We start from the raw sequence: 57,296 nt of genomic DNA on the forward strand, positions 1-57,296 counted from the left end.
GACCCCGGCGGCCTCTTCCATGAACAGCTTGAGATCGGCGGGGCGGGACTCCACCAGCCGGCTGACGGTGCCCTGTTCGATGATGGCGTAACTGCGGGGCCCAAGGCCAGTGCCGAGGAAGAGGTCGGTCACGTCCTTGCGGCGGCACTTCTGGCCGTTGATCTGGTAGTGATTGGAGCCGTCGCGCAGCACTTCGCGGCGCACCGAGATCTCGGTAAAGCGGCCGAACTCGCCGGGTACCCGGTTGTGGGGATTGTCGAACACCAGCTCCACCGAGGCGCGGCCATGGGCGCTGCGGTTGATGGAGCCGTTGAAGATGACGTCGGTCATGTTCTCGCCGCGCAGATGGCGGGCGGAGCTCTCCCCCAGCACCCAGCGCACGGCGTCGATGACGTTGGATTTGCCGCAGCCGTTGGGGCCCACCACGGCGGTCATGTCGGCGTTGAGTTCGATGCGGGTCGGCTCGACAAACGACTTGAAACCGGCGAGTTTGATCAATTTCAGACGCATGGCGGCCTATGTGGGTAACGAAATAAAGAGGAGGCGGGCAGGCGACTTTACCAAATCAAAGGCTTGTTTGTAATATGCTGGCACTTTCCCCATTCACTGATGGAGCTCACATGAGCCAATCACCCCACATGGTCAAAGATTCGGTCAGCGGTGCAGACTACTTCCTGCGCGGCTTCTCGCTCATCCGCCAGCCCGGCATCCGCACCTTCGTGCTGATCCCCCTGCTGGTCAACTTCGTGCTCTTTGCCGGTGCCTTCTACGCCTTGTTGCTACAACTGGACGGCCTGTTCGCCTGGCTGCACCAGCAGATCCCGAGCTGGCTCTCCTGGCTTGATTACCTGCTCTGGCCCATCGCCCTCATCACCATACTGGTGGTCTTCTCCTTCATCTTCAGCTCGGTGGCCAACTGGATAGCTGCCCCTTTCAACGGCCTGCTGGCAGAGAAGGTGGAACAGATCCTCACCGGTGAAGCCATGAATGACACCGGCATGCTGGATGTGGTGAAAGATGTGCCCCGTACCTTCGGCCGCGAATGGACCAAGCTGAAATACTATCTGCCCAAGGCCATCGGCTGCCTGATCCTCTTCCTGATCCCGGTAGTGGGCCAGACCCTGGCACCCGTACTCTGGTTCCTGCTCAGCGCCTGGATGATGGCGATCCAGTATGTCGATTATCCGTTCGACAACCACAAGATCGGCTTCATCACCATGCGCGACGCCCTCAAGCAGCGGCGCGGCAAGTGCCTGAGCTTCGGCGCCCTGGTGACCCTCTTCTCCGCCATCCCGGTGGTGAATCTCTTCGTGATGCCGGTGGCCATCTGTGGCGCCACCGCCATGTGGGTGGACCAATACCGCAGCGAGCAACTTGGACGCTGAACCGCGTCATCATGATCAAAAGAGGGGGCGAAAGCCCCCTTTTCATTACTTAATCTAATGCATAACCAAGATAGCTTGTCGCCCCAGCGCAGGATTGTTAGGATGCGGGGCTTTCTCGCACCCTGGGATATCTCATGTTACATGCACTCTTCTTGCTCGGCCTGGTGGCCGAAGGGATGACTGGCGCGCTGGCAGCGGGTCGGCGACGGATGGATCTGTTTGGCGTCGTGATCATCGCCTCGGCGACGGCCATCGGTGGCGGTACCATTCGGGATGTGCTGCTGGGCCACTATCCCCTGCTCTGGGTCGAGCACCCCGAATACGTGCTGCTGGTGGCGGGCGCCGCCATGGCCGGGGTCATCTCGGCCCCGCTGATGCGCTACCTTGGCAAGCTGTTCCTGGCGCTCGATGCCCTGGGGCTCGTGGTCTTCTCCATCTTCGGGGCTGCCCGGGCGCTCGAGATGGGCCACGGGGCCGGCATCGCCTGCATCATGGCCGTGGTGACCGGCGTGTTCGGGGGGGTACTGCGGGACTTGCTGTGCCAGCGTATCCCGCTGGTGTTCAAGCGCGAGCTCTATGCTGCCGTCTCGCTGATCACCGCCGCGCTCTACTGCTTTGCGCTGCACCATGGGCTGCCCAACGACTGGGCCGCTTTCGGTGCCATCGGCATCGGCTTCGTGCTGCGGCTCCTGGCGGTACGCTTCAAGTGGGGACTGCCCACCTTCAACTATCAGTACGCCACCCATTGATCGCGCCAGTTCCTGGCCATATTGCACGGATAACGAGCAACAAAAAGCGCCATACGGCGCTTTTTTGTTGGGCATCGGCAAGAGAGGAAAGGGTCAGTTGATCCCTTCCGAGCTGAAGAAGGTCGCCTTGTCGGCGATGAAACGCACCTTGATATTCTTGCCTTCCCCTCCCCAGACACAGCTCGTGGTGCCGAGAGCATCGTCGCAACGCTCGGCCTTGCCGAGGATGGCACTCGCTTCGGCATAGCTCATCCCGACTTTCAGCTTGTCGTAGCTCTCGCGGTTGAGCTTGCCGCAACCAGTCAACAACAGGGCGATGAGCCCCCCGATCACAATCTGCTTCATCTTTCTCTCCTCTGGCTGGAGTCCAGAGCCTAGCAGCTTGGTTCCCCTCAATGCCAGCGGCAAAAAGACACAATCGGCACTCAACCCTTGAGGAAATCCCGACTCACCAGCTGCGAACGGGGCCTGTGTCCAGGTGCACGAAGTTGTCGGAAGGGTAATAACCCACACCGCCCACCTTGAGGTTCAGGGCGGCCTTGCGCAGGTGCGCCAGCTGCACGCCGGGGATGCGCACGTCAACCGCCTGCCCCAGGGTGTGGTAGCTGTGCTTGGCGACGCCGCGACTCTTGCGCCGCTTCTGCTGATTGGTGGCCGGGGAGCGATAACCCGAGATGAGCTGGATTTCGCCGTGGCGTCCCAACTTGTGTTGCAGCAGAAAGAGCTGATCGAACAGCTTTCTGTCGATGTTGAACACTTCGTTGCGACGGTAGTCACGGAAAATATGGTTGAGCTCCGCCAGCCCATCGCTCAGATAGTGGCCATCTTCCCAATAACTGGCGCGTACCCGCTCGCCGGTATTGAGGTTGAAGAAACTCAGTTCCCGTCCCGAAGTGCTGCGGCTCGCCAGCGCAGGGAACGACAGCAGGCTGGTCCCCATCAGGCAACCCGCCCCCAGCAGCAGACGGCGTCGGCTTATCTCTTGTCCCAGCATCCGTTGTCCGTCCATCTCATGGTGAAGTCACACAGGTGAATGAATTTGATACAAGGGCCGAAACTACCTGCCAGAAAAAGCGCTGTCAAACCCCATTCCCCCATGAAAAAGCCCGGAACGGGCCGGGCTTTTCACTCTGTGGCGAGGATCACAGCAAGCGGCTTTGATAGCTGACTCTGTCGAATCCGTAGATATCGTTGCGCAGTTGCTGACGTCCCTCTTCATCAATCCAGCTGCTCCAGTAGACGGTAAACACCGGGATAGGGTTGCTCAGGGGCAGCCACTTGGTCTGGGTCTCTTTCAGGATGCTGGCCACCTTGTCCGGCTGATAGCGGGAGTCCGCCAGCAGCAGCTCCGCCAGATCGTCGGCGTGTTCCACCCGGATGCAACCCGAGCTGAAGGCACGGGCCCCCTGCTCGAACAGCGCCTTGCGCGGGGTGGAATGGAGATAGATGGCATCGTTGTTGGGCAGATAGAACTTGTAGCGACCCAGGGCATTGTGATCCCCCGGCTTTTGCCGCAACCGGTAAGGGAAACCGGAGGCCAGCGCATGGTGCCAGCCATCTTCGCTGAACTGCACCGGATTGCCCTCGCCGTCGATCACCTCGAACTGTTCGCGATCCAGATAGGCAGGATCGCGCCCGAGCTTGGGCAGAATGTCCTTGCTCAGGATGGAGCGCGGCACGTGCCAGGCCGGGTTCAGCACGATGGAGCGGATCTCGCTGGCGAGGATGGGGGTGGCCCGCTGCTCCTTGCCGACGATGACCCGACTGGTGAAGACCTCGCTGCCAGACTCCACCACGCTCAGGCGGTAGTCCGGAATGTTGACCAGCACATAGCGACCGGCAAGGTGATCCACCAGATCACGGCGCCACAGGTTGCGAACCAGCAGACTGGCGCGCACCTCGGGGCCGGTATTGAGCCAGCTGCGGGTCTGACGACCGATGATGCCGTCGGCGGTCAGGCCGTGGCGGCGCTGGAACTGCTTGATGGCCTGTTCGGTCTCGGGATCGTAGAGGCTGTCCTGGTGAGTCGGGGCACTGTCCCCCAGTTCGTTCAGGATGGAGCGGATCTGGCCGAGCTCGGTCGAGCTCTCCCCGGCCCGCAGGGTCGGCATGGAGAGGGTGGGCCAGTGCTTGGCCATGGGCATGGCCAGCAGCTTGCGCACTTCTTCGCGCACGGCGTCGTATTCCGCCACCTGTGGCCTGAGTTGCCTGACCTGCTCCAGCAGATTGTCTCCCTGGGGGGCATGGGCCAGGGGGCGGTTCAGATCCAGCTTGAGGGTCTGCATCTGTTCGCGCGCGACCAGATCCATCCCTCGCCAGGCCTGCTGGAACCGGGCCAGCTTGCCAAAGGCCTCATCGTAGAGGGCACCGCGCCGATCCGCCGGGGTCTTTTGCAACTGCTGCCAGAGGCGGTAGAAATCCGGATGCAGCTGGGCCAGCACCGCTTCCTGCAACTGCTGTTCAAGCTCATGACGAGCCTGCTCGGCCACCTCGTTCTGATACCAGTCATGCTGGATGCTGGGACTGGCCACTACCGCCTGTTCCGTGCTGGCATGAACCATGCTGGCCGGCCAGCAGCCCAGCCAGATGAGATTCGCCAATGCCAACCAATACTTCTTACCCATGCTTCTTACCACGCTTGCCTCAAATCGGTTCATTTCGGCCTGTCAGGCGCGACGGTCAGGTCCCCATGATGCGTGAATGCTGGCGACTTTGCTAGCGGACGGAGGTGTAACGACGCCAGATGAGTTCCTGCTCCCCGCTGTCACCGACGGCCACTATCGCCTCGTTGAACCGCGCTACGAATTCCCCGGACAGGGTCTTCTTGCTCAACATGAAAAAGGTGGGCGTCTCATGGATCGCCATGGTGTGGGGGACGACCGCATCCGACAGCCCCTCTCTCTTCAGACCCCAGGGCGTGGCCAGACTATCCCCGAGAAAACCGTCTATCCGCCCAAGCAGCAGCTTGCGATAGTTTTGCACATCGTTGACCTCGCTCACCTGGTTGCGGTATCGCTGCAGAACCTTGGTGATTTCCGGGCCGTAATAGTAGTCCCTGGTCACACCGAGGCGATGCCCGTGGGCCAGCCAACTCGCCAGATCCGACTCCTCACCGGTACCGGATTTGCGTACCCAGAGCGATGTCCGGCCCGGGTTGTAGGGGATGGAGAACCAGGCATAACGCGCCCTCTCATCAGCAAAATACGCCTCCATCACGATGTCCAGCCGACCCCGCTCAAGATCGTGCAACCCCCGCTTCCAGGGGCGCTCCACATAGACCAGACGACACCCCAGCCGATTCGACACGGCATTGAGGTAGTCGACCGCAAATCCACGCAGTTCTCGACGTGCTCCCTCTTGCTGGTAATAGTGGTATGGGGGCCAGTCATCGAAACCGACGCGAAGGGGGGAGGAGCAGAACGATTGCGCCCACAACGGTTGGAGGGACAGACAGCAGAGCACACACAGAGAGAAGAGTCTCATGGGTCATCCTTGACGACGGGACAGGCCATCTTAATTCTGCCCGGGTGAAATGGCGACAGATCCTGCCACAACAAAGCACAATATCAGCCGTTTGCCTGATGCGCCCCAGGTGGCGGCAGACAGGTCGGCGCCGAAAAAGCCACAATCAAGAAGAGGAAGCAAACGACCCCAAAGCCCCTTGGTAAGCAGGGTGATTGAGGGTTAATATGTGAGCAAATATATTTTTGTGATCCACTATGCTTTTTTTGCAATTGGATTAGCATATGCGCGAAATCTGCCTATCAATCTGTCGGGCGTCGAGTGAGTAATATGACCTACAAAAAGTTCGGTTTTCTGGCTGCCATCCTGGCACTGAGCGGTTTCTACCTTTATACCCTCTATCTGGCCGCTCACCCCAACGTGAGCCTGGCTTACAAGCTCTATTACCTGGAAGGCAAGACCCGTTTCTGGGAGCACAACTCCAGCATGACCTACCAGCCCGGCAACGAACTCAACCTGACCAAGCCGAGCCGCTTCCTCTCAAGCGAAGGCTGGGCCAAGAAGCCCAGCGAGCAAGGCACCGAGCTGAGCGGTCAGGGCGGTCTCTATTTCGTGCTGCCCAAGCAGCAGGCCCAGCCGGAGCAGCTCACCATCCAGGCCAGGATCAACAGCCCCCAGGCTGGCGCCCTGCTCAAGGTGGCGCTGGGTCATGATTTCACCACCACGGTCAAGCTGGCCAAGGCGGGCATCAACGAGATCCGCCTCAGCCTGCCGGGCGACTCCCTGACCGCCGATCCCAAGCGTCCCAACTTCCTGGCGCTCTCCGCCCCGACACCGCTCAACGTCCAGTCCGTGCGACTGACCGTGGCTCAGTGAAGCGGAATGCCCCAAGTATCTGTTCCGTAAAATAATTCTTTCAATAAGGAAGTTCCCATGTCCCGTGCCGATTTTCGACTCTCTCTGGTCGTTCCCGTTTACAACGAGGAAGAGAGCATAGACGCCTTCATCAGCGCGATAGATACCGAACTGGCCCCGCTCAAAGACCAGCTTGAAATCGTGTTCGTCAACGATGGCAGCCGTGACCGCACCCGTGAGGTGGTCGAGCAGGCCATCGCCCGGGATCCCCGTGTGACCCTGGTCAACCTGGCCCGCAACTTCGGCAAGGAAGCGGCCATGACCGCCGGCCTGCACCAGGCCAAGGGCGACGCCATCGTCCCCATGGACGTGGACCTGCAGGATCCCCCCTCTCTCATTCTGGAGTTCGTCAAGCTGTGGCAGACCGGCGACTATGACACCGTCTACGGCATCCGGGTGGATCGCAGCGCCGACACCCCGATGAAACGCCTCACCGCCGGTGGCTTCTACCGCTTCTTCAACGCCCTCTCCACCAGCACCAAGCTGCCGGAGAACGCCGGTGACTTCCGCCTCATCGATCGCAAGGTGGTCGAGGCCATCAAGCAGTTGCCGGAGCGCAACCGCTTCATGAAGGGGCTGTTCGCCTGGGCCGGTTTTCGCGCCGTCGGCGTTCCCTACGAGCGCCCGGCCCGCCATGCAGGCGAAACCAAGTTCAACTACTGGAAGCTGTGGAACTTCGCCCTTGACGGCCTGATGAGCTTCTCCAGCTGGCCGCTGCGGGTGTGGAGCTACATCGGGGTCGGTGTCTCCTTCATCGCCTTCCTCTATATCCTCAAGATCATCACCCAGGTGCTCTTCTTCGGCATCGACGTGCCCGGTTACGCCTCCCTGATGTCGGTCATGCTGTTCCTCGGCGGCATCCAGCTGCTGTCGCTGGGCATCATCGGTGAGTACATCGGCCGCATGTTCGTGGAGGTGAAACAGCGCCCCGTCTACCTCATCGAAGGGGTCTACGGCCAGTACGCCAAGCAGGATGAAGAGCAGAAGCAGGAAGTGCCCACCGCCAGCAAGAAGAGCGCTGGCAAGAAGGCCGCCGCGAAAGCCGCTGATGATCAGCAGGAGCAGGCGTCTCAATGATCTCCCGCGAGGAATTCTGGCGGCTGGTTCGCTTCGGTTTTGTCGGCGGGGGGGCCACCCTCGTCGATCTGGGTACCTCCATCGCCCTGTTTCATACCTGGCCGGCCATCTCCGAGCACCTGGTCACTACCTTAGCCTTTGCCGTGGCGTTCTGGTTCTCGTTCTTCGGCCATCGCTACATCACCTTCCAGAAACAAGGTGCCGCCAGCAAGTTCCTGCTGGTTGCCCTCTTCTCGCTGGCGGTGCGTAATCTCATCCTGAGCGGTTTGCTGTTTGCCGGTCTCTCCGGCCTGTTGCCGGTGGTGATCGCCACCCTGACCGTCACCGTGCTCACCTACGTTCTCTCCCGTATCTGGGTTTTTGCCTGATGAATGATATGACCAATACCGCCCCGTCAACCGGGGCTGCACTCCCCTATCGCCCGTCACTGCGCATCAGCGGCCGCGACTGGCTGATGATCGTCGCCGCCTTCGTACTGAGCCGGGTGGCGCTCTATGGCATGGGCTATTTCGGCGTCCAGCTCTATGGCGCCACCGACATCGGGCCGCTGCAAGCCTACTGCCAGTTCGACTGCGTCTGGTTCCAGCGCATCATCGAGAATGGTTACGACCTCTATCCACGCTGGTTGAGCAAGGGCAATGCGGCGAACTGGGCCTTCATGCCCCTCTATCCCATGCTGGCCGGCGGTCTCTCCAGCCTGTTTGACATGGAGAGCCTCATCGGCCTGATGCTGGTGGCCAACATCGCCTTCTTCATCAGCCTGCCCCTGATGCTGCTGGTGCTGCGCCAGCTCAAGCTGGGGGACGACACCGCCCGCTTCGGGGTCTGGCTGCTGGCCTTCTCCCCCTTCTCCGCCTATTTCGTCTCCGGCTATACCGAGCCCATGTTCATGGCCTTGATGCTGGGAATGTTCCTGTTCGCCTACCGCGAACAGTGGCTCATGGTCGCCTTCCTCGGCATTTTCATCTCCGCCACCCGCAACCTGGGGGTGATGATGGTGTTCCCGGTGCTGATCCTGGCCCTGCAGGCCTACGGCTGGCGCGAGTTCTTCCGCTTCACCGAGCGGGCCTTCAAGGTGGTGTTCACCCTCTGGCTCATTCCCCTCGGCCTCTTCTCCTACATGGTCTATCTCTATCACCTCACCGGGGATGCCCTGGCCTTCAAGCATATCCAGGTGGCCTGGGGCCGCTATATGGACAGCCCCCTGGAGTGGTGGCTGAGCGGCTTCGAGCTGGGGGGGCGCAAGGCCTATCTCTCCATCATGGTGATCTTCGGCTGGTGCCTGAATGGCTACCTGTTCAGCCAGAAACGCTGGGCCGAAGCGACCCTGATGTTCATCTGCTGCACCATCCCCCTGATGACCGGACTCAACGCCATGCCCCGCTACATGTTCGGCCTCTATCCGACCCTGCTGGCCATCGTGCTGCTGGCCCATCGCTGGCCTGCCATCCGCCCTGCGGTGCTCTGCATCAGCGGCATGGTTGCCTCCTTCATCGCGGTGGCCTTCGTCAACTTCAAGTTCTTCACCGTGTGACGCCACCCCGAATGCCTACAAGCCGGTCAACTGACCGGCTTTTTTCATGGCCGCGACACCCGGTTCACACTTTTCCATTCTTGAAAACGTAACCATTTGAACTGACGTCACAAATCGGTATTTTACCGGTCCAAGCCTGCCCCAGCGCGCCCTAGAATGAGTGCCTCAACGGACCCTGCTCCTCACACTCTGCTCAAGGAATGGCTTATGCGTCTCTCTTCGCGCCCCGCTCTTCGCCTATCACCCCTGTGGCTGGCCGTGCTCGCCACACCGCTGTTCATCGGTCAGGCGATGGCCGCCCCCGAGGTCTATCTCCATGTGGATGGCAAACCGGTAGCCGAGGCGCTGACGCTGGACAAGGGCACCGTCACCCTGACCCACAGACTGGACAAGGGGAGTCACCAGATCCGCATCAGCGATGCGGGCAACAGCTGCGGCACCAGCTTCGGGCCAACCGAGGCCAGGCCCCTTCCCTTCGGCACCGCCCAGCCCATGGACAAGTGCAGCAAGGGGACAGACTTCAATCTGAGGGTGATGCTGGCAGGGGACTACGAGTTCACCTTCAACCCCGATACCCCCAGCCTCAAGGTGTTGCGGGCAACCAAAAAGAGCGAGTTCAAACGCCAGCCCCCGGAAGAGCCCTGCATCAGCTGGGATGGCGGCCCGGTCACGACATCACTCAAGGGCGTCTGGCCCGACGGCACCCGGTTGCGGGATGCCTACTCGGGACAGGAAGCCGTGGTCAAGGGCGGCAAGATCACCCTGACACCGAGCAAGGAGAGCGGCGGCCTGCTGCTGCTCGAGCCGGTCAAGGCCGCCAAGCCTGCTCCCTTCAGCTGGGATCAGGCAAGCGTCTATTTTCTGCTGACCGACCGCTTCCACAACGGCGATCCCGCCAATGATCACAGCTTCGGTCGTCAGAAGGATGGTCAGGACGAAGTGGCCACCTGGCATGGCGGTGACTTCAAGGGGCTGACCGAGAAGCTCGACTACATCAAGCAACTCGGCATCAACGCCATCTGGATCACCCCCATGGTGGAACAGGTCCACGGCTTCATCGGCGGTGGCGAACAGGGGAACTTCCCCTTCTACGCCTACCACGGCTACTGGGCGCTCGACTTCACCAAAATCGACCCCAACTACGGCGACGAAGAGAGCCTGAAAACCCTGGTGGACGAGGCCCACAAGCGCGGCATGCGGATCATCCTCGACGTGGTGATGAACCACGCAGGCTACGCCACCCTCGCCGACTTGCAGGATCTGGGGCTCACCGATCTCACCCAGAACACCGGCAAGCTGCCGAGTCGCTGGAACGAATGGCGCCCGAGCGGCGGCCTCAACTGGCATGGCTACAACCAGTTCATCGACTACCAGTCATCCCACTGGGACAAGTGGTGGGGCCCTGACTGGGTGCGGGCCGGCCTGCCCGGCTACCCGCAACCCGGCACCGACGACGTCACCGGCTCGGTGGCGGGACTGCCGGACTTCCTGACCGAATCCACCAGATCGGTGGGGCTGCCACCGCTGCTCGCTGCCAAAAAAGACACCAGGGCCAAGGCCCTGCCCAGCGCCACCGTGACCGATTACCTCATTGCCTGGCACACCGACTGGGTGCGCCGCTTCGGCATCGACGGCTTCCGTGCCGACACCGTCAAGCACCTGGAGCCCGCGGTCTGGGCCAGGCTCAAGCAGGCGGGCACCGACGCGCTCAAGGAGTGGAAGGCCGCCAACCCGGGCAAGGCCCTCGATGACCTTCCCTTCTACATGGTGGGCGAGGTGTGGGATCACGGGGTCGCCAAGGACTTCTGGTACCAGCACGGCTTCGATTCCCTGATCAACTTCGACTACCAGCGTGAATTCGCCCTGCCCCAGGCCCAGTGCATGGCGGGGGCAGAGCCCACCTATGCGAGCTACGCCAGCCGCATCAACCAGGATCCCGAGTTCAACGTGCTGAGCTACATCAGCTCCCACGACACCAAGCTCTTCTTCGGCGACTATCAGGACGTGGCGCTGCAACGGCGGGTGGCCAACAGCTTCATGCTGCTGCCGGGGGGCATCCAGATCTACTATGGCGACGAGTCCGGCCGGGGACTGGCCAAGGATGGCGGCGTGTTCGATCAGAGCGTGCGCTCGGACATGAACTGGCAGGAGCTGGCGAGTGGCGAGAAGGCGGAGCTGGTCAAGCACTGGCAACGGCTCGGCCAGTTCCGTGCCGCCCACCCTGCCATCGCGGCGGGCAGCCACAAGAAGATTTCCGATGTCCCCTATGGCTTCGTGCGGGAGAAAGGAGAAGACAAAGTGGTCGTGGTCTTCGCGGGTCGGCAGAAATAGCGACCTGGCCTGAATAAAAAGGGGAGCCGATGGCTCCCCTTTTTTGTCTTGCCGACGCCCGCATCAATCAGACTGGCGGGCCGCCTTTGGCCACTGCAACCTCGCCTTGAGCAGGGTTTCCTGCCACAGGGGCCAGGCCAGCAAGGCCTGCTGATAGGCGCCAGCCTGACCGGGCAGCGAAATGCCATAGCTTGCCAGTCGATAGGCCATCACCGCATAGAAGGCATCCAGAATGCTCGCCTCGTCGAAATAGAAGGGCCCCCGCGCCTGGGACCAGAGGGTCTGCAACCGGGCCAGCTCGTCGATGACCTCCACCGGCGGTTCACTCTGGGTGGGCGCCCCCAGGAAGAAGGGCAGCAGGGTGCGGATCTGGCGAAAACCGGCGTGCAGCTCGGCGCACAGGCTGCGGGCCAGGGCCCGTTCGGCCTTGTCCACCGGATAAAGGTGGCGCTCCGGGCAACACTCGTGGAGATATTCGGCGATGGCCAGAGAGTCGTGAATACGCAGCTCACCGTCGTCGAGCCAGGGCACCAGGCCGGCGGGGGCCGTGCGCTTGAGCCGTTGCAGCTCCTTGGCATCTTCCAGATCGAAGACCTGCTCCTGCCACTTGAGCCCGCTCATGGCCAGCACCAGCGCCGTTCTCATTGCCCAGGTGGAGCCCGTGCCCACCGTCAAAACCAGGGATCCCATCGATTGCCTCCTGCATGGGTTGTTTACTGGCCATCCCGCCGGCCCCGTGGCACGACATCCGATGACCACCTCACATTTGCGTACTGGCGGGTTTGACCCACTTGGGTAGCAGTGCTAGTTTGATTTTTCAAAACAATCAGTTAGCAACAATGTGAGCTATGGACAGCCAATTTACCATCGTCATCGCAGATGACCACCCCCTGTTTCGGGGCGCCCTCTATCAAGCGGTGCACATGGCCATCGACGACGCCAGATTGCTGGAGGCTGACTCCATCGACAGCCTGAGCCACCTGCTCGATGAACATCCCGACGTCGACCTGCTGCTGCTGGATCTCAAGATGCCGGGGGCCAACGGCTTCGAGGGGCTGGCCTATCTGCGCGGACATCACCCAGATCTCCCCATCGTCGTGGTCTCGGCCTCCGAGGATCCCGCCATCATCCAGCAGGTGCTGCGCCTGGGCGCGCTCGGCTTCATTCCCAAGTCCGTCCCCATGAAAGAGCTGGTCAGCGCCCTCAATACGGTGATCGGGGGGGACAACTGGGTGCCGGAAGGCATCTCCCTCCATCCCGAGCCCAGCGAAGGGCCCGATTTCGCCACCAAGCTGGCCAGCCTCACCCCCCAGCAATACAAGGTGCTCATCATGTTGCGGGATGGCAGCCTCAACAAACAGATCGCCTGGGAGCTCAACGTCTCCGAGGCGACCATCAAGGCCCATATCACCGCGATTTTCCGCAAACTCGGGGTCAAGAACCGCACCCAGGCGGTCATCGCCCTCCAGCAGATGGATATCAAGGACAGTTGAGCCCCTTGCCACCATCAGAGCCCATATCACTCCGCCTTCCGCAAACTTGGGGTCAAGCACCGCACCCAGGCGGTCATCGCCCTCCAGCAGATGGATATCAAGAACAGTTGAGCCCCTTGCCACCATCAGAGCCCATATCACTTCGCCTTCCGCAAACTTGGGGTCAAGAACCGCACCCAGGCAGTCATCGCCCTGCAGCAAATGGGCATCAAGGACGACTGAGCTCGTCCCCGGCTGGCTTGTATCGAGCCAGCCCCCCTCCAACAGACTCTCTGGCACCCCGCGGCAGCCGGAAACGGCCTCCCTGCACCATTTGCGGCTCGACAATTAGCACGGTCGTACTTTATGCTGCCAGCCCAGAGAGAGGAGAGCCGGATGAGCAAGGGACGTCTGACCCGCGACACCATTTTGCAGACTGCATTCGAGCAGGCGAGCCAGCAGGGGCTGGAGAGCCTCACCATAGGCTCCCTCGCAACGGCCTGCGAGATGTCAAAAAGCGGTCTATTCGCCCACTTCCAGTCCCGCGACAACCTCCAAATCGCCGTGCTCACCTATTCCGCCGAGGTATTTCGTGAGCGGGTGATCCAGCCGGTGCGCCAACAGGGGCACGCCACCCAGCAGGAGAAACTGCTCGCCCTGTTGCAGGCCTGGCTGGCCTGGAACCAGAGTTTTGCCGGCCGCTGCATGTTCCTCGATGCCTGGACCTCCGCCCAGGAGGGTGAGGTCCAGCAGGCGGCACGCGAGCTGGTCCGTTTCTGGCTCGACTACCTGGCACGCCAGGTAGTGCAGGGGCAGACCAGAGGGGAGTGGCGCAGCGATCTCGATCCCTGGCGCGCCGTCTATCGTCTCTATGGCCTCTATCTCGGGGATCAGGTGTTCCATGCCCTGGGGCTCAGCGAGGATCCGGCCCGCCACTTCTGGCCCGAGGTGGAACAATTGCTGGCCAGCTGGCGCTGACCCGACGGGTTCTTCTTTTTAAAAACCCGCAAAAAAGCACGACCGTTCGCACACAAAAGACACAGGATGACCATGAGCAGCAAGATCTATTTCAACACACGCCGCTTCAGCCCGAGCAAGTTGCTGCTGGGCCTCGGCACCCGCCTGCATCACGTGCTCGCGCCCACCCACGCCAAGCGCACCGCCAGCAAGCTGCTGCTCACCCCGCAGCGGGCGACCCGGGACGTCGCAGCCCCGGCCGGCCTGGTCGAGCAGGCCATCCACACCAGTGAAGGGACCCTGATGAGCTACCGGCTCGGGCAGGGGCCGGTCTGGCTGCTGATGCACGGCTGGTCAGGCAGTGCCAGCCAGTTCTATCCGCTGATGAGCCACATCGCCGCCCAGGGCTATACGGCGCTCGCCTACGATCACCCCGCCCACGGCCGGAGCGAAGGGAACAGGGGTCACCTGCCCCGCTTCGTGCGCGCTTTCGACGAGATCCTCGAGCGGGTCGGCCCCGTCCAGGGCGTCATCACCCACAGCATGGGGGGCGCCGTCACCCTCAGCAGCCGTCACCCGGCAATCGATGCGCTGCCGCTGCTGCTCATCTCCCCGGTGCTCGACTACGTGCCCCAGCTCTACGGCATGGTGGCGCGCTCCGGCTACTCCATCCGGCTGTTCGATGCGGTGGTCAAGGAGATAGAACACGAATACCAGCACCCGCTCAGCACGGTTGACCCCCTTGGCCGGCTCGCCCGGCGCAGCGGCGCCGCCCTCATCGTGCACGATGAGGAAGACCGCTTCGCCCCCCACCGGGACTCCCTGCGCGCGGCCCAGGATGGCCGCACCCGGCTGGTGAGCACCCGGGGTCTCGGCCATGGCCGTATTCTGGCAAGCCCTCCAGCCTTCGCCGCCTTCGATCAACTGAGCCAGACCCCTTGGCAAACTGAAAATGAAACGGGCCGCAAAAATTGAGCGTGCGGCCCATTTTTATCCGGTATACAACGTCTTATAGTTGAATTGCGCGGTGGCAACCCGCCCTGGCGATCACGATAAGGCGCACCCTCATGGCCAGACCCAATACTGCTCTTCTGCTGACTGGTGGTGGTGCCCGCGCCGCCTATCAGGTCGGCGTACTCAAGGCGGTGGCCGAACTCTACCCCCGCAACATCGGCATCCCCTTCCCCATTCTGTGCGGCACCTCGGCGGGGGCTCTCAACATCACGGCGCTGGCGTGCTACGCCTCCTGTTTCCATCTGGGGGTGCGCAAGCTGGAGTGGGTCTGGCGACGTTTCGAGACCCACCACATCTTCGACTTCCACCCTTGCCAACTGCTGTGGCGCACCCTCTATCAGGGCTCGGCCGGCCTCATCACCCCCCAGAGCAACCGCGCCTTTCACCTGTTTGACAACGCCCCCCTGCGCCGTCTGCTGGATCAGCTCATCGACTATCACCGCATCGATGACAACATTCTCTACGGCAGCCTGGAGGCCATCGCCATCACGGCCTCCGACTACGATGACGGCCTCTCCACCACCTTCTTCCAGGGGCGGGCCGAACATCAGCCCTGGGAGCGCGCCAGACGACGTGGCCTGCGTACCCTGCTCACCTCGGATCACCTGCTGGCCTCGTCGGCGCTGCCCTTCGTCTTTCCCGCCACCCCCATCGGCGATCGCGTCTACGGGGATGGATCCATCCACCAGCTGAGTCCGCTCAGCCCCGCCATCCACCTGGGGGCGGAGCGGATACTGCTGGTGACCCTGGACTCCCCTCACAGGGAGAACCCGACTCCCCGCCAGGGGCACCTGACCAGCTCCAACATCGCGAGCCATCTGCTCAACACCGTCTTCTCCGACACCCTCAATTCGGATCTGGAGCGGCTCGGGCGCATCAACCAGACCCTTTCCCTCATTCCGGCACGGGAGCGCAGTCGGCTGAAACTGCGCCAGGTGGAGACCTGCGTGATCCGCCCCAGCCAGGATCTCGACCTCATCGCCCTCGAATACCTCCCACGGTTGCCGACCCAGCTGCGCCGTCTGCTGCGGGTGCTCGGGGTCAACGGCGAAGAGAGCAGCAGCCTGGCCAGCTTCCTGATGTTTGACCCCGGCTATTGCCAGCGGCTCATCAAGCTGGGATACCAGGACGCGCTGGATCACCGCCAGCGCATCGAGGCCTTCCTCGACCTGCCGGGCAGCGGGAGGCAGGAGCAGTTTCGCGAAGAGGCCTGAGGGGCCTTATCTCATGGGAAGGAGAGCCTAGCGTCCCTCCAGCAGGCGCTGCTCCGCCTGTTCCATGGCCACGGCCGTGCCGAAGAGCACCAGGGTATCTCCCGCCGCCAGCACCAGCTCGCGCCTGGGATCCAGGCTGCGCTCCCCGCGATGAATCGCCTTGATGCGCACCTCTCCCAGGGCGAGATCCCGTACCCTGTGTCCCACCGCCCAGGCCTGGTCGTGCAGCAGCACGGGATGCAGCCGCTCGAGCTGTTGATCCGTCTCCAGATTGCCCGCACTCTTGCCGCCCCAGTAGAAACCGTGCAGAAAGCGATACTGGCTGCTGCGCTCGTGCTCCATGCGCCGGATCACCCGGCCGATGGGAATGTCGCAGTTGAGCAGCAGGTGGGAGACCAGCATCAGGGCTCCCTCCTGGGATTCGGGGATCACCTCGAAGGCGCCGGCCTGCTTGTAGTGTTCAAGGAAGCTGTCATCCCGGGTGCGTACCAGCACCTTGATCTCCCCCGCCAGCTCCCGGATCAGCGTCAGCATGGCATCGACCCGCTTGCGATCGTCGAAGGTGATGATCACCAGCCGCGCCCGCAGCAGACCGGCTGCCAGCAGGATGTCGCGCCGGCTGGCATCGCCGAACGCCACCTGCTCCCCCGCCAGCTTGGCCTCGCTCACCCGCTCGGGATCGAGATCCAGGGCCAGGAAGGGGATCTCTTCGAGCTTGAGAAAGCGGGCACAGGTTTGGCCGGTGCGTCCGAACCCGGCGATGATGACGTGCTGGTGTTTGCTCAGGCCCGACTGGGCCACCTCGGCGCGAGAGAGCAGGGCACTGTCGGTGAGGGAGTGGGCAAGTCCCAGCGCCCGCAACACCAGCCAGGGGGTGAGGGCGATGGAGATGACACCGATACCGATCAGCAGAGAGACCAGCTGGTGATCCAGCAAGCCGTGATGACTCGCCAGCGCCAGCAGCACAAAACCGAACTCCCCGACCTGGCTCAACATGATGCCGGCGGCCATGGCGTCGCGCTTGCGCTCCCCCATCAGGCGGCCCGCCAGCAATATGAGCAGCGACTTGCACAGGATGAGCCCCGTCACACAGGCCAACACCTGCCACCAGGCGCCCGCCACAAGCGCCCAGTCCATGGTCATGCCGATGGTAATGAAGAAGAGCCCCATCAACACGTCGCGAAACGGCTTGATGTCCACCTCGAGCTGATGACGATAGTGGGACTCCCCCAGCATCATGCCCGCCAGAAAGGCACCGAGCGCCATGGAGAGCCCCATCCACTGGGTCAGGGAGGCCGCCAGCAATGCCACCAGCAGGGCACTCAGTACGAAGAGTTCGTCTGAACGTGCGCGCGCCACCTCGAAAAACAGCATGGGCAGCAGCCACTTCCCCACCGCCAGCAGCACGGAGAGCGCAAACAACCCCTTGAGGGAGGCCCAGGCGACCTCCGCCAGCAGGGCGCTGCCCTGCACCTCGGGCTGGGCCAGGATGGGGATCATCACCAGCAGGGGCACCACGGCAAGATCCTGGAACAGCAGCACGCTCACCCCGAGCTGGGCTCGCCGGGTATGGAGCTGCTTGAGCTCGCCGAGCTGCTTGATCACCACGGCGGTGGAGGAGAGCGCCAGGGTGCCTGACACCACCAGCGCCTGGGCCAGGCTCAGCCCCCACCACCAGCCGAGCCCGAAAAACAGCAGTGAGGTGAGCAGCACCTGCAGGCTGCCGACCCCCAGCACCAGCTTGCGCATGGCGAGCAGACGCGGCAGGGAGAACTCGAGCCCGAGGGAGAACATCAGGAACACGATGCCAAGCTCCCCTATGGTCTGCATCATGGCCTGACCCGTGACGATGGCCACGCCGTGGGGGCCGAGCAGCATGCCGGCAAACAGATAGGCAAGGATCACCGGCTGGCCGAGGCGCCGGAAAATGGCCACCAGCACAACGGCGAAGATCAGCAGGATCAACACATCGGCGTACACCCATCCCTCTCCTTCATCTGCCCGGCACCCTCTTCCCTGCAAGCACAGCGCCCGCTCCCCATATGGCACGCCACTCGCTCAGCGGCAGGGATTTCCCCTCCCGTTTCATCCCGTTAAGCCTAGCCAGCCCCCTTGTTTTTCATCGGACATATTTTAGGCACAGGGCTTGCAAGAGCCTGCGCAATGAATGGAGAGGTGTAAGGGCTGTAACGTGGAAAACACATCGTCATTGAACGGCTTCGGACATGGCATAGAGCAGTGGGTACAGCAGATGGAGCGGCTTGCGCCCTTGACCGGGCAGGACCGCTATCAGCAGATCGAGCAGTTGCTGGGGCAACGGGATCTTGACGCCCTGCTGGCAATCTTTGCCGAGCGGGTGGCAAACATTGTCCGGATCCACTCGCTCCAGTTCGACTGTGGCCAGCCCCACCCCCTCATCTCGCACCCGCCCCAGGCCAGGTTGACCCTGCATGCCTATCGCTTCGAGCTGCGGGGACGACACGAGCAGTTGCTCGGCCAGTTGCACTACGAGCTGGAGCACCCCCTGAGCGACGGCCAGAGGCGGTTGCTTGAGCAATATCATCAGCTGTTCAGCCTCCCCCTGCCCCTCTATCTGCGGCTGGATCGGCTGGAACAGCAGGTGCGGCTCGACCACCTGACCGGGCTTGGCAATCGCGCCTACTTCGACGAAGCCATCGGCCGGGCGGTGGAGCAACACAGCCGGGAACCCCACGGCCTAGTGCTGGTGCTGCTGGATCTCGACAGATTCAAGCAGGTCAATGACACCTGGGGCCATCCGGTGGGCGACCTGGTGCTAAGCCGCTTCGCCCAGTTGCTGCAGGGGTGCATTCGCGGGACGGATCAGGCGTTTCGCCTCGGCGGGGACGAGTTTGCCCTGCTGCTGCAACCCGCGGACCCCGAGGCCTGGCGCCCGGTCTGGCTGCGGTTGCAACATGTGCTCCACAGCCACAAGGAGCTCAGCGCCTTCTCGGTGGGGTGCAGCCTGGGAGCCGCCAGCTGGCAGTCGGGCATGGATGTACAGCGCCTCTACGAGACGGCCGATACCCATCTCTACGCCCGCAAGAAAGCCGGGGGCTCCGGCCTGCCCGAATAGGGCATCACCCTTTCGCCTCCCGGCCCCCTGTCACTCTGCGATGTCAATCCGCATCCGGGGTGACGGGGGGCCGCCACTCCCACGCCACCCCCTCTTCTGGCGCCAGAAATCCGTCGCAGACAAAGAGCCCGGCCACCAGTGCCACCTGTTCACCGTAGTAGAGGATGGGAATGCGCCCCCGCTGCCAGGAGGGCACCCCGTACTCTTGTAGCAGCTTCTTGAGCCGCCGGCTGCCCACCCGCCCCACCGGTTTCAGCATGACGCCGGGGGCGACCTGAAAACGCACCGAGAGCGGCTCGTCCCCCCTCGGTGTCCGCAACCCTTCGCCATCCGTTCTCCAGAGCCTGAACTGCCCGAGCCCGTCCGGCAGGGTGAGCGTCTCTTCCATCCGGATGGGCAGCACCTCCTCACGGGGGGCGAGATCCGGCGCCACCAGGTAGAGGCGCCCCTGATAGCGGCGACACGCCAACCCTTGCAGGCTCAGCCTGGGGTTGGCGTCATCGCGCGCCAGCGCCACCTCCTGCCACAGCAGGCCCAGCAGCTCGCGGGAGGGCATCTCTCCCCCCTGACGGCGGATCCAGTGGCGCAGCAGGTTGTTGCGCCGCACGGGGGAGAGGGAGAGGAGTCCGTCAATGCGCAGCCCTTCTCCCTCACCCACCGCCTGCCAGTCCGCCTCGGCCAGCTCGCTGATAAGCGCCTCCTGCTCGGCGCACAGGGCCATGGTGCGCGCCGTCGTCCGGGCCATGGCGGGCCAGCGGTCCTTGAGCAGGGGGATGATCTGCTGGCGCAGGAAATTGCGGTCATAGCTCGGGTCCTCGTTGCTCTCATCCTCTACCCAGCCATAAGGAAGTGACTGCGCGGCTTGCGCCAGCTCGGCCCGGCTCATGTCGAGCAAGGGGCGCAACAGATGGCCTGCGGCAAAAGGCTGGCTCGCCACCATGCCCGCCAGCCCGCGCAGACCGGCCCCCCGCTTGAGCGCCAGCAGCAGGGTCTCCAGCTGATCGTCCTGATGGTGAGCGGTGAGCAGCCACTCCCCTTCCCCCAGGTGGGCGGCGAGTCGCTCATAACGCGCCGCCCGCGCCTGGGCCTCCAGGCTCTCCCCGTTGCCCCGGCAGAGCTGCACCCGCTCCACGATGAGGGGCACCGCCAGTTGCCGGCACACCCCTTCGCAGTGAGCCACCCAGTGGTCGGCATGTGGGCTCAGGCCGTGATGAACGTGCAGGGCGTTCAGGGCGAGGCCGTGGGCGCGTGCAAAACGGGCAGCCAGCACCAGCAAGACGGTGGAGTCGAGCCCGCCGCTGAAAGCCACCAGCAGACCGCGGGAACCTTCCGGCGCGGGCAGGGTCTGACAAAAACGAGAATAAATACGAGAAATCATAGGCTTCCCCAATACGACCAGGCCGATCTTAGCAGAGTCGGGCTTATCAAGCGCTAACCCGGCTGCTAGAGTGAATCGCTCCCTGCGTGGGCAAGGAAGCCATATAACCCGAATTGGAATAAAACCATAATGAACAACAAGAAACACATCCTGGCCACCCTCGTCGGGCTGGCCCTGCTGGCCGGTTGCAGTCAGGCACCGAGCCAACCGGACAAACACTCCGGCCTTGCGCTGGCCAACATGGACACCAGCGTCAAGCCTGGTGACGACTTCTTCCGCTACGTGAACGGCCACTGGCTCGCCACGGCCAAGATCCCCGATGACAGGCCCGCCGACGGCGCCTTCTACCTGCTGCGGGACAAATCCCTGGCGGACGTGCGAGTGCTGGTGGAGGGGCTGGATGGCAAAGCCGCCACCGGCACCCCGGCCCAGCAGATCCACGACCTCTACCAGAGCTATCTGGATCAGGCCGCCCGCAACGCCAAGGGCACCACGCCCCTGCTGCCAATGCTGAGCGAGATAGAGCAGATCAGCACGCCGCAGGATCTCGCCCGGGCCTTCGCCCAGAGCGCCCGCACCGGTGGCGGCTCCCCCTTCGGTTTCTGGATTGACGCCGACGCCAAGGCCCCTGACAGCTATGCCGTCTACCTCTACCAGGCCGGCCTCGGCCTGCCGGATCGGGACTACTACCTCAAGCGCGACCCCAACAGCCAGGCGCTGCTGCACAAGTACGAGCAACACATCGCCGCCATGCTGACCCGCTTCGGTGAGACGGATGCCCAGGCCAAGGCGAAACGCATCCTGGCCCTCGAGACCAGGCTCGCCCAGATCCAGTGGGACAACGTGGCCCTGCGAGACAGAGAGAAGAACTACAACAAGGGACCGGTGAGCGAGCTGGGGCGCCTCGCCCCCGCCATCGACTGGGACGCCTACCTGGCCCAGGCCGGCCTTGCGGGGCAGCAGAGCCTGGTCATCGGCCAGCCCACCTATCTCTCGGCCCTGAACGAGGTGATGCAGCAGACCCCGGTCGCTGACTGGCAGGCCTACCTCAAGTGGCAGCTCATCACCGATTACGCCCCCTACCTCGACAGCCAGACCGATGCCCAGAATTTTGCCTTCTTCGGCACCGCTCTTAGCGGCACGCCCAAGCAGCGCGCCCCCTGGGAGCGGGCCCTCGGGGTACTGGACAACAACCTGGGGGAGGCGGTGGGCAAGCTCTATGTCGAGCGCTACTTCCCGCCAGCGGCCAAGGCCCGTATGGAGCAGCTGGTGGAGAACCTGCGCACCGCCTACGGCCAGAGCATCCAGGAGCTGGACTGGATGTCCCCGGCCACCAAGACACAGGCCCTCGAGAAGCTCGCCAAGTTCAGACCCAAGATAGGCTACCCGGACAAGTGGAAGGACTACAGCGCCATCACCATTCGCCCCGACGATCTGGTGGGCAACCTGCAGCGGGCCCGCGCCTTCGAATACGCCGACAACCTGGCGCGCCTCGGCAAGCCGGTCGATCGGGACGAGTGGCACATGTCACCCCAGACGGTGAACGCCTACTACAACCCGAGCAACAACGAGATCGTCTTCCCGGCCGCCATTTTGCAGCCCCCCTTCTTCGACATGACGGCGGACGATGCGGTCAACTACGGCGCCATCGGCGGGGTGATCGGCCACGAGATGGGCCACGGTTTTGATGATCAGGGGGCCAAATCCGACGGTGACGGCGTGATGCGCGACTGGTGGACGCCGGCGGATCTCAAGGAGTTTCGCTTCCGCACCAGCCGGCTGGTGGCCCAGTACAACCGCTTCGAGCCCATCAAGGGCCAGTACGTCAACGGCCAGTTTACCCTGGGGGAGAACATCGGCGATCTCGGCGGCCTCACCATCGCCCACAAGGCCTACCTGCTCTCCCTGGATGGCAAGGAGGCCCCGGTGCTGGACGGTTTTACCGGCGAGCAGCGCTTCTTCCTCGGCTGGGCCCAGGTGTGGAAGGGCATGTATCGCCCCGAGCTGATGCAGATGCTGCTCGCCTCGGATCCCCACTCGCCGCCGGAATACCGGGTCAACGGCGTGGTACCGAACATCCCCGCCTTCTACGAGGCGTTCAAGATCCAGCCCGGCGACAAGCTCTATCTGGACCCGGCCAAACGGGTCAAGATATGGTGATGACAACCCGGGCAGGGGGCGGCCGACCAGCGGCCCCCTGCCCGCTTCCGACGTGGCAGGGAAGCGTCCCCTGCCCGTCACAGACACACAAGCAGCAACAAGGGTCCTCTCCATGAAAGCCTTATTCCTTACTCTCGGCCTGCTCACCCTGCCCCTCGCCAGCCAGGCGGCGGATGGCTTCTTCAAACAGCTGACACTCCCCTCCGGCCAGGTGGTGACCGTCAGCGAAGGGCGCGCCGAGCCTGCCTCCACCGGCAGCTACGACGTGCGCCTCTACTCCGGTGCCAACCCGCAGTTTCCGCTGGATCAGTTCATCGACGGCAAGGTGCTGCCGCGCGATGGCAGTATCAAGGAGATCAAGCTGCTGGATCTCAACGGCGACAAGCAGCCTGAAGTCATCGTCGTGGTGGAGAGCGCCGGCAGCGGCAGCTACCTGAGCGCCGACGCCCTCACCATCAATCCCCAGGAGGGGCTGGAGAGCTTCAACCACGTAGAGGGACTGGCCCCCAGTGACGATGTGATTGAGGCCCTCAAGACCCCCCGCGACTGACCCCCCACGCCCCGTATCACGGGGCGTTTTTTTACCCCGCGCCTCCCGATGCGGTGCCCACGGCCCCCCACAGGGCGGATGGACGACTGTTTTTTTCTGTGCCTATAATCGCCGCACCATGCCATAACGAAACACAAGGAGGTAAAAAATGGTTATCCAAGCGTGTCCGATGTTCTCGGCTCGCCTGTTCGGCACATTCAAGTGCTCTTGCCTGCATACCATCGCGCTGCGATAGCGGGTTCGAGCAAAGCCGACTCCCTTCCATACCGAGACCTTTCTCGACTCTGCCGTTGTCGCCAGCGCTCCTGATGACAGGGATTTCCTATCCCGCGATTTAAGAGAGCAAGAGCATGACAACCCTGATGAGTACCCATTCCCTGCAGATGAGTGCGGGGCACCTTCCCTTATTTGATCACCTCGAACTCGGCATTCGCGCAGGCGACCGACTCGGCCTGATTGGCGCCAACGGCTGCGGCAAGAGCACATTGCTCGCGCTGCTGGCGGGCGAGCGCACGCCCCAGGCCGGCCGGGTCGTGCAGGCCGCCGCCTGCCGCTGCGAGTTCGTGGCCCAGCAACTGCCCGCCGGGCTTTCCACCCTCAGCACCCGCGCCGTGCTGCTGGATGCGCTCGGCAACGACCCCGCCGCCGAATGGCAGGTGGACAAGCTGCTGGCCGAACTGCAGCTGGAGGCCCAGGCCACGTTGCCGGTCAGTGCACTGAGCGGTGGCCAGCACAGCCGGCTGCAGATAGGGCGCGCCCTGCTGCGCCAACCCAACCTGCTGCTGCTCGATGAGCCCAGCAACCACCTGGACTTGCCCGCCTTGCTCTGGCTCGAGCAGTTTCTGCTGGGCTGGCGCGGCGCCTTCGTGCTGGTCTCCCACGACGCTCGCCTGCTGGACCGCGTCACGGATCAGACCCTGATCCTGCGAGACGGCCAGTTGCACCGCTTCGCCCTGCCCTGCAGCCAGGCCAGGGCGGCACTGGCTGCCGAGGATGAGCAGGCCCGCCTGCGCCGGGCAGATGAGCAAAAGGAGATAGACCGCCTGAGCGCCAGCAGCAAGCGCCTCGCCATCTGGGGGCGGGAGCATGACAACGAGAAGCTGGTGCGCCAGGCCAAGTCCATGGAAAAGCGCATCGCCCGCCTGCAGGAGGAGCAGAGCCAGGTGGCGGCGCTGGCCCCCTGGCGGCTCGAGCTGCGCGGAGTGAGCCTGCCTGCCGACACCCTGCTGCGACTGGAGGTCCTCGACGTATCGCCGGCACCGGCACTGCCGCCGCTGCTGCGTGCCGAGGGACTCTGGCTGCGGGCCGGGGACAGGGTCGCCCTGCTCGGTGCCAACGGCACCGGCAAGTCCTCCCTGCTGCGCCAGTGCTGGCGCGAACTGACAGACCTGAGTCCGCAGGCGGGCTGGTACTGCCACCCCGGCGCGAGCATCGCCTATTACGATCAGTCCCTGCAGCAGCTGGCTGACGACGCCACCCTGAGCGACGCGCTGTACCCCCTGGCCCCTCTGCCTGAGGTGACGCGGCGACAGGCGCTGATCCGGGCGGGCTTCCCCTATGCCCGCCACGGCCAGCAGGTGCACACCCTGAGCGGGGGCGAGCGGGCACGGTTGCTGTTCCTCGCCCTGTCCCTCGGCAGCCACCACATGCTCTGGCTCGACGAACCCACCAATCACCTGGATCTGGCGGGCAAGGAGGAGCTGGCCGACGCCATTGCGGCCTTCCCCGGGGGCGTGCTGCTGGTCTCCCACGACCGGGAGCTGATCGAGCGCAGCTGCAACCGCTTCTGGCTGATCAGGGACGGGCGCATCCAGGAGGCTCACAGCGCCGAGCGGGCCTATGCCGAGCTGCTGGGCGATGCCCCCTTGCCGCAGGCGGGCAGCCCGGCTCGATCAGGTGACCCGCAGGCCGCGGCCGCCACGGGGGATGACGAAGAGGCGCTGCTGGCGCGCTGGTATGAGCTCGATGCCCTGCTCGCCGCCGATCTGGCCCGCAAGCCCAGGCACCAGACCCCGCGCCTGCAGCAGCAGTGGCGTGACGAGCTGGCGCGCCTTGCCGAGCGGCTCGGCTTTGCCTGACGCCAGCCCGGATCATCCATCTCTTGTTACGCAACACACGCGGCCAGCCACGGCTGGCCGCAAGGAGCCACCATGACATCAACGCAACAACCTCACATCAGGCTGGATCCGGTCAGCGACGCCGACCTGCCTCACATCTATCGCGGCCTCTCCGATCCCCGGGTCGTCGCCTACTACGGCGTCAGCTACGACAGCCTGGCGGCATGCCGGGCACAGATGGATTGGTATGCCGAGCTGACCCGCACCGGCCGTGGCGCCTGGCACCTCATTCGCGACCGGCACACGGGCGAACCGCTGGGGGCCATCGGCTACAACGATGCCGACCTGACTCACCGGTGTGCCGAGCTGGGCTACTGGCTCTATCCCGAACACTGGGGCAAGGGGGTAATGAGCGCGGCGCTGCAACTCTGGCTCCCGCTCACTTACCGCACCACCGACCTGCACCGGCTTATGGCGGTGGTGGAGGAGCCCAACCACCCCTCCGCCCGCCTGCTGGAGCGGGCCGGTTTTCACTACGAGGGCACGGCGCGGGAGTGCGAGCGCAAGGGGGATGGCTTCATCTCCCTGCGCCACTACGCCATCTTGCGCAGCGACCTGCCCGCCAGCCTGTGACCAGCAACAAAAAGCCCCGCACTGCGGGGCTTTTTTTCGGGAGTTACTTGATGGCACAGACACCCTCATCGGACGCCGAGCGGCGGCGTCTGCGCCGCCACAGGGAGAAGCCGCCATACCCCAGGCTCAGCACGACGGCATAGAGCACCTGGGTAGCGAGGGCCAGCAGCACCAGGGTGCAGAGCAGCACGCTGAGGCCCGCCAGCCCCTTGCCGGTCCCCGACAGCAAGCGCCAGCCCGCCGCCATGCAGAGCAGATAGACCAGCACGAAGTTGCCATTGGCGTAGCGGATCAACGCATCGAGGGGCAGACGCAGCCAGAGGATCAAGGTGATGGAGACGAAACAGATGGCGAGCACCCAGGCAAGGGCATGCAGGGGAGCGCCCCGGGCCGAGAGGCGAGAGAGGGAGACCGGCAGTTTGCCCTCCCGCGCCATGCTCCAGATAAGGCGCGCAAAACCTTGCAGGTAGATGTTGATGCTGGCGAAGCAGGAGAGATAGCCCAGCACCGCCACCAGCCACTTGGCGGTGGGGCCGAACAGCAGGGAGAGCAGGGCCGGAATGGCGGTGGCATTGGTCGCCTCGTCCCCGTAGAGGTCATATTTGAGCACCACCAGCGAGTGCACCCAGTAGATGAGCCCCGCCAGCAGCACGCCCCCCAACAGGGCAAGGGGGTAGTCCCGCTCTGGCCGCTTGAACTCCTCCCCCATGTGGGCGAAGGCCTCGAGCCCCACGAAACACCAGAACATCACCGCCAGCGCCGAGCCCATGGCGGGCCACTCGCTCGCCGTTGGCAGAGGCTGGGCGGCATCGCGCCAGCTGAGATCCCCCTTGACCCAGATAAGCAGGGTGAGCCCCAGAATGGCCAGGGCGATCAGCAGTTGCAGGTTGCCGGAGGAGCGCGCTCCCCGCAGCCCCAGCAGAAAGACCCCGAGCAGGGTGAGCAGCTGGATGCCCCAGAGGGTCCACTCCCCCATGTCGAACAGGGCGTGCCAGAAACCGGCGGCGATGGTGAGGGCGGCAGGCAGGCCCACCGGCAGCACCGCCAGAAACAGGAAAGCGGAGAAGCGCTCGGCGCCGTTGCCAAAGGCGAGGCCAATCAAATGGGGGGCGCCCCCCGCGTGGGGATAACGCCGCCCGAGGCGGGCGAAGGTAAAGGCGATGGGCAGCACCAGGGCAATCAGCAGCAACCAGGCCCACAGCGACGCCCCTCCCGCCAGCGAGGCGGCGGTGGCCGGTACCACGAAGATCCCGGTACCGAGCAGGGAGGTGGCGAGCAGCCCCATCCCCTGCCAGAGCCCGAGATCCTTTTTCAACCCAGACATATCCTGTTGTCCCGTCTAGAAAAACATCCCGCCATGTTAGGCCGCCACCACCGCTTTGTTAAGCATTTGTGCCCATAAAAAAACCGCCCCGGGGGGCGGCTTTCTCACAGGGATGAACGCTGTCATCAGGCAATCAGCTTGTAGATGATGCCGGACATGGCGATGAGGCCGATGAGGGTCACGAAGCCGTTGCTGAGGTTGCCGGCATATTTGCGCATGGCCGGTACCTTGGCAATGGCGTACATCGGCATCAGGAAGAGCAGCATGGCGATGATGGGGCCGCCCAGATCTTCAATCATGCCGAGGATGCTCGGGTTGATGGTGGCCACGGCCCAGGTGGTCAGGATCATGAAGACCGCGGTCACCTTGTTCAGCTGCTTGACGTCGACGTTCTTGCCCTTCTCGCGCAGGGACTTGGCCATCAGGCCGTTCATGCCCTCTTGCGCACCCAGGTAGTGACCCAGGAAGGACTTGCTGATGGCAACCATGGCGATGAGCGGTGCCACGGTGGCGATCACCGGGTTGTCGAAGTGGTTGGCCAGGTAGGAGAGGATGGAGATGTTCTGCTCCTTGGCCGCCGCCAGGTCAGCCGGGGAGAGGCTCAGCACGCAGCTGAACACGAAGAACATCACTGTCATCACCATCATGACGTGGGCGCCCAGCAGGATGTTGCTGCACTTCTTCTCGGCGTTGGCGCCGTAGCGGCCTTTGTTGTCCACCGCGAAGGAGGAGATGATCGGGGAGTGGTTGAAGGAGAACACCATCACCGGGATGGCCAGCCACAGGGTCTTGATGAAGTCACCGTTGAAGGCCTCACCCAGCGCAGGGGCTTCGGTGATGATGGCACCGTTCCAGTGCGGGATCAGGTAGACCGCCAGGCCCATCAGGGTGACCACGAACGGGAAGACCAGCACGCTCATCGCCTTGACGATGACCTGGCCGCCCAGGCGAACGATCGCCATCAGACCCAGGATCAGCACCAGGGAGAGGATGGCACGGGGAGGTGCCGTCATGCCCAGCTGGTGCACCATCAGGCTCTCGACGGTGTTGGTGATGGCCACGGAGTACATCAGCAGGATGGGGTAGATGGCGAAGAAGTAGAGCAGGGTGATGAACTTGCCTGCGGTCTTGCCGAAGTGCTCTTCCACCACCTCGGTGATGTCGCCGTCACGGGTGGAGCCGGACAGCACGAAGCGGGTCAGGCCACGGTGGGCGAAGAAGGTCAGCGGCAGGGCCAGGATCAGCATGGCGACCAGCGGCCACAGGCCACCGACACCGGCATTGATCGGCAGGAAGAGGACACCGGCGCCGATGGCGGTACCGTACAGACCCAGCATCCAGACCACGTCGGCCTTGTTGATGCCACGGGAGGAGGCTTTGCTCAAGCTGCCTTCAACTGCAATGTTCATGTCAGACATAGGGGTGTTCCTGTCATCAAGGAAAGTGGGATCTTAACTTGTCAGTGGGCCTGGGCCCGGTTCCTTTCCCTGGAACTCCAGCTATTCGTCCTGTTTGTTCCTCCGCCCCGGCCATCCGGCCGCCACTCCCTGTGGCAACCTGATTGCAACAAACACGGGCGGGGAGTCGTAATACAGAGGGGATCGTGCTCGCTCGTTAACAACGGGATAACGCTCACCTCATCCGATGAGATGACTCTAGTTAAAAGGCACTATTAATCACAGCGTTTTTTTGAATTAATCAACCAAAGTTTGATTGGAATCGCCTTTCCGTCGCTTCAGATCACACTTGAATCGCCATATTGCGATTTTTTTTTAACATATAAACTTTTTGGTGTGATCCACCTCACCTTGAGGCGCGCAACAATTTTGTCACAACCCCCTCATTGCCCCCCGATTGTCTCCCGTCGCCCCATGGCGTACCCTTTGTGTCCGCCCCTTTTCTGCGTACCGACCATGACCCTCTCCCGCACCGATCTCGCCGAGCTGGCCGTGTTTGCCGCCGTCGCCCGTCACCGCAGTTTCAGCAAGGCCGCCCTCGAGCTCGGGGTCTCCGCCTCGGCCCTGAGTCATGCCCTCAAAGGGCTGGAGAGTCGCCTGGCCGTCAGGCTGCTCAATCGCAGCACCCGGGCCGTGGTGCCGACCGAGGCAGGAGAACGGCTGCTGGCCCAGGTACTGCCGACCCTGGGGCAACTGGAGGCGGCACTGGCGGAGCTGACGCGCCACGCGGGCGAACCCGTGGGCAGGCTCAGGCTCTGTGCCCCCCGAGCCGCCATCCAGGAAGTGCTGGCCCCGGTGCTCATCGACTATCTGGTGCGCTACCCGCGCATGCAGGTGGAGGTGGAGGAGCTGGAGCTGATGCCCCGCCTCATCGAGGATGGCTACGACGCCGCCCTCTTCTACGGCGACCTGCTGCCCCAGGAGATGATCTCGGTTCCCCTGGGCCCGCAGCAGCGCTATCTGGTGGTGGGCTCCCCCGACTATCTGGCACGGCGTGGCACCCCTCGCCACCCCTCGGATCTGCGCCAGCACGACTGCATCGGCTACCGGCTCACGCCCCATCACCACTATCGCTGGGCCTTTGCCGCCGAGGGGGAACTGCTGGAGATCGAAGTGACGGGCCCGCTCACCACCAGCACGCCCGCGCTCTACCTGGGGGCGGCCGAGGCGGGGCTCGGGCTCGCCTACTGCCATGAAGGGGAGGTGTTCGACGCCCTGGCATCGGGGCGGCTGGTGAGCGTGCTGGATGACTGGAGCCCCAGCTTTGCCGGGTTCAACCTCTTCTATCCGGGCCGGCACCAGCTGGGGCAAGGGCTGCGAGCCCTGATCGACATGCTGAAGGAGTATCACAGGATCCGTTGATTGATGAGCTTTATTCAGCAATTCATCAAATGAAAGCCTGATTATCAATTAATCCATAAGAAACTAGACTGTCTGCTCGATTCCGGCCCTTTTCCCGAGTACAGATATGTCCGCCTACTTCCGCCTGCGTCAACGGGCCATGGCCCGCCGTTTCTGGGGCTATTCCCTCCCCTCCGTCATGGCCATGCTGGTCTCCGGCGCCTACTACCTGGTGGACGGCATCTTCGTCGGCCACTACGTGGGGGCCGCCGGCCTTGCCGGCATCAACCTGGTCTATCCGGTCATCATGGTGCTCATCGGCCTCGCCGCCATGATCGCCATGGGGGCCGCCACCGCCATCTCCTTCCAGCAGGGCGCCAGGAACCTCGCTCTGGCCCGCCAGGCTCTGGTCAGCGCCCTCTGGCTGCTGCTGATCCTGGGCACGGTAGCGCCGCTGCTGCTGCACCACTGGCACACCGATATCCTGCAGGCCCTGGGAATGGCCCCCGGCACCGACACCTGGCAGCAGGCCAGCGACTACCTCACCTGGATTGGCGGTGGCACCCTGCTGCTCGCCAGCAACCTGGCGGTGCCCTACCTGCTTCGCAACGACGGCCGCCCTCGCCTCGCCATGGTACTGGTGAGCGGCGGCGCCCTCCTCAACATTCTGCTCAACTACATCATGGTGGGCCGGCTCGGGCTCGGCCTCACCGGCACGGCCCAGGCCACCCTCCTCTCGGAGGCCATGGTCAGCCTGCTCGGCCTGGGGTACTTCTTCACCCGCCACGCCCGGTTGCGGCTGACCTGGCGCCAGCTGGTGCCCCGCTTCCCGGCCATGCCCGGCCTGCTCTTCACCGGGCTGCCGAGCCTCATCGCCCAGTTCAATCTGGGGCTGCTGTTGCTGCTGCACAACAGCCAGCTGATGGTGCACGGCACGGTCAAGGATCTGGCGGGCTTCACCGTGGCGGGGTACACGGAGGCGGTCTTCATCGTCATCCTGCAGGGACTGGCGTTTGGCATCCAGCCCCTGGTGAGCCAGGCAGCCGGGGCCGGGCGCCATCGCGACCTCCAGTTCCTGATGGCGATGGGGCTCAAGATCACCCTGGTCTATGGCCTGGGGGTCTGGCTGATTGTCCAGCTGCTGCCGCAGCCGGTCGCCATGCTCTACACCGGGGATCAGGACGCAGAGCTGCTCGCCGCCGCCATCAGCAGCCTGACCCTCAACCTCGCTGCCCTGCCCCTGGAGGGGATCGTCATGTTCGGCATCGTGCTGTTGCAGGCCATGGCCCGCACCCGCCAGGCCCTCGTCATCTCCGTGGCCAAGACGGTGCTGCTGCTGCCCCTCATCTTCCTGCTGCCCCTCTGGTGGGGGCGCGACGGGGTCTTGATGGCCCAGCCCGCCACCGTGCTGCTGCTGACGCCCCCCCTGTGCTGGCTGCTGTGGCGGGAGTGGCGGGCCCTGAGCCCTGCCGGAGGGCGTGCTTCCGCCCCCATGCACCGGGCGCTGACCGCCCCCTGAGACCCGCCCCGGCGTCCCCCCACAAACGTCGCCCATAAAAAAAGTCCCCGCATGCGGGGACTTTTTATTGGAAGCGGCAGATCAGCAGTAGCCGTAACCCAGCAGACGCTGGTAGCGCTGCTCCAGCAGTTGCTCGCTGTCGAGGGGGCGCAGGGCATCCAGATCCTGTTTGATGCGCGCTTTCAGGTGCTTGGCCATCTTCTCCACATCGCGGTGGGCACCACCGAGGGGCTCCTCGACGATGTTGTCGATGAGCTTCAGCTCCTTCAGGCGCTGGGCGGTAATGCCCATGGCATCCGCCGCCACCGAGGCCTTCTCGGCGCTCTTCCACAGGATGGAGGCGCACCCTTCCGGGGAGATGACCGAGTAGGTGGAGTACTGCAGCATGTTGACCCGATCGCCCACGCCGATGGCGAGAGCGCCGCCGGAGCCGCCTTCACCGATCACGGTGCAGACCACCGGCACGGTCAGGCCGGCCATGACTTTCAGGTTGCGGGCGATGGCTTCAGACTGGCCACGCTCCTCGGCACCGACGCCGGGGTAGGCACCCGGGGTGTCGATGAAGGTGATGATCGGCATCTTGAAGCGCTCGGCCATCTCCATCAGGCGCAGGGCCTTGCGGTACCCTTCCGGACGCGGCATGCCGAAGTTGCGCTTGATCTTCTCCTTGGTCTCGCGACCCTTCTGGTGACCGATGATCATCACGGGCTCGCCGTCGAGACGGGCGATGCCGCCGACGATGGCCTTGTCATCGGCATAGGCGCGATCCCCGGCCAGCTCGTCGAAATCGGTGAAGATCTGCTCGATGTAGTCGAGGGTGTAGGGGCGCTGGGGATGACGTGCCATCTGGGATACCTGCCAGGCACCCAGATCGCCGAAGATCTTCTTGGTCAGCTCTTCGTTTTTCTTCTCCAGCCGGCGAATGTCTTCGCTGAGATCCACGGCACTGTTGTGCTCGCTCACATGGCGCAGTTCATCGATCTGTGCCTGCAACTCGGCGATCGGCTGTTCAAAATCCAGAAAAAGACTCATAGGGACAATAGATCCTCTAATCAAAAACCAATTCAACCCGCTCTCGTCCAAGCAGGACTCGCAAGTCATCTATCAGTTGATCGGTGGGCGTCACCCGCCACTCGGTACCGAGCGTCAATCGCACCCGGGAACCGGGGCGACGATAGTTTACCTGAACCGGACAGACTCCGGCACGGGCGGGCTCCAAAATCTCGCACAAACGCGGGAAAAAGCGCTCGTCAATGCGTTGTTCATCGAGGGAGATGCGGATTGCCCTGGCAAAACGCTCCCTCGCATCGTTGATATCCAGCAACTCGCGGGCCGACATTTTAAGGCCACCGGAGAAGTCATCAAAGCTGACCTGTCCAGAAACCACTAAAATACGGTCTTTTTGCATCAATTCTTCGTATTTTTCCAGCGCTTCACTGAAAAGGGTCACATCCAGACGGCCGGATCTGTCGTCCAGGGTGAAGATCCCCATCTTGTTGCCGCGCTTGGTCACCATGCTGCGCGCCGCGATCACCAACCCCGCCGCCGTGGTCACCGTATCCCGGGAGGTGGGATGCAGATCGCACAGCCGACCCGAGGTGTAGCGCCGCAGCTCGCTGCTGTACTGGTTGATGGGGTGACCGGTGAGGTAGAGCCCGAGGGTCTCGCGTTCCCCTTCCAGCCACACCTTGTCAGGCCAGTGCGGCACGTTGGCGAACGCCTTCTTGACGTCGTCGATCTCCTCCGTGAGCACGCCGAACATGTCGACCTGCCCCACCGCCTGGGCCTTGGCGTGCTGCTCGGCGGCGCGCATCGCCTCCTCCAGGGTCGCCATCAGGGCGGCGCGGTGGGGGCCGAGCCTGTCCATGGCGCCGGAGAGGATGAGCTTCTCCATCACCCGTTTGTTGAGCTTCTTGATGTCGACCCGGTTGCAGAAATCGAACAGGTCGCGGAATGGACCGTCCCGATCCCGCGCGTCCAGGATCGCCTCGATGGGCCCTTCCCCTACTCCCTTCACCGCGCCGATGCCGTAGACGATGTGGCCGTCCTCGTTGACGCTGAAGCGGTAGCGACCGGTGTTGACGTCCGGCGGGATCACAGTCAGCCCCATGCGCTGACACTCGTCCACCAGGGTCACTATCTTGTCGGTGTTGTCCATGTCCGCGGTCATCACCGCCGCCATGAACTCCGCCGGGAAGTGGGTCTTGAGCCAGAGGGTCTGGTAGGAGACCAGCGCATAGGCAGCGGAGTGGGACTTGTTGAAGCCGTAGCCCGCAAACTTCTCCACCAGATCGAAGATCTTCATCGCCAGTTCGCCGTCGACGCCGTTCTTGACCGCCCCCTCCTCGAAGCCCGCCCGCTGCTTGGCCATCTCTTCGGGTTTTTTCTTGCCCATGGCCCGACGCAGCATGTCCGCGCCACCCAGGGTATACCCCGCCAGGGTCTGGGCGATCTGCATCACCTGCTCCTGGTAGAGGATGATGCCGTAGGTGGGCTCGAGTATGGGTTTGAGGCTCTCGTGCTGCCACTTCTCGTCCGGGTAGGAGATGGCCTCCTTGCCGTGCTTGCGCTCGATGAAGTTGTCCACCATGCCCGACTGGAGCGGGCCCGGACGGAACAGGGCCACCAGCGCGATCATGTCTTCGAAGCAGTCGGGCTGCAGGCGCTTGATGAGGTCCTTCATGCCGCGGGATTCGAGCTGGAACACCGCCGTGGTCTCGAAACGCTGCAAGAGGGCGAACGACTTCTTGTCATCGATGGGGATGGCGGCGATGTCCACCGGCGGCTTGCCCTCTTTGGCAAGACGGGGGTTTATCATGCCAAGGGCCCAGTCGATGATGGTGAGGGTGCGCAGCCCCAGGAAGTCGAACTTCACCAGCCCGGCGTACTCCACGTCGTTCTTGTCGAACTGGGTGACCGGGTGATGCCCCTCGTCGTCGCAATAGAGCGGCGCGAAGTCGGTGATCTTGGTAGGCGCGATCACCACGCCACCGGCGTGCTTGCCGGCGTTGCGCACCACCCCTTCGAGGCGGCGGGCCATGTCGATGAGGTCCTTGACCTCCTCGTCCTGCTCGTAGAGCTCCGGCAACTTGGGCTCGGCTTCGAACGCCTTGGCGAGGGTCATGCCCGGATCCGGCGGAATCAGCTTGGAGATGCGATCCACAAAACCGTAGGCGTGGCCCAGCACACGGCCGACGTCCCGCACCACCGCCTTGGCCGCCATGCTGCCGAAGGTGATGATCTGGGACACCGCCTCCCGGCCATACATCTCGGAGACGTGATCGATCACCTCGTCGCGCCTGTCCATACAGAAGTCGACGTCGAAGTCGGGCATGGAGACCCGCTCGGGGTTCAGGAAACGTTCGAACAGCAGGTCAAATTCCAGCGGATCGAGATCGGTGATCTTGAGGGCGTAGGCCACCAGCGACCCCGCCCCCGAGCCCCGGCCCGGACCAACGGGGATGCCGTTGTCCTTGGACCACTGGATAAACTCCATCACGATGAGGAAGTAACCCGGGAAGCCCATCTGGTTGATCACTTTGAGCTCGATGTCGAGACGCTCGTCATACTCGGGACGACGCTCGGCCCGCACCGCCGGATCCGGGAACAGGAAGGCCAGCCGCTCCTCCAGCCCTTCCTTCGACTTCATGACCAGGAAGTCCTCGGTGGTCATGTCGCCGGTGGGGAAGTTGGGCAGGAAATACTCGCCAAGGCGCACCGTCACGTTGCAGCGCTTGGCGATCTCCACCGTGTTTTCCAGGGCTTCCGGGATGTCGGCAAACAGCTCCGCCATCTCCTCCTGACTGCGCAGGTACTGCTGGGGGCTGTAGCGGCGCGGTCGGCGCTTGTCCATCAGGGTGTAGCCGTCGTGGATGGCGACCCGGATCTCGTGGGCATCGAAGTCATCGGCAGTGAGGAACACCACCTCGTTGGTGGCCACCACCGGCAGTTCGAACTCGGTGGCAATGGCCACCGCCATGTGCAGGTAGACTTCCTCGTCCGGGCGGCCGGTACGCAGCAGCTCCAAGTAGTAGGCATCCGGGAAGTGGGTCTGGTAGAAGGCGAGGCAATGCTCCACCATCTGGCGGTTGCCCTTGAGCAGGAACTTGCCCACATCCCCCTCGCGCCCGCCGGAGAGGACGATCACCCCCTTGGCATGTTCGCCAAGCCAGGCCTTGTCGATGACGGGCCGCCCCTGCACATGACCGCGCTGATAGCCGCGGGAGATGAGCAGGGTGATGTTCTGGTAGCCGTCGTTGTCCATGGCGAGCAGGGTGAGGCGAAACTGCTCGTCCCCAAGCTCGTCGCTCTGCACCCAGAAATCCGCCCCGACCAGGGGCTTGATCCCCTTGCCGTGGGCAGAGCCGTAGAAGCGCACCAGGCCGCACATGTTCATCTGGTCCGTCAGGGCCAGGGCCGGCATGTTGTTGGCGGCGGCAGCGGAGACGATGGGACCGATCTTCTGCAGGCCGTCGACCATGGAGAAGTCGGAGTGCACCCTCAGGTGGATGAAACGGGGATCAGCCATGGTCACGCCCTCTCATTGCGCAAGCAGAAATCGTTCAGACAGATCGGCATCGGTTATTCGATCCCCAGGGCGCGGCGCACCGGCTTGAAGCTCTGCCGGTATTCGGGCAGCGGACCCCGTTCGGCCAGAATGGCGAGGTGCTCCGCCGTCGGGTAGCCCTTGTGGCGGGCGAAACCGTACTCGGGATGGCGGCTGTCCAGCTCGGTCATCTCGGCGTCCCGGGTCACCTTGGCGAGGATGGAGGCGGCGCTGATGGCGGCCACCAGGCTGTCACCCTTGACCACGGCGCGGGCCTCCATCGGCAATCTGGGGCAGCGGTTGCCGTCGATGAAAACCAGCTCGGGCGTCACCTTGAGCCCCGCCACGGCGCGCTGCATCGCCAGCATGGTGGCGTGCAGGATGTTGAGCTCGTCGATTTCCGCCGGGCTGGCGCGGCCGATGGCATAGGCCAGCGCCTTCTCTTTGATCTCGCCAAACAGGGCGAGGCGCTTCTTCTCGGAGAGCTTCTTGGAGTCGGCGAGGCCAAGGATGGGATTGGCAGGATCCAGGATCACCGCGGCGGTGACCACGTCACCCACCAGGGGGCCGCGACCCACCTCGTCCACCCCGGCAATCAGCTTGTCTTCGGGAATATCGATCGTCATCTCATAGCCTTGAATCAAAACCGGCCCCGCAGGGCCAGTATCAGCACAACATCACGCCTGACACACAGGCAGAGCCCACTAGCGTTCCAGCAGCGCGGCAACCGCTTCCGCTGCCTGCACATCCGCATTGCAGCGGATCTTCTCGTGCAACCGGGTGAAGGTGGCGATGAGCTCGCTGTTGTCATGGTCCAGCAGCTTGCTCACCTCTTCCACCAGGTTGGCCGGGGTGCACTCGTGCTGGATGAGCTCGGGCACCAGCATCTTGTCCGCCAGCAGGTTCGGCAGGGAGACATAATCCGTCTTCACCAGCCACTGGGCCAGCAAGTAGCTGAAGGGTTTGAGCTTGTAACCGACCACCATGGGCTTTTTCACCAGCATGGCCTCGAGGGCCGCGGTGCCGGAGGCGAGCATCACCACGTCGGCGGCAATCATGGCCTCGCGGCCCTGGCCGTCCAGCAGCACCATGTCGAGCTCCGGGGCCACCTCGGCCTTGATGGCGAGGAACTGCTCGCGCCGTTTCTGGTTGACCAGAGGCACGATGAAACCGAGATCCGGGTTGTGCACCGTCAGGTGCTTGCACGCCTCGAGGAAGACCGGCGCCATGAAGCCCACTTCCGCCGTGCGACTCCCCGGCAGCACCGCCAGCCAGCGACGGGCGGGATCGATGCCGAGGGCCTCGCGCACCTCCCCTTGATCCGGCACCAGCGGAATGTCGTCCGCCATGGTGTGGCCGACGAAGCGACAGGGGGCATCGAAACGGTCGTAGAAGGCTTTCTCGAACGGCAGGAAGGCGAGCACCATGTCGGTGGCGGCCTTGATCTTGTGAATGCGGCCCTGACGCCAGGCCCAGACGGAGGGACTGACATAGTGGACCGTCTTGATACCGGCGCGGCGCAGTTTCAGCTCCACCCCGATATTGAAATCCGGTGCATCCACACCGACGAAGATGTCGGGGGGATTGGCGATGAAGTGGCGCAGCAGTTCGCGGCGCACCTGGAGGATGCGGGGCAGACGGCCCAGCACCTCGGTGATGCCCATGACGGAGAGCTCCTCCATCTCGAACAGCGCCTTCACGCCGAGAGCCTGCATCCGCGGCCCGGCGATCCCTTCGAACTGCGCATCCGGGTAGCGGGCTTGCAGTTCGCGCACCAGCCCTGCGGCCAGGATGTCGCCGGAGGTCTCTCCGGCGACGATGCCGATGCGAATGGGATCAGGCACGGATGATCCCGCGCTCGTTGTCCTTGAGGAAATCCACATAGAGCTGGATGGCCGGTTCGCTCTGGGCCATCTCGCTCAGCACGGGCAACACCTCTTCAATGGTCTTGCCGGAGCGGAAGATCTCCTTGTAGGCGCGCTTGACGGCAGAGATCGCCTCGGCGCTGAAGCCACGACGACGCAGGCCTTCGGAGTTGACCCCGAACGGCTTGGCGTAGTTGCCGGCGGCCATCACGTAGGGCGGCACGTCCTTGTTCAGGGCAGCGCAGCCGCCGACGAAGGCGTGGGAGCCGACGCGGCCGAATTGGTGAATGGCAGACAGACCGCCGAAGATCACGAAGTCACCGATGTGCACATGGCCCGCCAGGGTGGCGTTGTTGGCGAAGATGCAGTTGTCACCGATGATGCAGTCGTGGGCCACGTGAACGTTGACCATGAACAGGTTGCCGCTACCCACCTTGGTCAGGCTCTGGTCCTGGGTGGTGCCGCGGTGCACGGTGCAGTTCTCGCGAAACACGTTGTTGTCGCCGATCTCGAGGAAGGTGCGCTCACCGGCGTACTTCTTGTCCTGGCAATCCTCACCGATGGAGGTGTGCTGGAAGATCTTGTTGCCGCGACCGATCTTGGTCGGGCCCTTGATCACCACGTGGGAGCTCACCCAGGTGTTGTCACCGATTTCCACCTCGGCGCCGATGACGGTGAAGGGGCCGATTTCAACCCCTTTGCCGATGACGGCAGACTCATGGACTATGGCGGTGTCGTGGATGATGGCAGTCTGATCGATCACGGTTATACCTCGCGCTTGGCGCACATCAGTTCGGCAGTACAGACCACTTCACCGTCGACGGTGGCGACACCGGTGAACTTGGCGATGCCGCGACGCTCCTTCAGGAACTCCACATCCAGCACCAGCTGATCGCCGGGGCCCACCGGGCGCTTGAAGCGGGCATTGTCGATGGAGGCAAAGTAATAAAGCTCGTTGGGGGACGGCTTGCCCACCATGGTGAAGGCCAGGATACCGGTGGCCTGGGCCATGGCTTCCAGGATCAGCACGCCGGGGAAGACCGGCTTGGCCGGGAAGTGGCCCTGGAAGATCGGCTCGTTGAACGAGACGTTCTTGATGGCGCGCAGGGTCTTGCGCTCATCGCTGATCTCGTAGTTTTCCACCTTGTCCACCATCAGGAACGGATAACGGTGGGGCAGCAGATCCATGATTTCCTGGATGCCCAGGCTCTTCTTTTCAGTAGTCAAAACAGTACCCTATACCAATCGTGATTATTCTTGATCCAGCTTTTTCTCAAGCTTGCTCAACCGCTTGTGCATCTCTTCGATACGCATCACCCGGGCGGCGGTCTTGCGCCACTCTTTATTGGTTTGCAGGGGGATGCCGGAAGAGTAGATACCGGGCTCGGTGATGGGACGCATCACCATGGCCATGCCGGTGACGGTGGCCTGGTCGCAGATCTCCATGTGCCCGTTAAAGACGGAGGCACCACCAATGATACAGTATTTGCCGACCTTGAGACTACCGGCCATCACGGTGGAGCCCGCCACGGCAGTGCCGTAGCCGATCTCGACGTTGTGGGCGATCTGGCACTGGTTGTCGATGATGACGTTGTCAGCGATGCGGGTATCTTCCAGCGCACCACGGTCGATGGTGGTGCAGGCACCGATCTCGACCCGGTTGCCGATGGTCACGCCGCCGAGCTGGGGGATCTTGATCCACTCGCCGCGCTCGTTGGCATAACCGAAACCGTCTGCCCCGATCACGGTGCCGGCCTGTACCAGACAGTCCGTGCCCAGGGTCACGTTGTGATAGAGGGTGACGTTGGCCCACAACCGGGAGCGCGCTCCCAGTCGGGTATCCTTGCCAACGAAACAGCCCGGGCCGATGCGCACATCGTCACCCAGCACGACGCCGGATTCGATCACCGCATTGGCACCGATGGCCACTCTCTCGCCCAGTTGCACATCCGCCGCGATGACGGCGCTCGGATGGATATCCATGGCCGGCTGCGGGGTGGTGTCCAGCAGTTGGGCAACCCGTGCAAAGCCCACGTAGGGGTCCTTGAGCACCAGGGCGTTGGTGGGGCAAAACGGCAGGTCTGCCTCGGTGATGAGCACGGCAGTGGCCTTGCTCTGCTCCAGAAAATGCCGGTACTTCTTGTTGGACAGGAAGGCTATCTCCCCCTCCCCGGCTTTTTCCAGTGTCGCGACCTTGCGAATTTCCCGGGTCCCATCCCCATGGACCTCGGCCCCCAGTTGCTGGGCCAGCTGTGCGAGAGTGAATGCCATCAATTAGTTGCTCTTGCTAACCTGAGAAATAACCTGGCCGGAGATGTCCAGCTTGCTGGCTGCATAAGGGGCGGCGTTGCGCTCCAGCACCAGATCGTAGCCATTGCTCTTGGCGATGGCGTCGATGGCAGCCTGCACCTTGGTCAGGATCTTGTTGCGCTCTTCGGACTGACGGCGACCGTTGTCCTGTTCAAACGCCTGACGCTTCTGGTTGAATTCCATCTGCAGCTTGGCCAGCTTCTCCTGGCTCTGCTTCTTCTGCTCGGCGCTCATGAAGGCTTCGTCCTTCTTGAACTTCTCGACCAGTGCCTGACCGTCGGACTCCAGCTTCTGCAGTTCACGCATGCGCGGCTCGAACTCGCCCTTCAGCTTCTTGGCAACGGCTTCACGCTGGGGCAGCTTTTGGAAGACTTCGCCCATGTCGACCACGGCAATCTTGGTCTCAGCGAAGGCAGAACCCATGCCGGCAGCCATCAGTGCAAAGCTCAAACCAGCTACTTTCAACGCTTTATTCACACTTACTCCTTGGTCCCTCGGTCGAGGGCTACCTGATTTACCTGATTGTGCAAGCGATCCACGAGATCGTCTTGTTACCTGGTGAGGCACGCAAACGCGCGACCCATCATGCTTCCCCCCGCCATGGCGGGGGGGCGTCCGCTCCCCTTAGAAGGTACGGCCGATGTTGAAGGAGAAGACTTCGGTGTCGTCCCCTTCGTATTTCTTGATTGGTCTTGCCAGCACGAACACCAGCGGGCCCATGGGAGAGAGCCACTGCAGCGACAGGCCGGTCGACATCCGGATGTTGCTCGGGTCGGAGTAGTCCATCAGATAGTTGCAACCACTGAAGCAACGGTTCTGATACTGGCTGTAGTCGAAGTGGGTATCCCACACGGAACCGGCGTCGATGAAGAAGCTGGTCCGCAGCTGGGGCTGATAGGTCTCGGAGGCAAAGGGCGTCGGCACGATCATTTCCAGCGAGGCCACCGCCAGGGCGTTGCCCCCGACCGAGCTGTCGGTGCCCTGGATGACGTCGTTGCCGCCCAGGTTGTAGTAATAGAGCGCCTTCGGACCCACGGTGTTGCTCTTGAAGCCGCGCAGGGTGTCGAAGCCACCGGCGTAGTAGTTCTCGAAGAACGGCAGGACGTGCTCGTAATCGCCATTGCTGCCGTAGCCGTCGCCGTAGGAGGCGCGGGCCTTGGCCAGCATGACCCACTTGTGGTCGGCATCAAACGGGAAGTAGTGAGCATCTTCGGCGTTGAGCTTGAAGTACTGCAGATCCATGCCGGGCACCGTCACCTTGGCGTTCACCCGCTGACGATCACCCGCGGTCGGGAACTGACCCTTGTTGAGGGTGGAGCGGGTCCAGCCGGCGGTGACGTCCACGGTGTTGAACACCATGCGGTTGTCGCCATCCAGATTGCCGTTGTAGACCTTCCAGAACTCGTCCACCTGTACATAGGGGTTGGGCTGGGAGAGTTTGTTGTTCTCGTAGCCCAGGCTGAAGTCGAGACGGTTGTTCTCGTTGACCGGGAAGCCGCTGGAGAGACGGAAACCGACGGTGGTGTTCTCGTAGTCCACGATGTTGGCGTCGGCCGCACTGAACTTGTTGTAGTAGAGACGGCCGCCCAGGCTCACCCCGTCCACGGTGAAGTAGGGGTCGTTATAGCTCAGGTCGACGCTCTTGGAGTAGTCGTTGGTGCTGGCGTTGATGCCGATCTTCTTGCCGGTCCCCATGAAGTTGTCCTGCTGCAGACCCGCCTGCAGGCTCAGACCCGACTCGGTGCCGTAGCCGATACCGGCGTTGATGGACCCCGCCGGCTGCTCCTTGACCTTGAAGTTCAGATCTACCTGGTCATCGCTGCCCGGCACCCGCTTGGTGTCCACTTCCGCGGTCTCGAAGAAGCCGAGGCGGTTGAGACGGGTCTTGGACTGCTCGACGTTGTCGGAGGAGAGCCAGGTGCCCTCCATCTGGCGCATCTCGCGACGCAGCACTTCGTCCTTGGTGGTGACGTTGCCGCTGAAGTTGATGTTGCGCACATAGACCCGGGGACCCGGCTCCACGTTGACGATGAGCTCCACTTCCTTGGTCTGGTCGTTGATCTGGGGGAAGGTGACCACTTTCGGATAGGCGTAGCCGTAACGGCCGAGGAACTTGGAGAGCACCTCTTCGGTATGGGTCACCTGACTGGCGGAGTAGACGCTGCCCGCCTCGATGGGGATGAGGCCCTTCATCTCGCCGCCGCGGTCGATGAGGTCGCCCTTGAGCTGGATGCCGGAAACCTTGTACTGCTCCCCTTCCTTGACGTTGAGGGTGACATAGACCCCCTTCTTGTCCGGGGTCATGGAGACCTGGGTGGACTCCTGGGTGAAGCGGATGTAGCCGCGGTCCATGTAGTAGGAGCGCAGCACTTCGATGTCACCGGCCAGCTTCTGCTTCTGGTAGCGCTGATCGCCGGTGAAGTTCCACCAGGGCACGTCGTCCTTGAGGGAGAGCTGGGCCAGCAGCTTCTCTTCCGGGAAGACGTTGTTGCCGACGATGTTGATCTGCTGGATCTTGGCCGCTTCCCCTTCCACGAAGGTGAACTTGAGGTCGACCCGGTTGCGCGGCAGCGGGGTGACGATGGCCTTGACCTTGGCGGAGTACTTGCCCACGCCGTAGTAGAAATCTTCCAGCCCTTTCTCGAGGGAGCTCAGCACGGTGCGATCCAGCGGATCACCTACGCGGATCCCGGAGGATTCCAGGCTCTGGGTCAGTTGCTCTTCCTTGATATCCTTGTTGCCGGAGAACTCGATGCTGGAGATGGTCGGGCGCTCCTTGACCACCACTTGCAGCACCTGACCGTCGCGATAGACCTTGACGTCCTCGAAGTTGCCGGAGGCATAGAGCTTCTTGATGGCGTTCGCCAGGGACACGGAGTCGACGGAATCACCGACCCGCACCGGCAGATTCAACAGGGCGGCACCCAGGGTCACCCGCTGCAGGCCCTCGACCTGAATGTCTTGCACCACAAAAGAGGCCGGGGCAGCCTGAGCCAGGAAGCTGGCCCCCAGCAGGCAACTCAACACCAATGCTTTTTTAACAGCCATTTTGTTCTTATGTGTCCTTGTTGATGCTCTGGCCTCAGAGGCGAGCGAAATCATTAAACAGCGCAATGCCCATCAGTAACATCAGAATGGCGGCGCCTATCCTGAACCCAACTTCCTGAATTTTTTCCGATACCGGCTTGCCGGTGATCGCCTCGATGAGGAAATAGACCAGATGGCCACCATCGAGCACCGGCAGGGGGAACAGGTTGATGATCCCCAGGTTGACGCTGATGAGCGCCAGGAATCCGAGGAAATAGACCAACCCGTAATCGGCGCTGCTGCCGGCCCCCTTGGCGATGGAGATGGGGCCGCTCAGGTTGTCCAAAGAGACGATGCCACCGATCAGCTTGCCTATCATGTCGAAGGTCAGGGTGATCAGGCTCCAGGTCTTCTGGACCCCATGCCACAGGGCTTGCAAAGGCCCATACTGTAACAGAGTTCGATACTCATCCGGTAATGGAACCAGTTGCGGCGACAAGCCCACAAAACCGAGCAGCTGGCCCTTCACTTTCTTCCCGTCCGGGGTCAGGGTCAGGGTCATCTCGCTGCCCCCGCGCTCCACCGTCACCTGCAGCGGCTGCGCCGGTGACTGCTGGACACGCTCGACAAACTGGGCCCATTCGGTGATGGCCTCTCCATCGACCCCCTTGATGCGATCCCCTATCTGAAGGCCGGCCTTCTCGCTGGCGCTCGATGGCACCACGGCCTCCACCACGGGCAGCACCTTGCCACCGAGGGGCACTATCCCGAGGCTCCCGATGGGGGACTCTTTGTCGGGGTCGAATTTCCAGCCTGCCAGCTGCAGGGTCTTGTCCACTGCATAGCTGGTGTTGGCCGCCTTGAGCTTGAGCTGCACCGAGTCATCGCCAAGATGGCTGATGAGGGCATAGGTGACGCTCTCCCAGTCACCGGTCTCCTCGCCGCCGACGCCGACGATCTCCATGCCTGGCAGGATGCCGGCCTCTGCCACGATGGAGGCGGGACGCACCTCGCCCACCACGGGTTTGACGCTCGGCACCCCTATCATGAACATCAGCCAGAAGGCGAACAGGGCGAACACGAAGTTCGCCATGGGGCCGGCCGCGACGATGGCCATCCGGGCCCAGACGCTCTTGTGGTTGAAGGCCTGCGCCTCCTCCCCCGGCTTGAGTTCGTCGACCCGGCCATCCAGCATCTTGACGTAGCCGCCAAGGGGGATCAGAGCCAGCACGTATTCGGTGCCATCCTTGCCAAGGCGACGCCAGATGGCCTTGCCAAAGCCGATGGAGAAGCGCTCCACCTTGACGCCGCAACGACGAGCCACCCAGAAGTGGCCAAATTCATGCACCGCCACCAGCAGCCCGAGGGCCACGATGAAGGCGCCGATATTCCACAGAAGCCCGCCCATCAGCCGCGTACCTCGCGGTCATGTCCAGTCCTGCGCTCGAGAGCATGGAGAGGGGCTGGCTGCCACCACGGTCCGTTCATACGGCAAGCTCCTTTATCAGTTGCTGGGCACGGGCTCGGGCCGTACCGTCCAGGGCGATGAGATCCGCCAGAGAGCCGGCGGCACTGCTGCCCAGCTCGGCCATGACGGATTCGTTGACTCTGGCAATATCCATAAATCCGATCCGCTCTGCAAGAAAAGCCGCGACGGCCTCCTCGTTGGCGGCATTGAGGGAGGTGGTCGCCCCCTGCCCCTGCTGGCACGCCCTCATGGCCAGCGCCAGACAGGGATAGCGCTCATAGTCGGGCCGGATAAAGCTGAACTCTCCGACACTGAAGAAATCCAAAGGTTCCACACCGGACTCGATCCGTTCCGGATAGGCCAGAGCGTGGGCAATGGGGGTGCACATGTCCGGGTTGCCGAGCTGGGCCAGTACGGAGCCATCCTTGTACTGCACCATGGAGTGAATGACGGACTGGGGGTGGATCACCACCTGGATCTGCTCGGGGGCCGCATTGAACAGCCAGCGCGCTTCGATGTACTCCAGCCCCTTGTTCATCATGGTGGCGGAGTCCACCGAGATCTTGGCCCCCATGGACCAGTTGGGATGGGCAATGGCTTGCGCCGGAGTGACATGGTGCAGTTCGCCCACATCGGCATAGCGGAAAGGCCCACCGGAGCCGGTCAGCAGGATCTTGCTGATCCCCGCCCCGGCCAGATCGCAGAAACCGGGCTGGCGCTGCACGTCGACCGGCAGGCACTGGAAGATGGCGTTGTGTTCGCTGTCGATGGGTAGCAGCTCGGCGCCGTGCTCGCGCACCGCCTCCATGAAGAAGGCGCCGGACATCACCAGCGCCTCCTTGTTGGCCAGCAGAATGCGCTTGCCGGCGCGCACGGCAGCCATGGTGGGTGCCAGACCCGCCGCACCGACAATGGCCGCCATCACGCTGTGGGCATCGGGGTGAGCAGCCACGTCGCACAGGGCTGCCTGACCGGACAACACCCGGGTGGTGCTGCCGTGAGCCTTGAGCCGACCCGCCAGATCACTGGCGGCGCCTTCGTCCACCATGACGGCGAACCGGGGGGAGAATTCGAGACAGTCGCGCAGCATGGCGTCCACGCTGCGGGCAGCGGTCAGCGCCAGCACCTGCCAGCGCCCGGGGTTGTGGCGCAGTACCTTGAGGGTGCTCTGACCGATGGAGCCTGACGCTCCCAGGATCACCAGGTTTTGCATCAAGACTCCTGATTGGGTAACAGACTGATGGAGCGGGACGCTCCCGGGATCATCAGTGCGCGAAACATCAAAACTCCGGACCGAGCAACAGGTAGCTGAGCAGGAAGACGGGCAGCGCCGCCGTCAGGCTGTCGATGCGATCGAGAATGCCCCCATGGCCCGGCAACAGGGTGCCGGAATCCTTGATGCCGGCTTCCCGCTTGAACATGCTCTCGGCCAGATCGCCGAGCACGGAGGCCAGCACCGCCAGCAGGGAACAGAGCAGCACGGTGCCCATTTTGGCAGGCACGAAGCCCATGAACCAGGTCACGCCGATGGCCAGCAGGCTGGCGGTAAAGAGGCCGCCCAGCATGCCTTCAATGGTTTTCCCCGGGCTCACGGCCGGCGCCAGCTTGTGTTTTCCGAACGCCTTGCCGAAAAAATACGCGCCAGAATCTGCCGCCCAGACCAGTCCCATCACGAACAGCAGGATCCAGGCCCCCATCATGGGGTCGTGGTAGAAGTTGTAGCCGCGAATGGCCACCAGGGACCAGAAGAAGGGAACCAGGGTCACCAGACCGAACAGGGATTTGAGCCAGATGGATTCACGCCACAGCCTGGCGCTTTGCGGGTAGCGCAGCACCAGCAGCAGCCCCAGCAGCCACCAGCTGACGGCAGTCCAGAGCACGCCCATCACCAGCGGATGCAGTTGGGGGATCCAGAGTTGCTCCACGGGCACCCAGAACAGGCTGGCCCCCAGCAGCAGACAGAACACCAGCGGCAACCACTGTTGCGGCTGGGCAGTGACGAAGGCACTCCACTCACGGCTGGCCAGCAGAAAGACCAGGGCGGCGAGCAGGGCAAAGAATTTCAACGGCAGAAAAAACAGCGCCCCCAACACCAGGGGTACTAACAGTAATGCGGTAATAATTCGTTGTTTTAGCAAAAGAAACCTCTCTCTTGGGAGCGGGGTTTAGCCGGTCTGTTGCGCGGCGATCAATTCCCGGATCTGTTCACCCGTACACCCGAAGCGACGCTCGCGAGCAACGAAGGAGGCAACTGCCCCACTGAACTCGGCCTCGTCAAAATCGGGCCACAGGACCGGGGTAAAATAGAGTTCGGCATAGGCGAGCTGCCACAGGACAAAGTTGCTGATGCGATGATCCCCGCCGGTGCGGATCAACAGATCCACGGGGGGAAGATCAGCCATGCAGACATGACGACCCAATGCCGCCTCATCGACCGCCTCGGCATCCAGTTCACCCGCCGCCACGGCCCGTGCCAGGGTCCGGGCCGCCTGGGCGATGTCCCACTGACCGCCATAGTTGGCGGCGATATTGAGGGTCAATCCCTGATTGTTGGCGGTCAGGGCCTCGGCCTTGGCGATCTTGGCCTGCAGCCGCTCGCTGAAGCGGGCAGTGTCGCCAATCACCCGAAGGCGAATGCCGTTGCTGTGCAACTTGCTCACCTCGCGACCCAGCACCGTCATGAACAACTCCATCAGGGCGTTTACTTCCCCTTCCGGACGGCGCCAGTTCTCGCTGGAAAACGCAAACAGGGTCAGCGCCTCCATCTTGGCACGGGCGGCAAAGGCCACGGCCTCACGCACGGATTTCACGCCCGCCTTGTGCCCGGAAACCCGCATCTTGCCGCGGTTCTGGGCCCAGCGACCATTGCCATCCATGATGATGGCGACGTGACGGGGCAAGGACGAGCTGGCGCTATCGCCTAGCGCTGCCAAAAGCGACATTCATTTCTCCCACAAAGACAAAAGCGCCGTGCAGGGGCACTACACGGCGCTCGTAATATACCTGTCGGAGGCTTAGATTTCCATTAGCTCCTTTTCCTTCACAACCAGGGCGTCATCCACCAGCTTGATGAAGGTATCGGTCAGCTTCTGGATCTCTTCCTGGGCGCGACGGTCGTCGTCTTCGGAGATCTCTTTCTCTTTCAGCAGGGCTTTCAGATCGGCGTTGGCATCGCGACGGATGTTGCGAATGGCAACTCGGGCACCTTCGGCTTCGGCACGGACGATCTTGGTCAGATCACGGCGACGCTCTTCGGTCAGCGGCGGCAGCGGCACGCGCAGAGTCTGGCCGTTGCTGGACGGGTTCAGGCCCAGATCGGAGGTCAGGATGGCTTTTTCCACCGCCTGGATCATGGAGCGATCGAAGATGGAGATGGAGAGAGTACGGGCATCTTCTGCCACCACGTTGGCCAACTGCTTCAGAGGAGTGGCAGCACCGTAATACTCCACCTGGATGCCGTCGAGCAGGCTCGGGTGAGCACGGCCGGTACGGATCTTGGACATCTGGGTCTTCAGCGACTCTACGCTTTTGCCCATGCGGTCCTTGGCGTCGTTTTTAATCTCGTTGATCACAGTGGTTTTCCTTTTGGCGAACGAGCCGACAGGCGGCTCGTATCTATCTTGTTGACTGGCGTAATGGACAAGCGAGCCTGGGGCTCACACTTGCCTTACTTGCTGGCCTGGTGGATCAGGGTACCTTCCGGCTCACCCATGATCACGCGGCGCAGCGCGCCCGGTTTGTTCATGTTGAACACCCGGATCGGCAGATCGTGGTCGCGGGCCAGGGTAAAAGCAGCAAGATCCATCACTTTGAGTTCTTTTTCAAGAACTTCATCATAACTCAGTTCCTGATAGAGCACGGCATCCGGGTTCTTGACCGGGTCATCGGTGAACACGCCATCGACCTTGGTGGCTTTCAGCACGACGTCGGCTTCGATCTCGATACCGCGCAGGCAGGCTGCCGAGTCGGTAGTAAAGAAGGGGTTGCCGGTACCGGCAGAGAAGATCACCACCTTGCCGGCGCGCAGCTGGCTGATGGCTTCGGCCCAGCTGTAGGAGTCGCAGACCCCTTGCAGGGAGATGGCCGACATCAGGCGGGCATTCACATAAGCACGATGCAGGGCATCACGCATGGCCAGGCCGTTCATGACGGTCGCCAGCATGCCCATGTGGTCACCCACCACGCGATTCATGCCTGCCTTGGCAAGGCCGGCACCACGGAACAGGTTGCCGCCACCGATGACCAGACCGACCTGAACACCCAGCTCAACCAGCTCTTTGATCTCTTGGGCCATCCGTTCCAGCACCGCCGGATCAATGCCGAAACCCTCGGATCCTTGCAGGGCTTCACCACTCAACTTCAGAAGAACACGTCTGTATGCAGGCTTGGGATTGGTACTCATGTCACTGATTCCTGGTCATATAAAGACCGCGACATAAGTCGCGGTCTGGGGAAACGGAAAAACCGGTTCGATTAGGCCTTCTGAGCGGCCGCGATCTGGGCTGCTACTTCAGCAGCGAAGTCGGTCTCTTGCTTCTCGATGCCTTCGCCCACTTCGAAACGGGTGAAGGAAACAACGTCAGCGCCTTCTTTCTTCAGCAGCTCGGCAACGGTCATGGAAGGATCTTTCACGAACGGTTGACCAGTCAGGGAAACCTCACCGGTGAACTTCTTCATGCGGCCTTCAACCATCTTCTCGGCGATCTCTTTCGGCTTGCCGGAGTTGATGGCGATGTCGATCTGGATTTCGCGCTCTTTGGCAACGACTTCGGCAGACACGTCTTCCGGTTTGACGAATTGCGGGCTGTTGGCAGCAACGTGCATGGCCAGATCTTTGGCCAGCTCGTCGGTACCGCCAACCAGCTTGGTGATAACACCGATGCGGGAGCCGTGAACGTAGGTGCCCAGGTTGTCACCTTCAACCAGCATCACGCGACGCAGGTTCATGTTCTCACCGATCTTGGCGATCAGGTTGGTGATGGTCAGCTCGACGGACTCGCCGTTGCCGAAATCGGCGGCTTTCAGCGCGTCAACGTCAGCGATTTTCTGGGTAGCAGCGATCTCGACGATCTTCTGACCCATGGCCAGGAAACCGGCATCCTTGGAAACGAAGTCAGTCTCGCAGTTCAGCTCGATCATGACGGCAACGTTGCCTTCGGTACGGGCGAAGATCACACCTTCAGCGGCGATACGGCCAGCTTTCTTGGCGGCCTTGGCCTGACCGGATTTACGCATGTTCTCGATAGCCAGCTCGATATCACCGTTGGCTTCTTCCAGCGCTTTTTTGCAATCCATCATGCCAGCGGCGGTGCGCTCGCGCAGTTCTTTTACCAGGGCGGCAGAAATGTTTGCCATGTCCAGTATCCTCGGTCTTGAATTGACAAGAAACAGGGGCCACAAGGGCCCCTGCTAACCAATTACATCAGCTTGGTTAATAAGGGCTTTTCAGTCCTTATCAATTACTCAGCTTCAACGAAGCCATCTTGTTCGGCTTGAACAACGATGTCCTGCTCGCGGGCTTCCAGAACGGTGTCAGCAGCAGCGTTCAGGTACAGCTGTACGGCACGGATAGCGTCGTCGTTACCCGGGATGACATAGTCAACGCCGTCCGGGTTGGAGTTGGTATCAACGATGGAAACTACCGGGATACCCAGGTTGTTGGCTTCTTTGATAGCGATGTGCTCGTGGTCGGCATCGACAACGAACAGAACGTCAGGCAGGCCGCCCATGTTCTTGATACCACCCAGGCTCTTCTCCAGCTTTTCCATTTCGCGAGTACGCATCAGCGCCTCTTTCTTGGTCAGCTTGTCGAAGGTACCGTCTTCGCTCTGGGTTTCCAGATCTTTCAGGCGCTTGATGGACTGACGAACGGTTTTCCAGTTGGTCAGCATGCCGCCCAGCCAGCGGTGGTTAACATAGAACTGGTCGCAACGCTCAGCGGCTTCTTTGACGGCTTCAGACGCGGCACGCTTGGTACCTACGAACAGTACCTTGCCTTTCTTGGCAGCTACGGAGCTGATGAAGTTCATGGCATCGTCAAACATCGGAACGGTTTTTTCCAGGTTGATGATGTGAACTTTGCTGCGGGCGCCGAAGATGTAGGACTTCATTTTCGGGTTCCAGTAACGAGTCTGGTGACCGAAGTGAACGCCGGCTTGCAGCATGTCGCGCATAGAAACTTTAGCCATTTTATACCTCTGTATTGGGGTTAGGCCTCCACACATCCCATATAACCGACCCGTTAAGGCACCCCGGCATATGTGTCGATGTGTGTGTGTTGTTGAGTAAGGGTGATGGCATGAGGACACGAGTTCCCCATTCCGGCGCGCTTTATACCATAACTTTGGTCATGACACCACCAGCCCGGGTGCTAAAAATGGATCCCGGACCATGGTGCGACCGCCTGATGACGTTGCGATGACGATCACACTGGAAGTAAACGGGGGTTGGGGATAAAATTTCGCCCTGATTGCAAACGCATCTATTTTTCATTACCTGGTTGTTGGGCATCGGCAGGATGCGCAATCAGGCCCCAAGAGAGATCCCATGTCCATTAAAATCAAGACACCGGAAGAGATTGAGAAAATGCGTGTCGCCGGCCAGCTGGCCGCCGACGTGCTGGTCATGATCGCCCCCCACGTCAAGGCGGGCGTCACCACAGACGAACTGAATACCCTCTGCCACGATTACATCGTCGACGTGCAACAGGCCATCCCCGCGCCGCTCAATTACCACGGCTTCCCCAAGTCCATCTGTACTTCGGTGAACGATGTCATCTGCCATGGCATCCCGAACCACAAGAAACTGCGGGAAGGGGACATCATCAATCTGGATATCACCGTCATCAAGGATGGTTATCACGGCGATACCTCCGCCATGTTCATCGTGGGCCAGACCACCCCCCTGCGTCGCCAGCTCTGCAAGGTGGCCCAGGATAGCCTCTATGCCGCCATCAAGCGGGTGCGCCCGGGCATGTGCATCACCGAGATCGGCGCCGTCATCCAGCCCATCGTCGAGCAGGCCGGCTTCTCCGTGGTACGCGACTACTGCGGCCATGGCATCGGTGCCGAGTTCCACGAAGAGCCGCAGATCCTCCACTACCGCAACGGCGGCAAGCTGGAGCTGAAAGCGGGCATGTGCTTCACCATCGAGCCCATGGTCAACAGCAAGAAGTACCACTGCAAGGTCAATCCGAAGGATGGCTGGACCGTCACCACCAAGGACGGCGGCGACTCCGCCCAGTGGGAGCACACCCTGCTGGTGACCGAGGATGGCTGCGAGGTCCTGACCCTGCGCCCCGACGACACTATCGAGCGTTTTATCCGCCACGTTTGACATTCAACCCCGGCCGCGCGCCGGGGTTGCTCTTTACCCGGCCCGACCGAGAGTGTGACATGCCATGGATGCCAGCCTGCTTTCTCCCCATCTGCTCCCAGACGATCAGCTCACCCGTGACAACTGCAAGGAGTACCTGAGCCGCTTTCTCGCCTGGCTGCACGAGCGCTTCGACGCCGGTGACAACATCATCGAACTAGTGGCCACCCGCTCCGAATACATGGACGCGCTGCTGACCAGGCTCTGGCACAAGTTCGGCTTCGACAGGACCGAGCTCACCCTGATCGCGGTAGGCGGCTATGGCCGCGGCGAACTCCATCCCCACTCCGATATCGACCTGCTGATCCTCTACGAAGGAGATGAACTGGACGAGGTGCTGGGGCTTCGCATCGGCGAGTTCATCACCCTCTTGTGGGATCTCAAGCTGGAAGTGGGGCAGTCGGTGCGCAACGTGGCCGAGTGCATCGAGCAGGGTCGCAACGACATCACGGTTGCCACCAACCTCATCGAGGCCCGTTACATCACGGGTCGCCTGGCGGGATTCGAGCAGTTGCAGGCGGCCACCCAGCCCCAGCACTTCTGGCCGAGCGAAGCCTTCTTTCGTGCCAAACGCGAAGAGCAGGCCCTGCGCCACCAGCAGTTTCTCGGCACCGCCTACAAGCTGGAGCCGGATCTCAAGAACAATCCCGGGGGCCTTCGCGACATCCAGACCCTGGCCTGGGTCGCCCGCCGCCACTTCGGCGCCACCACCCTGTTCGAGATGACCAGCCACGGTTTTCTCAACCGGGCCGAGTACCGGGAGCTGCTCGACTGTCAGAACTTCCTGTGGAAGGTGCGCTTCGCCCTGCACATGGCCATCAACAAGGGGGACAACCGTCTCTTGTTCGACCGCCAGCGCACCGTGGCCCAGATGCTGGGGTTCGAGGGGGAAGGTAACGGCCCGGTCGAGCAGATGATGAAGCGTTTCTACCAGACGGTGCGGCGGGTGGCCGAGCTCAACGAGATGCTGCTGCAACTGTTTGACGAGGCCATTCTCGGCAACACCGCCATGGACGTGCGCCGCATCAGCGACGAATTCCAGCTGCGCGGCCGCCTCATCGATGCGGTGGACTCCGAGCTGTTCGGCCGGGATCCTGCCGCCATCCTGCGACTCTTCTACCAGATAGCCCAGCACCCGGAGATTGCCGGCATCCACTCCGCCACCTTGCGCCAGTTGCGCGAGGCCAGACGCACCCTCAACTGCTGGCTGCAAGATCTACCCGAGTGCCGCCGTCTCTTCATGGCGCTCCTGCGCCACCCCAACGGCATCGGCCAGCCGCTCACCCTGATGCACAAGTACGGGATCCTCGCGGCCTACCTGCCCCAGTGGAACCTCATCGTCGGCCAGATGCAGTTCGACATGTTCCACGCCTACACGGTGGACGAACATACCCACAGGCTGCTGCAGAACATCCATCGCTTCCCGAATCCGGCCAGCCGCCAGACTCACCCGCTCTGCCACGAGGTGTTCACCCAGTTGCGCAAGCCCGAGCTGCTCAGCATCGCCGCCCTCTTCCACGACATCGCCAAGGGCAGGCGTGGCGATCATTCCGAACTCGGGGCCGTGGATGCGCTGGAGTTCTGCCAGTTGCACGGGCTGGATCGCTACGAGAGCCGACTGGTCGCCTGGCTGGTGCGCCACCATCTGCTGATGTCGGTCACCGCCCAGCGTCGCGACATCTACGACCCGGATGTGGTCACCGACTTCGCCCAGAAGGTGCGGGATGAATTGCACCTCGACCTGCTCTATTGCTTGACCGTGGCCGACATCTGTGCCACGAACGACAGTCTGTGGAACGACTGGAAGGGCACCCTGCTGCGCGAACTCTACTTCGCCACCCAGAAGGCCCTGCGCCAGGGGTTGGAAAACCCGCCGGACATGCGCCTCAAGATCCGTGAAAACCAGCGTCAGGCCAGACAGATCCTGACCCAGCGCGAGGTGCCACAGGAGGCTGTCACCGCCCTCTGGAACGACTTCAAGGCCGATTACTTCCTGCGCCACAGCCCGGAGCAGATCGCCTGGCACTGCCGCAAGATCATCGCCCACGGTGACAACCCGGCCCCCCTGGTGCTCATCGGCAAGCATCCCATACGGGGCGGTAGCGAGGTGTTCATCTATTGTCGCGATACCCCCAACCTCTTTGCCACCGTGGCCTCGGCGCTGGATCAGAAGAACCTCAGCATCCACGACGCCCAGATCATGAATTCGCGCAACGACTACGTGCTCGACACCTTCATCGTGCTGGAGCCAAACGGCGAGCCCATCAGCCCCAACCGTACCGCCACCATCAAGAAAGCGCTGGAGAAAGCCCTTCAGGAGCCGGGCAAGCTGGTACTGCGCAGCAAGCCCCTGTCCAGACGCCACCGCCAGTTCAGCGTGCCGACCAGGGTGGTCTTCCTGCCTCACAAGGGGGAAAACCGCCACACCCTGCTGGAGCTGACGGCCCTGGACACTCCGGGCCTATTGGCCCGTATCGGTGCCGTGTTCCAGCAGTGCGGCCTCTCCCTCCATGCCGCCAAGATCACCACCATCGGTGAGCGGGTGGAGGACTTCTTCAGCCTCACCACCCTGGCCGGAGAGCCGCTGAACCCGGAGGAGCAGCAGGCCCTCGAGGAGAGGCTGGTCAATCAGCTCAACCCCCAGGAACCGGTTGGCGAGAGTGCCTGACACGCTCGGATGAAGCCTCGAAAGAGGCTTTTTGACGTATTGATTCCTCAATCAGAACAAATGGTTGGACCACTCAAGTACAATAAATCGCCCTGATTCTGAAGAAATCGGCGAGAGCCCTTAAAAACGATTGGAAAAGTGTGATACAACAAACAGAATTTTATAAAGGAAACCTGTCATGACCCAGTTGCAACAGACCATCGAAGCGGCCTTCGAGCGCCGTGACTCCATCACCCCCGGCTCCGTCGATGCCGCCACCAAGGCCGCCATTCTGGAAGCCATCGACCTGCTGGACTCCGGCAAAGCCCGGGTTGCCGAGAAGATTGCCGGCGAGTGGGTCGTCCACCAGTGGCTGAAGAAGGCCGTGCTGCTCTCCTTCCGCATCAACGACAACGGCATCATCAAGGGCGACGATGCCCAGTACTACGACAAGGTTCCCCTGAAGTTCTCCAACTACACCGAAGAGCAGTTCAAGGCTGCCGGTGTTCGCGTCGTGCCGCCCGCGACCGCGCGCAAAGGCTCCTTCATCGCCCCGAACACAGTGCTGATGCCCTCCTACGTCAACATCGGCGCCTTCGTCGATGAAGGCACCATGGTCGACACCTGGGCCACCGTGGGCTCCTGCGCCCAGATCGGCAAGAATGTGCACCTCTCCGGCGGCGTCGGCATCGGCGGCGTACTGGAGCCACTGCAGGCCAACCCGACCATCATCGAAGACAACTGCTTCATCGGTGCCCGTTCCGAAGTGGTGGAAGGGGTGATCGTCGAGGAAGGCTCCGTCATCTCCATGGGGGTCTTCATCGGCCAGTCCACCCGCATCTATGACCGCGAAACCGGCGAAATCCACTACGGCCGCGTCCCGGCCGGCTCCGTGGTCGTTTCCGGCTCCCTGCCCTCCAAGTGCGGCAAGTACAGCCTCTACGCCGCCGTCATCGTCAAGAAGGTGGATGCCAAGACCCGCGCCAAGGTCGGCATCAACGCCCTGCTGCGCTCCATCGACGAGTAATCCACGCCGATGTCATCAAGGGCACCTCTGGTGCCCTTTTTCATGCCCGCTCTCATGGGTGGGCGCCAACTCCCCCCTGCCCCACCAGCACTGCACACCCCCATGAGACGATACCGCTTATGGCAGTGCTGACAAGGCGTTCACCCCTCCCCCTTGGCTCGCTGATTAAAAAAGACCTTTTTGACACCAATTTGAATTTGGCGCGCCTGTCACAGGCAAGGCGTCCGGACTCGGGTAAGATAGAGGGGTCAGGATCGTTTCAAACCAAGGAAGCCCGATGTACGAGAATCTCAAGAGCCTGGGGATCCAGGAACCCACCTCGGTGGACAGCTACACCCTGCGCCAGGAAGCCAACCACGACATCCTCAAGATCTATTTCAAGAAGCAGAAGGGTGAATTCTTCGCCAAAAGCGTCAAATTCAAATACCCTCGCCAGCGCAAGACCATGCTGGTCGACTCGGGGACCCATGAGTACAAGGATGTCACCGAGATCAACGCCAACCTCAAATACGTGGTGGATGAGCTGGACAATCTGACCCAGGGCGGCCAGCCTTCCGCCGATCCGGACATCAAGCAGAAGATACTGCGCGACTTGCGTCATCTGGAAAAAGTGGTGCAGAACAAGATCAGCGAGATAGAACGGGATCTCGAAAAGCTTTAAGCCGGTCTGATGCAGCAAAGGCGCCCAGGGGCGCCTTTTTCATTGGATCACACCATGCTGGCGCCGTCAGGAAAGTCCGCGCACATGCCCCGCCACCAAACGCAACCCAGCAAAAAGGGAGGCTTGCGCCTCCCTTTTCGGAACTCGGATATTGGAGCGACAATCAGTTGCTCTTCATCCAGATGTCCATTTCAGTTTTCAGGTTGTCGGACTTGGTGCCGAAGATGGCTTGTACACCGGAACCCGCCACCACCACACCGGCGGCACCCAGCTTCTTCAGACCAGCCTGGTCAACTTTGGCCACATCCTTCACACCGACACGCAGACGGGTGATGCAGGCGTCCAGAGAGGCGATGTTCTCTTTGCCACCGAAGGCGGAGACCAGTGCAGCAGACATCCCGTCCTTGCTCTGACCGGCAGAGGACTCTTGAGCGGCTTCGTCTTCACGACCCGGGGTTTTCAGGTTCATGGCACGGATGACCACGGTGAAGACCACGTAGTAGATGACTGCGTAGACCAGACCCAGACCCACCAGCAGCAGCATGTTGTCGGCACGCGGAGATTGCACCACGAAATCGATGAAGCCGTTGGAGAAGGTGTGACCGTGAACGACACCCAGCATGTTGGTCAGCACGTATGCCAGACCGGCCAGCAGGGCGTGGATGGCGTACAGAACCGGGGCCACGAACAGGAAGGAGAATTCGATAGGCTCGGTGATACCGGTCAGGAAGGAGGTCAGGGCAGCAGA

General features: G+C 62.4%; 50 protein-coding genes and 1 pseudogene (2 of these 51 only partly in view). 23 read left to right on the forward strand and 28 right to left on the reverse strand.

Annotated elements, in window-relative coordinates:
* On the reverse strand, window positions 1-510 hold the start of the coding sequence (locus ACVDHI_RS02620; RefSeq protein WP_447211655.1) for an AAA family ATPase. Its footprint begins 2,865 nt before the window's first position; only the first 510 of its 3,375 coding nucleotides appear in the window; the start codon lies at window positions 508-510; the stop codon falls past the left edge of the window.
* A gap of 110 nt (window positions 511-620) precedes the next feature.
* Here ACVDHI_RS02620 and cysZ point away from each other — a divergent pair, with 110 nt between their 5' ends.
* A complete protein-coding gene (gene cysZ, locus ACVDHI_RS02625; RefSeq protein WP_010673447.1) occupies window positions 621-1,385 on the forward strand; it encodes a sulfate transporter CysZ in 765 nt (254 codons plus the stop codon).
* Between the two features lie 134 nt (window positions 1,386-1,519).
* Window positions 1,520-2,134 (forward strand): trimeric intracellular cation channel family protein, encoded by a 615-nt coding sequence (locus tag ACVDHI_RS02630; RefSeq protein ID WP_010673446.1) that lies wholly within the window; start codon window positions 1,520-1,522, stop codon window positions 2,132-2,134.
* Window positions 2,135-2,227: 93 nt separating this feature from the next.
* On the opposite strand, the gene ACVDHI_RS02635 is transcribed toward ACVDHI_RS02630, so the two are convergent.
* The 4 genes from ACVDHI_RS02635 to ACVDHI_RS02650 all read right to left on the reverse strand — a co-directional run bounded on the left by ACVDHI_RS02635 (window position 2,228) and on the right by ACVDHI_RS02650 (window position 5,617).
* Entirely contained in the window at window positions 2,228-2,479 is a 252-nt protein-coding gene (locus ACVDHI_RS02635) for a hypothetical protein (protein ID WP_010673445.1), read from the reverse strand.
* A gap of 103 nt (window positions 2,480-2,582) precedes the next feature.
* Window positions 2,583-3,128, reverse strand: coding sequence for a DUF882 domain-containing protein (locus ACVDHI_RS02640; RefSeq protein ID WP_039039271.1), 546 nt, complete (start codon window positions 3,126-3,128; stop codon window positions 2,583-2,585).
* Window positions 3,129-3,276: 148 nt separating this feature from the next.
* Window positions 3,277-4,758 carry a L,D-transpeptidase family protein gene (locus ACVDHI_RS02645; RefSeq protein ID WP_045523555.1) on the reverse strand — a complete coding sequence of 494 codons (1,482 nt, stop codon included), beginning with the start codon at window positions 4,756-4,758 and terminating at the stop codon, window positions 3,277-3,279.
* A 91-nt stretch (window positions 4,759-4,849) separates the two neighbouring features.
* Window positions 4,850-5,617, reverse strand: coding sequence for a substrate-binding periplasmic protein (locus ACVDHI_RS02650; RefSeq protein WP_226043905.1), 768 nt, complete (start codon window positions 5,615-5,617; stop codon window positions 4,850-4,852).
* A 309-nt stretch (window positions 5,618-5,926) separates the two neighbouring features.
* Between ACVDHI_RS02650 and ACVDHI_RS02655 the strand changes: the two genes are divergently transcribed.
* The 5 genes from ACVDHI_RS02655 to ACVDHI_RS02675 all read left to right on the forward strand — a co-directional run bounded on the left by ACVDHI_RS02655 (window position 5,927) and on the right by ACVDHI_RS02675 (window position 11,453).
* Window positions 5,927-6,472: a hypothetical protein gene (locus tag ACVDHI_RS02655; protein ID WP_010673441.1), complete on the forward strand. Its 546-nt coding sequence runs from the start codon at window positions 5,927-5,929 to the stop codon at window positions 6,470-6,472.
* Window positions 6,473-6,529: 57 nt separating this feature from the next.
* Window positions 6,530-7,588, forward strand: a complete 1,059-nt coding sequence (locus tag ACVDHI_RS02660; protein WP_041213382.1) for a glycosyltransferase family 2 protein — start codon at window positions 6,530-6,532, stop codon at window positions 7,586-7,588.
* Window positions 7,585-7,956 (forward strand): GtrA family protein, encoded by a 372-nt coding sequence (locus ACVDHI_RS02665; RefSeq protein ID WP_010673439.1) that lies wholly within the window; start codon window positions 7,585-7,587, stop codon window positions 7,954-7,956. Before ACVDHI_RS02660 ends, ACVDHI_RS02665 begins: the two co-directional genes overlap by 4 nt.
* Window positions 7,956-9,122 (forward strand): hypothetical protein, encoded by a 1,167-nt coding sequence (locus ACVDHI_RS02670; protein WP_447211656.1) that lies wholly within the window; start codon window positions 7,956-7,958, stop codon window positions 9,120-9,122. The genes ACVDHI_RS02665 and ACVDHI_RS02670 overlap by 1 nt, the downstream gene beginning before the upstream one ends.
* A 207-nt stretch (window positions 9,123-9,329) precedes the next feature.
* On the forward strand, window positions 9,330-11,453 hold the full coding sequence (locus tag ACVDHI_RS02675) for an alpha-amylase (protein WP_447211657.1): 2,124 nt from the start codon (window positions 9,330-9,332) through the stop codon (window positions 11,451-11,453).
* A gap of 63 nt (window positions 11,454-11,516) precedes the next feature.
* Here ACVDHI_RS02675 and ACVDHI_RS02680 read toward each other — a convergent pair whose 3' ends face one another.
* Complete coding sequence (locus ACVDHI_RS02680) at window positions 11,517-12,143, reverse strand: glutathione S-transferase (protein WP_151028455.1); 627 nt, start codon at window positions 12,141-12,143, stop codon at window positions 11,517-11,519.
* A gap of 158 nt (window positions 12,144-12,301) precedes the next feature.
* Between ACVDHI_RS02680 and ACVDHI_RS02685 the strand changes: the two genes are divergently transcribed.
* From ACVDHI_RS02685 to ACVDHI_RS02705, 5 genes and pseudogenes are all read left to right on the forward strand, one after another.
* On the forward strand, window positions 12,302-12,946 hold the full coding sequence (locus ACVDHI_RS02685) for a response regulator transcription factor (protein ID WP_010673435.1): 645 nt from the start codon (window positions 12,302-12,304) through the stop codon (window positions 12,944-12,946).
* 118 nt (window positions 12,947-13,064) lie between these two features.
* Window positions 13,065-13,168 (forward strand): annotated as a pseudogene (locus tag ACVDHI_RS02690) (LuxR C-terminal-related transcriptional regulator); the annotation flags it as partial.
* Between the two features lie 153 nt (window positions 13,169-13,321).
* Window positions 13,322-13,903, forward strand: coding sequence for a TetR/AcrR family transcriptional regulator (locus ACVDHI_RS02695; protein ID WP_048208163.1), 582 nt, complete (start codon window positions 13,322-13,324; stop codon window positions 13,901-13,903).
* A gap of 72 nt (window positions 13,904-13,975) precedes the next feature.
* On the forward strand, window positions 13,976-14,857 hold the full coding sequence (locus ACVDHI_RS02700; protein WP_447211658.1) for an alpha/beta hydrolase: 882 nt from the start codon (window positions 13,976-13,978) through the stop codon (window positions 14,855-14,857).
* A gap of 92 nt (window positions 14,858-14,949) precedes the next feature.
* Window positions 14,950-16,110, forward strand: coding sequence for a patatin-like phospholipase family protein (locus tag ACVDHI_RS02705; protein WP_048208164.1), 1,161 nt, complete (start codon window positions 14,950-14,952; stop codon window positions 16,108-16,110).
* Between the two features lie 27 nt (window positions 16,111-16,137).
* On the opposite strand, the gene ACVDHI_RS02710 is transcribed toward ACVDHI_RS02705, so the two are convergent.
* Window positions 16,138-18,090, reverse strand: a complete 1,953-nt coding sequence (locus ACVDHI_RS02710) for a monovalent cation:proton antiporter family protein (RefSeq protein ID WP_180344789.1) — start codon at window positions 18,088-18,090, stop codon at window positions 16,138-16,140.
* Window positions 18,091-18,277: 187 nt separating this feature from the next.
* On the opposite strand from ACVDHI_RS02710, the gene ACVDHI_RS02715 reads away from it, so the two are divergent.
* Window positions 18,278-19,204 (forward strand): GGDEF domain-containing protein, encoded by a 927-nt coding sequence (locus ACVDHI_RS02715; RefSeq protein ID WP_039039444.1) that lies wholly within the window; start codon window positions 18,278-18,280, stop codon window positions 19,202-19,204.
* Between the two features lie 43 nt (window positions 19,205-19,247).
* On the opposite strand, the gene tilS is transcribed toward ACVDHI_RS02715, so the two are convergent.
* Entirely contained in the window at window positions 19,248-20,582 is a 1,335-nt protein-coding gene (gene tilS, locus ACVDHI_RS02720) for a tRNA lysidine(34) synthetase TilS (RefSeq protein ID WP_244058956.1), read from the reverse strand.
* A 129-nt stretch (window positions 20,583-20,711) separates the two neighbouring features.
* Here tilS and ACVDHI_RS02725 point away from each other — a divergent pair, with 129 nt between their 5' ends.
* The 4 genes from ACVDHI_RS02725 to ACVDHI_RS02740 all read left to right on the forward strand — a co-directional run bounded on the left by ACVDHI_RS02725 (window position 20,712) and on the right by ACVDHI_RS02740 (window position 25,982).
* Complete coding sequence (locus tag ACVDHI_RS02725) at window positions 20,712-22,742, forward strand: M13 family metallopeptidase (protein ID WP_270804508.1); 2,031 nt, start codon at window positions 20,712-20,714, stop codon at window positions 22,740-22,742.
* Between the two features lie 112 nt (window positions 22,743-22,854).
* Window positions 22,855-23,292 carry a PliI family lysozyme inhibitor of I-type lysozyme gene (locus tag ACVDHI_RS02730; RefSeq protein WP_201934736.1) on the forward strand — a complete coding sequence of 146 codons (438 nt, stop codon included), beginning with the start codon at window positions 22,855-22,857 and terminating at the stop codon, window positions 23,290-23,292.
* A gap of 350 nt (window positions 23,293-23,642) precedes the next feature.
* On the forward strand, window positions 23,643-25,370 hold the full coding sequence (locus ACVDHI_RS02735) for an ABC-F family ATP-binding cassette domain-containing protein (RefSeq protein ID WP_324018234.1): 1,728 nt from the start codon (window positions 23,643-23,645) through the stop codon (window positions 25,368-25,370).
* 72 nt (window positions 25,371-25,442) lie between these two features.
* The gene (locus tag ACVDHI_RS02740; protein ID WP_447211659.1) at window positions 25,443-25,982 is read left to right on the forward strand and encodes a GNAT family N-acetyltransferase; all 540 of its coding nucleotides are present in this window, start codon (window positions 25,443-25,445) and stop codon (window positions 25,980-25,982) included.
* Window positions 25,983-26,025: 43 nt separating this feature from the next.
* Here ACVDHI_RS02740 and yjeH read toward each other — a convergent pair whose 3' ends face one another.
* The gene (yjeH, locus tag ACVDHI_RS02745; RefSeq protein WP_041211297.1) at window positions 26,026-27,306 is read right to left on the reverse strand and encodes an L-methionine/branched-chain amino acid transporter; all 1,281 of its coding nucleotides are present in this window, start codon (window positions 27,304-27,306) and stop codon (window positions 26,026-26,028) included.
* A 125-nt stretch (window positions 27,307-27,431) separates the two neighbouring features.
* Window positions 27,432-28,724, reverse strand: coding sequence for an HAAAP family serine/threonine permease (locus ACVDHI_RS02750; RefSeq protein WP_039039437.1), 1,293 nt, complete (start codon window positions 28,722-28,724; stop codon window positions 27,432-27,434).
* A gap of 495 nt (window positions 28,725-29,219) precedes the next feature.
* On the opposite strand from ACVDHI_RS02750, the gene ACVDHI_RS02755 reads away from it, so the two are divergent.
* Window positions 29,220-30,125: a LysR family transcriptional regulator gene (locus tag ACVDHI_RS02755; RefSeq protein ID WP_039039436.1), complete on the forward strand. Its 906-nt coding sequence runs from the start codon at window positions 29,220-29,222 to the stop codon at window positions 30,123-30,125.
* A 106-nt stretch (window positions 30,126-30,231) separates the two neighbouring features.
* The gene (locus ACVDHI_RS02760) at window positions 30,232-31,623 is read left to right on the forward strand and encodes an MATE family efflux transporter (protein WP_447211660.1); all 1,392 of its coding nucleotides are present in this window, start codon (window positions 30,232-30,234) and stop codon (window positions 31,621-31,623) included.
* A gap of 81 nt (window positions 31,624-31,704) precedes the next feature.
* On the opposite strand, the gene accA is transcribed toward ACVDHI_RS02760, so the two are convergent.
* The 17 genes from accA to rpsB form a co-directional block, all read right to left on the reverse strand.
* A complete protein-coding gene (gene accA / locus ACVDHI_RS02765; RefSeq protein WP_010673419.1) occupies window positions 31,705-32,655 on the reverse strand; it encodes an acetyl-CoA carboxylase carboxyl transferase subunit alpha in 951 nt (316 codons plus the stop codon).
* Between the two features lie 16 nt (window positions 32,656-32,671).
* A complete protein-coding gene (gene dnaE / locus ACVDHI_RS02770; RefSeq protein WP_042015569.1) occupies window positions 32,672-36,151 on the reverse strand; it encodes a DNA polymerase III subunit alpha in 3,480 nt (1,159 codons plus the stop codon).
* A gap of 53 nt (window positions 36,152-36,204) precedes the next feature.
* On the reverse strand, window positions 36,205-36,795 hold the full coding sequence (gene rnhB, locus ACVDHI_RS02775) for a ribonuclease HII (protein ID WP_039039433.1): 591 nt from the start codon (window positions 36,793-36,795) through the stop codon (window positions 36,205-36,207).
* Window positions 36,796-36,873: 78 nt separating this feature from the next.
* On the reverse strand, window positions 36,874-38,013 hold the full coding sequence (gene lpxB / locus ACVDHI_RS02780) for a lipid-A-disaccharide synthase (protein WP_128296776.1): 1,140 nt from the start codon (window positions 38,011-38,013) through the stop codon (window positions 36,874-36,876).
* Entirely contained in the window at window positions 38,006-38,797 is a 792-nt protein-coding gene (gene lpxA, locus ACVDHI_RS02785) for an acyl-ACP--UDP-N-acetylglucosamine O-acyltransferase (RefSeq protein ID WP_010673415.1), read from the reverse strand. The genes lpxB and lpxA overlap by 8 nt, the downstream gene beginning before the upstream one ends.
* Window positions 38,798-38,799: 2 nt before the next feature.
* Window positions 38,800-39,261: a 3-hydroxyacyl-ACP dehydratase FabZ gene (fabZ, locus tag ACVDHI_RS02790; protein ID WP_010673414.1), complete on the reverse strand. Its 462-nt coding sequence runs from the start codon at window positions 39,259-39,261 to the stop codon at window positions 38,800-38,802.
* Between the two features lie 24 nt (window positions 39,262-39,285).
* On the reverse strand, window positions 39,286-40,305 hold the full coding sequence (lpxD, locus tag ACVDHI_RS02795; RefSeq protein ID WP_039039449.1) for a UDP-3-O-(3-hydroxymyristoyl)glucosamine N-acyltransferase: 1,020 nt from the start codon (window positions 40,303-40,305) through the stop codon (window positions 39,286-39,288).
* A gap of 3 nt (window positions 40,306-40,308) precedes the next feature.
* Entirely contained in the window at window positions 40,309-40,821 is a 513-nt protein-coding gene (locus ACVDHI_RS02800) for an OmpH family outer membrane protein (RefSeq protein WP_029313943.1), read from the reverse strand.
* A 147-nt stretch (window positions 40,822-40,968) separates the two neighbouring features.
* On the reverse strand, window positions 40,969-43,392 hold the full coding sequence (gene bamA, locus ACVDHI_RS02805; protein WP_447211661.1) for an outer membrane protein assembly factor BamA: 2,424 nt from the start codon (window positions 43,390-43,392) through the stop codon (window positions 40,969-40,971).
* 34 nt (window positions 43,393-43,426) lie between these two features.
* The gene (gene rseP / locus ACVDHI_RS02810) at window positions 43,427-44,779 is read right to left on the reverse strand and encodes a sigma E protease regulator RseP (RefSeq protein ID WP_447211662.1); all 1,353 of its coding nucleotides are present in this window, start codon (window positions 44,777-44,779) and stop codon (window positions 43,427-43,429) included.
* Between the two features lie 76 nt (window positions 44,780-44,855).
* Entirely contained in the window at window positions 44,856-46,052 is a 1,197-nt protein-coding gene (gene ispC, locus ACVDHI_RS02815) for a 1-deoxy-D-xylulose-5-phosphate reductoisomerase (RefSeq protein ID WP_042864260.1), read from the reverse strand.
* A gap of 67 nt (window positions 46,053-46,119) precedes the next feature.
* Window positions 46,120-46,977 carry a phosphatidate cytidylyltransferase gene (locus ACVDHI_RS02820; RefSeq protein WP_039039428.1) on the reverse strand — a complete coding sequence of 286 codons (858 nt, stop codon included), beginning with the start codon at window positions 46,975-46,977 and terminating at the stop codon, window positions 46,120-46,122.
* Between the two features lie 27 nt (window positions 46,978-47,004).
* Window positions 47,005-47,781: a polyprenyl diphosphate synthase gene (gene uppS, locus ACVDHI_RS02825; protein ID WP_039039427.1), complete on the reverse strand. Its 777-nt coding sequence runs from the start codon at window positions 47,779-47,781 to the stop codon at window positions 47,005-47,007.
* Window positions 47,782-47,853: 72 nt separating this feature from the next.
* Window positions 47,854-48,411, reverse strand: coding sequence for a ribosome recycling factor (frr, locus tag ACVDHI_RS02830; RefSeq protein WP_010673406.1), 558 nt, complete (start codon window positions 48,409-48,411; stop codon window positions 47,854-47,856).
* Window positions 48,412-48,506: 95 nt separating this feature from the next.
* The gene (gene pyrH / locus ACVDHI_RS02835) at window positions 48,507-49,241 is read right to left on the reverse strand and encodes a UMP kinase (RefSeq protein ID WP_010673405.1); all 735 of its coding nucleotides are present in this window, start codon (window positions 49,239-49,241) and stop codon (window positions 48,507-48,509) included.
* A 71-nt stretch (window positions 49,242-49,312) separates the two neighbouring features.
* A complete protein-coding gene (gene tsf / locus ACVDHI_RS02840) occupies window positions 49,313-50,194 on the reverse strand; it encodes a translation elongation factor Ts (protein ID WP_010673404.1) in 882 nt (293 codons plus the stop codon).
* Window positions 50,195-50,298: 104 nt separating this feature from the next.
* Window positions 50,299-51,027 carry a 30S ribosomal protein S2 gene (rpsB, locus tag ACVDHI_RS02845; protein WP_010673403.1) on the reverse strand — a complete coding sequence of 243 codons (729 nt, stop codon included), beginning with the start codon at window positions 51,025-51,027 and terminating at the stop codon, window positions 50,299-50,301.
* 358 nt (window positions 51,028-51,385) lie between these two features.
* Here rpsB and map point away from each other — a divergent pair, with 358 nt between their 5' ends.
* The 4 genes from map to ACVDHI_RS02865 all read left to right on the forward strand — a co-directional run bounded on the left by map (window position 51,386) and on the right by ACVDHI_RS02865 (window position 56,548).
* A complete protein-coding gene (map, locus tag ACVDHI_RS02850; RefSeq protein WP_010673402.1) occupies window positions 51,386-52,174 on the forward strand; it encodes a type I methionyl aminopeptidase in 789 nt (262 codons plus the stop codon).
* Window positions 52,175-52,238: 64 nt separating this feature from the next.
* Window positions 52,239-54,881, forward strand: a complete 2,643-nt coding sequence (glnD, locus tag ACVDHI_RS02855) for a bifunctional uridylyltransferase/uridylyl-removing protein GlnD (RefSeq protein WP_042015535.1) — start codon at window positions 52,239-52,241, stop codon at window positions 54,879-54,881.
* Between the two features lie 178 nt (window positions 54,882-55,059).
* Window positions 55,060-55,887 (forward strand): 2,3,4,5-tetrahydropyridine-2,6-dicarboxylate N-succinyltransferase, encoded by an 828-nt coding sequence (dapD, locus tag ACVDHI_RS02860; protein WP_010673400.1) that lies wholly within the window; start codon window positions 55,060-55,062, stop codon window positions 55,885-55,887.
* 277 nt (window positions 55,888-56,164) lie between these two features.
* Window positions 56,165-56,548 carry a DUF3461 family protein gene (locus tag ACVDHI_RS02865; protein WP_039039426.1) on the forward strand — a complete coding sequence of 128 codons (384 nt, stop codon included), beginning with the start codon at window positions 56,165-56,167 and terminating at the stop codon, window positions 56,546-56,548.
* 163 nt (window positions 56,549-56,711) lie between these two features.
* On the opposite strand, the gene ptsG is transcribed toward ACVDHI_RS02865, so the two are convergent.
* Window positions 56,712-57,296, reverse strand: partial view of a PTS glucose transporter subunit IIBC gene (ptsG, locus tag ACVDHI_RS02870; protein ID WP_277856155.1) — the 3' portion only. The gene runs 849 nt beyond the window's last position; the window shows 585 of its 1,434 coding nt (coding positions 850-1,434); its start codon lies off the right edge, out of view — the gene reads right to left on this strand; its stop codon occupies window positions 56,712-56,714.

The sequence above is a fragment of the Aeromonas sp. 25-248 genome (genome assembly GCF_053005425.1).

What these genes read in the sequence shown, in the direction of transcription:
- glnD (WP_042015535.1), top strand. Translation starts at nt 52,239, where the DNA reads ATGGATGCCAGCCTGCTTTCTCCCCATCTGCTCCCAGACGATCAGCTC.
- rseP (WP_447211662.1), bottom strand. Translation starts at nt 44,779, where the DNA reads ATGGGCGGGCTTCTGTGGAATATCGGCGCCTTCATCGTGGCCCTCGGG.
- uppS (WP_039039427.1), bottom strand. Translation starts at nt 47,781, where the DNA reads ATGTCGCTTTTGGCAGCGCTAGGCGATAGCGCCAGCTCGTCCTTGCCC.
- ACVDHI_RS02685 (WP_010673435.1), top strand. Translation starts at nt 12,302, where the DNA reads ATGGACAGCCAATTTACCATCGTCATCGCAGATGACCACCCCCTGTTT.
- bamA (WP_447211661.1), bottom strand. Translation starts at nt 43,392, where the DNA reads ATGGCTGTTAAAAAAGCATTGGTGTTGAGTTGCCTGCTGGGGGCCAGC.
- ACVDHI_RS02730 (WP_201934736.1), top strand. Translation starts at nt 22,855, where the DNA reads ATGAAAGCCTTATTCCTTACTCTCGGCCTGCTCACCCTGCCCCTCGCC.
- tilS (WP_244058956.1), bottom strand. Translation starts at nt 20,582, where the DNA reads ATGATTTCTCGTATTTATTCTCGTTTTTGTCAGACCCTGCCCGCGCCG.
- ACVDHI_RS02700 (WP_447211658.1), top strand. Translation starts at nt 13,976, where the DNA reads ATGAGCAGCAAGATCTATTTCAACACACGCCGCTTCAGCCCGAGCAAG.
- ACVDHI_RS02705 (WP_048208164.1), top strand. Translation starts at nt 14,950, where the DNA reads ATGGCCAGACCCAATACTGCTCTTCTGCTGACTGGTGGTGGTGCCCGC.
- tsf (WP_010673404.1), bottom strand. Translation starts at nt 50,194, where the DNA reads ATGGCAAACATTTCTGCCGCCCTGGTAAAAGAACTGCGCGAGCGCACC.
- ACVDHI_RS02865 (WP_039039426.1), top strand. Translation starts at nt 56,165, where the DNA reads ATGTACGAGAATCTCAAGAGCCTGGGGATCCAGGAACCCACCTCGGTG.
- ACVDHI_RS02640 (WP_039039271.1), bottom strand. Translation starts at nt 3,128, where the DNA reads ATGCTGGGACAAGAGATAAGCCGACGCCGTCTGCTGCTGGGGGCGGGT.
- rnhB (WP_039039433.1), bottom strand. Translation starts at nt 36,795, where the DNA reads ATGACGATCGATATTCCCGAAGACAAGCTGATTGCCGGGGTGGACGAG.
- ACVDHI_RS02655 (WP_010673441.1), top strand. Translation starts at nt 5,927, where the DNA reads ATGACCTACAAAAAGTTCGGTTTTCTGGCTGCCATCCTGGCACTGAGC.
- ACVDHI_RS02665 (WP_010673439.1), top strand. Translation starts at nt 7,585, where the DNA reads ATGATCTCCCGCGAGGAATTCTGGCGGCTGGTTCGCTTCGGTTTTGTC.
- ACVDHI_RS02645 (WP_045523555.1), bottom strand. Translation starts at nt 4,758, where the DNA reads ATGGGTAAGAAGTATTGGTTGGCATTGGCGAATCTCATCTGGCTGGGC.
- lpxD (WP_039039449.1), bottom strand. Translation starts at nt 40,305, where the DNA reads ATGGCATTCACTCTCGCACAGCTGGCCCAGCAACTGGGGGCCGAGGTC.
- cysZ (WP_010673447.1), top strand. Translation starts at nt 621, where the DNA reads ATGAGCCAATCACCCCACATGGTCAAAGATTCGGTCAGCGGTGCAGAC.
- ispC (WP_042864260.1), bottom strand. Translation starts at nt 46,052, where the DNA reads ATGCAAAACCTGGTGATCCTGGGAGCGTCAGGCTCCATCGGTCAGAGC.
- ACVDHI_RS02755 (WP_039039436.1), top strand. Translation starts at nt 29,220, where the DNA reads ATGACCCTCTCCCGCACCGATCTCGCCGAGCTGGCCGTGTTTGCCGCC.
- ACVDHI_RS02650 (WP_226043905.1), bottom strand. Translation starts at nt 5,617, where the DNA reads ATGAGACTCTTCTCTCTGTGTGTGCTCTGCTGTCTGTCCCTCCAACCG.
- ACVDHI_RS02735 (WP_324018234.1), top strand. Translation starts at nt 23,643, where the DNA reads ATGACAACCCTGATGAGTACCCATTCCCTGCAGATGAGTGCGGGGCAC.
- ACVDHI_RS02675 (WP_447211657.1), top strand. Translation starts at nt 9,330, where the DNA reads ATGCGTCTCTCTTCGCGCCCCGCTCTTCGCCTATCACCCCTGTGGCTG.
- map (WP_010673402.1), top strand. Translation starts at nt 51,386, where the DNA reads ATGTCCATTAAAATCAAGACACCGGAAGAGATTGAGAAAATGCGTGTC.
- ACVDHI_RS02680 (WP_151028455.1), bottom strand. Translation starts at nt 12,143, where the DNA reads ATGGGATCCCTGGTTTTGACGGTGGGCACGGGCTCCACCTGGGCAATG.
- ACVDHI_RS02715 (WP_039039444.1), top strand. Translation starts at nt 18,278, where the DNA reads ATGGAGAGGTGTAAGGGCTGTAACGTGGAAAACACATCGTCATTGAAC.
- ACVDHI_RS02695 (WP_048208163.1), top strand. Translation starts at nt 13,322, where the DNA reads ATGAGCAAGGGACGTCTGACCCGCGACACCATTTTGCAGACTGCATTC.
- pyrH (WP_010673405.1), bottom strand. Translation starts at nt 49,241, where the DNA reads ATGAGTACCAATCCCAAGCCTGCATACAGACGTGTTCTTCTGAAGTTG.
- ACVDHI_RS02630 (WP_010673446.1), top strand. Translation starts at nt 1,520, where the DNA reads ATGTTACATGCACTCTTCTTGCTCGGCCTGGTGGCCGAAGGGATGACT.
- ACVDHI_RS02670 (WP_447211656.1), top strand. Translation starts at nt 7,956, where the DNA reads ATGAATGATATGACCAATACCGCCCCGTCAACCGGGGCTGCACTCCCC.
- accA (WP_010673419.1), bottom strand. Translation starts at nt 32,655, where the DNA reads ATGAGTCTTTTTCTGGATTTTGAACAGCCGATCGCCGAGTTGCAGGCA.
- ACVDHI_RS02760 (WP_447211660.1), top strand. Translation starts at nt 30,232, where the DNA reads ATGTCCGCCTACTTCCGCCTGCGTCAACGGGCCATGGCCCGCCGTTTC.
- ACVDHI_RS02660 (WP_041213382.1), top strand. Translation starts at nt 6,530, where the DNA reads ATGTCCCGTGCCGATTTTCGACTCTCTCTGGTCGTTCCCGTTTACAAC.
- ACVDHI_RS02740 (WP_447211659.1), top strand. Translation starts at nt 25,443, where the DNA reads ATGACATCAACGCAACAACCTCACATCAGGCTGGATCCGGTCAGCGAC.
- ACVDHI_RS02635 (WP_010673445.1), bottom strand. Translation starts at nt 2,479, where the DNA reads ATGAAGCAGATTGTGATCGGGGGGCTCATCGCCCTGTTGTTGACTGGT.
- rpsB (WP_010673403.1), bottom strand. Translation starts at nt 51,027, where the DNA reads ATGGCTAAAGTTTCTATGCGCGACATGCTGCAAGCCGGCGTTCACTTC.
- yjeH (WP_041211297.1), bottom strand. Translation starts at nt 27,306, where the DNA reads ATGTCTGGGTTGAAAAAGGATCTCGGGCTCTGGCAGGGGATGGGGCTG.
- ACVDHI_RS02725 (WP_270804508.1), top strand. Translation starts at nt 20,712, where the DNA reads ATGAACAACAAGAAACACATCCTGGCCACCCTCGTCGGGCTGGCCCTG.
- ACVDHI_RS02750 (WP_039039437.1), bottom strand. Translation starts at nt 28,724, where the DNA reads ATGTCTGACATGAACATTGCAGTTGAAGGCAGCTTGAGCAAAGCCTCC.
- dapD (WP_010673400.1), top strand. Translation starts at nt 55,060, where the DNA reads ATGACCCAGTTGCAACAGACCATCGAAGCGGCCTTCGAGCGCCGTGAC.
- dnaE (WP_042015569.1), bottom strand. Translation starts at nt 36,151, where the DNA reads ATGGCTGATCCCCGTTTCATCCACCTGAGGGTGCACTCCGACTTCTCC.